The organism is Pseudoalteromonas sp. PS5, from assembly GCF_004103255.1.
Taxonomy (GTDB): domain Bacteria; phylum Pseudomonadota; class Gammaproteobacteria; order Enterobacterales; family Alteromonadaceae; genus Pseudoalteromonas; species Pseudoalteromonas peptidolytica.
Genome location: NZ_RCSQ01000015.1, coordinates 1 through 44,993 on the forward strand (window position 1 = coordinate 1; position 44,993 = coordinate 44,993).

Here is a 44,993-nt window from a genome sequence, read left to right on the forward strand (position 1 = left end):
TTTTAACGCAGTTAGCGTCAGATTTACTCCTTCAAATTGAGCAAGTATTAAGTCAAATTGGTATTAGCTATGCTTACCCTGTGTGTACACCATATCCTGATGTGGGATCCCATCTTCCAGGTATTCTGATCCTTGTTTCACAAAACCTATTCCCGAATAAAATTTATCAAGATAACATTGCGCCGAGATAACTAAGCGTTGATGCGGTATTGATTGCTCACAGCTGGCGATGGCTTTTTCCATTAATGTATGGGCGACGCCCTTACCACGCATGTCTGCAGAAACAATGACACGACCAATTGAAGCGACCGAATCTGACTGTCGAGAACAACGTGCGTAAGCCAATATTTTCGTGTCACTTTGCAAAAATAGATGCTGTGTTTCTGGTGCTCTATCTACATCATCAATCTCAGGGTAAGGGCATGCCTGCTCGACAACAAACACATCCACCCTTAATTTTAAAATCTCAAATAGCTCATCTTTCGTGAGCGTATCATAACTTTCTACCCGCCAATCCATCACTGCCTCAATAAGTTGTTATAGCCATTTGAGCTTGATGTACGTCAATCTAGGAAGTGATTCTAGCTTCACGGCTTTAGTTGCTGCATGCTCAAAGCCATGAGATTGACTGACCAGCTAGGACAAATGGTATGGTTTAAAATAAAAACGCCCAAGCATCGTTGGGCGCAAAAATATACTTGTGTCAATATGGGTTAATACCCTCTTAGTTTGCCGAGTTGCCCCTTATGAAAACAAACGTTCGAGCTGATCGCAAAGCTGAGAAATATTGACATGATCGTGCTCAATCGTTAGATCGACGTACCCATCTCCCCTAAACGCTCTGTCAAGTTCAATCAAAACATGGGTTTTATGTGCTTCTGGTACAAAAGAAAGTTCAACTTCTTGTAAACCAAACAGAGAACGTGATTGTGGCCTATATTCCAGTTCTTGATAGCAACCAGAGACAGACTGAAACTCCGATGCTCGCAAGTAGCCTTTTTCCACATCAGCCTTAACCAAGTTAAAGCCCAAACGTTCCATCGCTGTCATACATGCTTTAACAGCTTCGTTAGGATAAATATGCAGTGCATCTTTATCTGTAGGGTCAAGAGCTAGATCAATGTCCAATCCAGTTTCGACCCAAACATGGCAGCGATTAAATCCAGCATTAATCTCTGTGATTGGGGTTTCTGAATGAAGCCTTGCCTCAAACGGGATCACCTTTTGCTCCCCAGGCTCTATTGTAAAGCTCCCGCCTACTCGCCATCGGTCAATAACATGGTTGGTAAAGTACTCACCGTCTTCACCTTCAACTTTTACTCTCGTTAATAGCGCAAGCTCAAGGCCAGTTACCTCTTGGCTAACATCACCACCCTTTACTACAATTTGCGCTTGAAACTTCTGTCCCGGGTGCAAATGCTCTGTTTCCAACACAGTATCAACTTTTGCCGCACCGATACCGACAGATGCTAGGATCTTCTTAAACATTACGTCTCCTGTCCGGTATGTCCTTACCAGCATCATAACCATATTTTTTCACACTTGTCAGCGAAAATTTATAATTTATATATCAGGATGTTTTGATACACTGCTGTTATCTTGGATTAAAATATTAAGTTATGGAACTGCTCTATTTTGCTGTCGCGTTTGCATGTGGGTTTTCAGTTTACCAGTTGAAACTTCCCCCTCTCATTGGTTTTTTAATGGCTGGCTTTGTCTTAAACTTGCTCGGTCACAAAACCACAGATCTACTCACCCAACTCGCTGACCTTGGCGTTACACTGTTATTATTTAGTATCGGTTTGAAATTACGTGTTGGAAACCTAATCAAACCACAAGTTTGGGCACCAGCTAGCATGCACATCATCACGAGCAGCGCATTCTTTGCAAGCCTTTTACTGATGTTAGGTGCGATGAGCTTACCACTGTTTACTGAACTTGACTGGCAAAGTGCATTGCTCGTGGGTTTCGCCTTTAGCTTCTCTAGCACGGTGTTTGCGGTAAAGGTCCTCGAGGAACGAGGAGAAATGGCAAGCCTACATGGTAAAATATCGATTGGTATTTTGGTTATGCAAGATATTTTTGCTGTTATTTTTCTTGCGGTGAGCACCGGGAAGGCACCAAATATCTGGGCGTTAGCATTATTGATCACACTACCTTTGGTTCGCCCCGTGATGTTTTGGATATTGAGTCGCTCGAAACACGGTGAGTTACTCCCTCTATTTGGCTTCTTTTTTGCCTTAGTGGCAGGTTATCATGCCTTTGAGTTTGCAGGTCTAAAAGGTGACTTAGGCGCACTAATAATGGGCATGATTTTCGCGCCTCATAAAAAGGCGGGTGAACTTTCTAAGGCGCTGCTCAATGTGAAGGACATTTTACTCGTCGGGTTTTTCTTAAATATTGGCTTGAATGCCACTATCACATTAGATGCGTTACTTATCGCTATGTTACTTGTGCTGGTATTGCCAATAAAAGTGTCTCTATATTACCTATTCACCAATATGTTTAAGCTACGTGCTCGTACCTCCTTGTTAAGCGCTTTTACCTTAACCAATTATAGTGAGTTTGGCCTCATTGTTTGCGCTGTAGCTTCAGCATCTGGCGCTGTTGCTGCTGATTGGTTAGCCGTTGTTGCTATCGCCGTATCTATCACCTTTGTCGTTGCATCCCCTTTGAACAAACGCTCAAATGAGATATATGTCAAGCTGGAGCCTTGGCTATTAAAATTTGAAAGCCAGGATCGCTTAGAAGAAGAGCTTCCTGTTAATCTTACCGATACTAAGATTGTTATCTTTGGCATGGGCAGAATTGGTACTGGTGCCTATGAAACCATTCAAGCAAGCTTTCCCAATACCGTCGCAGGCGTAGATATAAAACCTGAAGTAGTAGACAAGCACGTATCTCGAGGTCGTAGAGTATTAACTGCCGATGCCACAGATCCTGATTTTTGGCAGCGGGTAAATCACTCTGAAGTAGAAATGGTCATGCTGGCGATGCCTAAACATATGCAGAACATTTACGCCTTAGAGCAGCTGAAAGCATCAGGATACGATGGACAAGTTACCGCTATTGCTAATTATCCAGATCAGCAAAGAGAGTTAGAGGAAATGGGAGTAAATTCTACCTATAACTTCTACCTAGAAGCTGGTAGTGGTTTTGCAGAGCATGTGAAAGAAAAATTGTTCACTTAAATTCGGTAATCAGTTCTCAGTATCATTATTGGTACTGAGAACTATTTCCATATTCATATCATTAAGTTACGTCTAGACGTCTATTCTATTATTTCATTCTACTCATTATTCGATTTACAAAGCTTTACATCCAAGATGGTAATTAACACCAACTTCAGAGTAAACTGGACACATCGGATTTGCCGTAAGTATCTATTTTATGAACATAAATTGATAATTAGTGGCTTTTTTACTTCTGCTCGCCGGATTGTGAGCAAGCTATACCTTTGGGGGTTTCATGATGAAAAATAAATCAAATGGTCAATTTTCTGCAGTAGTGGATGATGTCAAGGCTGCGCCTTTTTCAGACCTCCAAGATAGACTTGATGCAATACAGGACGGTGGAATGACAGCGCTAACAATTCGCAGTGTTTTGTTCCATAAAATGCTAGATCTACACTCGGTGCCGTCAGATCACTTTCTAAGAGATCAAGAAGCACCTAGCGGACTAGAAGATCCAAAAATGCTGATAAAAAAACTAAATGAGTTGGGATTCTACCGCAGTTCGGCTTCACAGTTACATTAAAACGATTTAGGGAGCCTACTCTCCCACATAGGCTGACAATGCCCGTCGTCAGCCTATTTTCCTCTTTCTATCTTCAGTTCCTTTTGCCTTATCAACCTGAAATCTTACAATTAGCGGGGCTTTAATGGGGGATGATTTTTTTTGTTCTTTGGCAGCAAGGTTTTCCAAGCCAGCTTAAAAGGCTTTAAATAGATAGCCGTTAAGGTGTCATGACCTGCATCATATTGTCCAACACCAATCGTTATTTTTCCTGCCTTGGAAGCTTTAATCAGTGAACCATACATTCTATCCCAGATGGCCAAAGCAGATCCTAAATTGGTATCAAAGTGCGCAGGGTTATCACTATGGTGCACCTGATGTTGTGCAGGACTAATAAACCACCCCTCTATCTTATCTCCCCAACTCAGCCAAATATGAGAATGCCGTAAATTGGCACCACAAATATTAAAGATAAAAACAAACGCGTTCGCACCAAGAATATCGTACATACTGAGGCTACTACCGAATACATAGTATCCGCTACCAACGACAATTCCTTGGGTAAGCGCCATACGGCACGCATATAGGTAACTCTCAATAGGGTGAGAGCGATAGATAGTAAATGGTGTTAATACACTTGCAGAATGATGTACTTTATGAAATTCCCATAAGAATGGAATTTTATGCAGCATAAGATGTAATAGAAAACGGGTTAGATCGTCTACTATAAATAAAAATAAAGTGAAGAGTAATACAACTACCCATTCGGGTGCGTCCAAGTGTAATGCAGGACCAAACATCGCTTCAAGTGCACTAGACAGAGCGAGCGCTACAGGCACCATAGTCAATACGATTGGCGTAAAAGTCGCAGCTTTTATTAAACGATTAGTCACGAGCAAACAATAATCTAATTTTGCACTTTGACACCACCATACCCGCTTGGGGAACATAAATCTTAAAAAACCTTTGCCGCTTCTAGCTTGCTCTGCTGCAAAGTACACGGGAATCGCCATTAAGATAGCACTAAACAAATATGGCAAATACACTCTCTTATTAGCATCAAATAAATAACCTGGGAGATCGATAATGCTTTGCCATAGTTGCTCTAACATAGTTACTTCCATCACAAAATAATAATATGCTCAACTGGGCGGCTCTAGTATGAGAGCCGCCAAAAGAAAGCTTAGAATTGGTACTTATACCCTAAACTAAACTGCCTAGGCTTACCCGGGCGTGCACCATAAGGTCGACGACTGACGATTTCTGTTTCGTCAAAAAGGTTGTCTACTTTCGCATATACTTGGCCATATCGACCTAATTCATAGCTGGCTGATATATCAACAATCGTCGTATTAGGCACTTCTGCGCCCTCTAGTACAAGCTCGAAGTCTTCTGTACTTCTGCCCGCAGCTTCAGACATTTCACTGATGTATTTCACCGCTACATTTACTTTCCAGTCACTTGCAGCTAGCCCTATATTAAAGGTTGCTTGATGCGATGGTAAGTATGGAAGCTCATCGCCCGCTTTGATATAACCCCACTGAGCGAATGTTGTAGCACGCTCATTTTGGAACTCACCTTTGGTATAGGTGTATGTCAAACTATACGGAATATCTATCTGCAGATTTAATGGGTAACGCTGTGCAAACTGCATTTCTAGACCATAAACATCAACTTCACCACCACTAAACTGTTGGTCTTGCTGATCGTTTACGCCACAGTTCGATTGACCGCAGCTTTCGTTCAAGTTTTCATAATCATTAAAGAAGCTCACAATTTCAAACTGCGTTACGCCATCATTAAAGCGACCACCAAACTCATAGTTGACACTTTTCTCTAACTCTATATCTGGATCTTGCAGTGGTGATGAAGGTACAAACCCTTGATGCACCCCGAATAACAGACCCGCATCATCAGAGAGTTGATAAAAACCACTAAGGCTTGGTAACCAAATTCTAGTTGTTTTATCAATCCACACATCTGCGTTTTTGTTATCTTGATATGACATGTCCATCAGCTCACCACGCAAACCCACACCGAGAGTCAAGGCATCAAGTTGCACTTTATCTTCGATGTAGACTGACCAAGCCTTGGTGTTTTCTGTGTTGAGAGAAGTGAACTGTTTCGACCCTTCAATCAGTGTCGAGATCCCATTTTCCATGGCATAGGCTTGTTCAAAATGCTTGCGCTCAATTTCATCTTCATGAAAACGAACCCCGACTGAAATATCGTGAGTCAAGCCAAACATTGTTAAATTACTATTAGCGTCGACTTGCAGCCCTTGAGAGAAATACTCGCGGTCATTGGTTCCCATATTCAAGAAAATATTTGAGCCAGCCACAACTGAATCCCGTGCTCCTGTGATCACACCATATTCATTTGCAAACGATTCCGGGTTTGCAATAATTTTGGATAATGAAGCACCACCTTTAGCGCCTACACCATTGAGCTTTAGCCATGCACGCTCATAGTCATTGCGATAAAGTCTTGTGGTCACGTTTACGCCGTTACCGTCAAGTATATGCGAAAGCATGATTTGAGAGTGCTTAGTATCCATTTCAGCAGGTTGAGAAGCTGCGTATCGGCGGTAAGGATTTTGAGCAAAGTCTTCCTCTGTTAAGCCAAGGTATGTTTCATCAGATAGTTCATCTGCATAGCTTAGCTTCAGCCCAAACGTGTGGTCATATCCACCTTGAGAAAGTTTATAATTAAACTTTGCCAATATATCATTTTTTTCAAACCCAGTATCTCCACCGCCATCTAGCTCTTTAAAACCATCGGCTTGCAGATTTACCGCTTCAAATAGAAAACCAACATTATTCACCACAGAGCCGTAGTAACCATGTGCTTTGGCGTAGCCGTCACTACCAACAGCCACGTCAATTCCGCCTTCGGTAAACTCAGGAACTTGACGGGTTACTAAATTAAGTGCGCCAGCTACCGTTTGTGGGCCATGTTTAATTGCCGCAGGTCCTTTAAAGACTTCCACAGCTGTCATTCTAGTCGGTACAGGAAAATAGTAGGCAGCGGGAGCCGAGTAAGGAGACGGGCCGATTAGCACGCCATCTTCCATAATCGTGATCTTCTTGCTGCGCTCTGGTGTCACACCGCGAAATCCAATGTTCGGCCTCAAGCCATAACCATCTTCTTCACGGATATTAACGCCAGGTACGTTCGACAGAATACGGTGAATATCATCATATTCATATTCCGCCAACTGCGCCTCTGAAAGCAAAGTTGCAGAGCCTGCTTCTTTTCTCAGTTTATCATGATGACTAATAATAGAGATATGTTCTATATCTTGTTTATCGTCTGCAGCTTGTGCTTGAGGTAGCGCGATTATCACCGCTGCCGCCAGTAAAGATTTCTTTATTATAGTGCGTTTAGTCATTGTCACCTGCCGAAGTTTTTGGAAGCTCTAATGCAAGTTTCTCAATAAATTCTGTTTTCAGATCGTCAGTTACCTTTTTAACATCTGAGTGTGCCTGCGTAACTTGTTCAGCAGATGTCGCGAGCTCTGCTTTTAAGCTCCCCGTTATTGCCAACAAAGTTGCTTCTGCGGCATCAAGACCGGCAAGCATACGCGCCTTGACCTCATCACCTTGCTCAGCTTCGAGGAAGTCGTCAAAGCCCAGCGTATTTTCTGGATCTTGACCGTTACCTGTAAAAATATTCCTAAATGCACGAATATTCGCCAGTAGGTTTTCTTTTGAATGTTCAGCAATTGGCGACTCAACTGCTTCTGGACACGCTTCTAATCCACAAGCATTCGGAAAGCCCAAACCAAGAGGCGTTGCAATTTTGCCGTCTTTGAGCTCTTCAGTCATATAAAAAAGTGCTTTGGAGATTTCATTAAGTGCCAAATGTGGGGTGTCAAATGCTGAGCCTGGTTGACCCGCATTCAGTAGTTGCTTTGCGTAGCCATTATCACCACTCCATTGAGTGAGTAACGTGTCGCTATGCCCTTCGATGTCTTTAGCAACAGCAGTTGCAAATTCGCAGCGAGCAATACGCTTTTCTTGATCAGAACGGTTATTCCATGGTGCCAGTGCATCATTCACGGTTGAACAATTATGCGCAAGGTTGGTGCTAAATAATAAGTGTTCAAGTGCAGTTAACCCTTTGCGATTCGCGGTACGCTGTGTAATGTCGTAAGGGTTGTTGCTATTCCCATTAATCACACCAGCTTCAAAATACACCACATCTAAATCTATGTCACAAAGAGAGCCCGTTGCAGGCCAAACATAAATATTATTTTTTAATTCTTTACTGTTGGTGGTAAGCGGTCCCACCTGCATCAACTCAACGTATTGCCACCCCATCATGGCTGCGCGCCAGCTGTCTTGAGCTCTTTGCTTCAACGTCGCTACATTTTGTGCTGAGTTTTTTTCACCTGAACAGTAATTTTCAACTTCCAGCTGTTGCGTTACAGCTAGTTCGTTAAACTGTGTTACCGCTGGGGTCAGCACATTGTTTACCAAATTAGCAACCAAGGCAGCTTCATCAAACTGTGTCGGTAAGGTCGGGTTGTCAGTGCCTGAATTGTCATTGTCTTTTACCCCAGACCCTTGACTGCTTGAAGTGCTTTCTCCACAGCCCGACAATATTAACGCGACCGCAAACGCTGCGGCGCTTAAACGTGTAGATACTCTCATTAGCGTTCTCTATTATCTATATACAACAAAAGGTTAGCTGATACATCGGCTAACCTTTTTACGTTATAAAGCAAAGTGTAGATTACCAGTTGGCAACATTCTCTGCATCAAAGCCATAGGCATTTGCAATAATGCTACGAGCTTCTAGTAATGCGCTCTTATATGCTTCTACTTTATCAGCAGCAAGCTCTGGCTTATCACCCATTAGCTCATGAATTTTAGCAAAGTCAGCGTCTGTTACTGGAGAAAATGGATTAAACTGGAAGTTCAAAGCAAATCCCTTCATCTCAGACCAGTGCTTCGCGACAGTATAGAATTTATCAGCATCAAAATTACCAGATGCAATATCGTCTAAATCGCCGTCATCATCAGAGATTGTGTCGTTAATGTAGTGTACAACTGTTGCTGCAATTGACTTTTCCCACGCAAGAAGTGCTTGGTTACGCAGTGTCTCTAAACGCGCTTTATCTTCGTCTGACCACTGAGCAACATTAGTACCAAAGTTATCTGCGATAAGTTTACGTGCTTCAATAAAGGCTAGCTGAGCCTCAGCTGTAAGATCTGTCGGTTTTGTGTTTGACTCTGTACCACGGTCTCGCTTCGCAGCGTTAGTTGAATTACCAAAGTTATACTCTGACAGTAGGTTAATTTTACCGTCTTTGTCTAAATCATGATAACCACTGCCATATGCTTCACGGCCACCTTTTCCTGCAATTTCATCATCGGTGTAATCAAGATAGTCGATAGCAGCGCCAAAGTATCCATAACCTTCGTCAAACTTGTGCTCAAGGTCAGTATAGCTCTTGCCATCCGCCAGTGCTGCATTATTTGCTGATTTATCACCAATTAGTAAGTCATCAAGGTAGTCATCTGCTGCTTGGGAAAGAGATACTGCACCGTTTAAGTGCTTTTGTACCAATTGAGCTAAGTCTAGGCCTTTTGGTGTCACGTACAATTTATTCAGGGTCACTTTTGTGCCATTGTGCTCAGCTTCGATGGTCGAGCCATTTTCAAATTGAGTCAGTTGAGCTTCTAGCAGGTCTAGATAATGTAACACTAGGCCTTCAGGAGTTTTTGGCTGCGTGCCAAAATCACTCCAGCCGACCATATTGCCGTCTTCTTCCCATGCTTTATGCATGTAAGTGCTATCGCGGCCTGCAATTTTGCCACCTTCACCAGCTACTTTTTTAAGTGAGCTAGAGATTTGTCCAAGCGTGGTTTGTTGTGCGTTAATTGCTGTAGCAAAGTCAAGTGTTTCGTCAAGTACCACTGCGTCTGTTGGCATTAAGAAGTTTTTGATTTGTGTTATTGCCGCAGCCGCTGTTTTCTGATCTGCCGCACTTCCAATCGTTTCGTTGTCTAGCTTACCCATCAAGCTCTTAACATGAACCATTGCTGCATGACGAGCAATCTGTCCTGAGTAAGATACCGAAGAAGCGCCTTGAGTATTGTTGAAAGCATAACGGTTAACGCCTGCTTTATTTTCTTCGCTGATCTGCTGAACTGAAATCTCGGTTTCAACTTCTGTTTTTGCACCTTTGCTGTCAGTTGCAGTGATAGTTACCGACACTTTTCCGCCCTCAACCTGCTCAAAGTTTAGCGCGTTTGCAGCTTTCAGTTTTACCACACCTTCCACAATTTCAAAGCGATTATCTGAGATAGTCAAAGTTAACGCGTTAATTGCATCACTGTCGTCAGCGAAAGAAATATTTGCAACCGCAGCGCCAAGACTGTCTTCAGAAACTGAAGCGCTTTCAACTGTGATAGTTGGCGCAGCATTAGTAGCCGGTGGGGTTGTGTTGGTATTGTCATTATTGTTTGAATCGTTGCTAGAAGAGCTCCCACCACATGCAGTGAGGCCTAAAGTAGCAGCAAGGATAGCAGTCGTTAACAGAGACTTTTTAAGTGCCATTGATTTGTTCCTTTGAGACTAATTATGTTTATATTTTTTCATAACTAGGCGTAAAGTATACACACACCTAAATAGCAATCAATATTATTTGCATTGTATAAATAACAATTTTTCCAACTTTGCTACCTTGATACACTTCTGCAAATCACCGTAGCTGTGGAATAAGATTGATATTATCTAATAAAAAACAACAGCATAAACTTATTAAAATAAGTTTATGCTGTTGTTCAATCGATTAGTTTAACAAATTTGTACGAAGTGTATCTTCGAAAAATTCGAAGTATCTTTTGCGCTAAATCAAATTATATTTTGCTAGTTCCAGACATCTGTTACAAACAAGTAACCTTGGCGCCATATTGTTTTTATTTTTTCAGGCCGACTTGGGTTATCATATAACTTTTTGCGAAGGCGGGAAATTCGAACATCTATTGTGCGTGTGTCTGGTCGGTAATACTTACCCAAAATCTGTTCATATACAAACTCCCTTTTCACCACTTTGCCACCGTTACTGGCGAGTAGCCATAATAATTCAAACTCATGGGTGGTCAGATCGATGCGCTCTTGCCCATAACTTACCCGACGCGTATTTTTGTCTATATGCAGTTGACCAAAACTTAATTGTTGCGGTGTATCATCATAATGTGCATTCGCTGACTGCCTTCTGAGCAGGGCATCAAGTCTTGCTCGCCATAATCTAGGCTTGGCATCTTTAGAAATAACTTCATCTGCACCTAATTCTAAAAACAAACTATGAACATCTTCATCATCGCTATCAAGACTCACAATAACAGGCGCTTTAAACTTTTGTCTAAACTGGTTAATTGAGTCACAGGTCGGTACAGACGCAATAGTCTGATCCAACACAATGCCGTTTATCGACTTACCAGAAAGGCCATTTAATTGACCTAACTCTCTTAACAACTCAACTGTATAGCCCTGCTCTTCGAGCATTTTTTGTTGCGATGCCAATATATTATTATTGCTTTGTGCAACCAAGATAGTAGACACGGACGCACCTCATTCATTCAACATGGATGGGCACAGTGTAGTCACGCAACCTGAATGGATGCTTTACAGCTTAAATAATCCTTTTGCCGTACCCCAAAGGGCTTTTACTACTGGGTCATATAATCTTTTATTCTTAGTTACAAGCCCTATTTCGATCTCATCCGATCTAAGCTGTAGCAACTGAACTTGATTTTTAAATGGGCTTTGGCTGATCACAATCTCTGGCACACAGGCAATCCCAAAGCCCAAACTTGCAAGTGCAACCATTGCTTCATGGCCCGAAACATGCGCATATACTTTCGGTGAAAAGTTGTACTTTTTGCAAAAGAGATCAATACGCTCTTTTAGTACGCCTTGCTCTGGCATGATAAAAGACAGGTGCTGCCAAGGCATTTCACCCTGACTATGTGTTTCAATCAACTGTTTCAGCGGGCAATCCATCGTTGGGCCAATAAAGACTAACCGTGAACGCCCGATTGGTAAATACTCAATGCCACTTGGTAAGTGTTTGGGCTTAACCGCGACAGCAACGTCCTCCTTACCACTGGCAACCTCTGCAATAGAATGAGCCGGATCTCCGGTAATCAAATTCAGCTCAACGTTTGGATATTGTGCACGAAACTGTGCAAATAAATCATAAATAAAGCTGTATGTCGCGGTTACCGAGCAAAACAAGCTAAGCTCACCGGTTAAAGGCTTATCATCATCCAAGCACTCGGTTTTAAATTGACGCCAACTCGCAAGCGTTGACTGAGCATAGTGCACAAATGCTTTGCCTTGCTGGGTTAATTCAACCGTTCGGTTGTCTCGTAAAAATAAAGCGGCACCAACTTCTTCTTCTAATTGTTTAATTTGTCGGCTTAAGGTCGGCGGACTCACAAAGCAGCGTTCACTTGCTCTTGAAAAGTGTAATGTATCTGCTAGCGCCAAGAAATATTTTAATTGTTTATGGTTCACGGTATTTCACCTTTTGAAACACTATGGTTCAAATATATCATTTTACGTAATTAAAAGTTAGCCCTACTCTGAGCTTAATTTATTTCTATCCAGAGTCAGGAAATACCATGTCGAATTACTTTAATACTTTATCTTTACGTGAGCAATTGGCTCAACTTTCGCAATGTGAATTCATGGATCCCAAAGAATTCGAACAAGGTGTCGACGTGCTAATCGGAAAGAAGCTAGTCATTGTCGGCTGTGGCGCACAAGGCTTGAACCAGGGGTTAAATCTACGTGACTCGGGGCTCAATGTAAGCTACGCGTTGCGTCCTTCTGCCATTGAAGAAAAGCGTCAATCTTTTTTAAACGCTTCAGAAAATGGATTTGTAGTAGGCACGTATGAAGAATTGATCCCGGATGCTGACTTAGTACTTAATTTAACGCCAGATAAACAGCACACCGCGGTAGTTAATGCAGTTATGCCGTTAATGAAACAAGGTGCAACACTCGCTTATTCTCATGGCTTCAATATCGTCGAAGAAGGCATGCAGGTGCGTGAGGACATCACTGTCATTATGGTTGCGCCAAAATGTCCTGGCACTGAGGTACGCGAGGAGTACAAACGTGGCTTTGGTGTACCTACGCTGATTGCAGTTCATCCAGAAAACGATCCTCAGGGTAAAGGTCTGGCACAAGCTAAAGCTTACGCAGCAGGAACCGGTGGCCATCGTGCCGGTGTGTTAAAATCTTCATTCATCGCAGAAGTAAAATCGGACTTGATGGGCGAGCAGACTATTTTATGTGGCATGTTACAAACTGGCTCACTGCTATGCTTTGATAAAATGGTCGAAGAAGGGCTCGCGCCTGGATACGCATCGAAACTAGTACAATACGGCTGGGAAGTCATCACTGAAGCACTAAAGCATGGTGGCATAACCAACATGATGGATAGGCTTTCAAACCCTGCAAAAGTAAAAGCATTCGACTTGAGTGAGCAACTAAAAGCGCTGATGCGCCCTCTGTATAACAAACATATGGATGACATCATCAGTGGTGAATTCTCTTCCGGTATGATGGCTGACTGGGCTGAGAATGACACAAAATTACTCACTTGGCGCGCTGAGACCGCACAGACAGCATTTGAAAAACAAGCCAATGCCGATACTGAGATTTCAGAACAAGCATTTTTTGACAAAGGTATTTTAATGGTGGCAATGGTAAAAGCAGGTGTAGAGCTTGCCTTTGAAACCATGACAGCCGCGGGGATCATTGAAGAGTCTGCGTACTATGAATCACTTCATGAAACCCCATTAATTGCCAATACTATTGCGCGTAAAAAGCTATTTGAGATGAACCGAACTATTTCCGACACAGCTGAATATGGCTGCTATTTATATAACCATGCCTGCTTGCCTTTGTTAAAGCCGTTCATGGAGGCCATTACAAAACAAGAAATTGGTGAGGGGTTAGCTGGCGATGATAATTATGTTGATAACCAGAAGCTCATCGCGGTCAATCGAGCTATCCGCAATCATCCGGTAGAAAAAATTGGTGAAACACTGCGTGGTTACATGTCTGAGATGAAGAAAATCGTGTAATCAGTATAGATAAATTTGCAACAAATACAGTTCGCTTGTTAGTAACCAAGGCCGCCTTCTTCCCTGAGATCGTGGCCTTTTATCACCTACTCTCAACCTTAACTCTCATTTATCTCATCATGATTTAACACTAAGTTCTGATATTAACGTTATTTTATAATTCTAAATTATTTTTTCGAAACTAACGCCGTTACTTGTTCCGAGCTGGTTATTTACTATGCTAGAATAATCGGTTCCACGGGATTACACACACAAATCGAATGCAAAACACAGGCTTAACAATTACTCAGAGAATTACCCTGTTGGGTAGTATCATTGCGATTGCTGTCGCTTGTTTAATCGGGTTTACCTCGCTTTACAGCGCCAAGACATTAATCAACGAACGAATGATGCAGTCGGAGTTACCTAGTAAAATCGAAAGCATCAACAAGTCGTTACACATGCAAATAGATACACTAAAAAACGCAGCTCAACAGCTTTCTAGTAACCTGCTTATCACACAAGCAGCAAAACAAAATACCTTAGATGAGCAACTGTTGATTGACGAACTCAAGCGTATCGCAACGCAATATGACTTGGTTACAGCATCTTGGGCAAACCGCGATACCCGCCAGTATTGGAATCAAAAAGGCTTTTTACGTGTCTTAGACCGGCAGCAAGATGGTTGGTTTTTTGGCTTTACCAACAGTGCTGAAGCTTACTCAATCAGCATCTACCAAGAAGCACCAGGGGATGTGAAGATGTTCGTTAACCACCAGCAATTAGCTGGGGTAGGTTTAGCTGGACTTGCAAAAAGTATTGACGATATGCAGTCAATGCTCGCCAACATGAAAATCGAGCAAACAGGCTTTGTATTCGTTGTCAATAAAGAAGGGGTTGTGCAATTGCACCCTGACGCAAGCAAAGTCGCAAAATCTTCACTTGAGGATTTCTATGGCCAACAGAGCCATGACCTAACTTCATCAAGACAATTTATTGTTAAGGAGCTCGAAGTTGATGGCGAAGCTAATTTAGTTGCCGCAAGCCCAATTCCAGAGACCGATTTATTTGTGATTGCTCAGGTCCCAACCAGTGAAGTTAACAGTGGGATCACGGCTCTGCAATGGCAAGTCATCGGCTTTTCGCTGGTGATAGCTTTAGTTGCCAGCATCATTAGTATGTTATTAGCTAAAAATCTCAGTGCACCACTGAAGAAAATGGCTGAACTTTTCGAGCAGCTAGGAAGTGGCAATGCAAAACTAAACTATCGCTTGCCAGATTCCGCACAGCCTGAATTACAAGCACTAGCTGGCGGCTTTAATCAGTTTATTAGTAAAATTGAGGAAGCGATCCACTCAGTAGCTGAAGAGAGCCGCTCAATTCGTATTACTAGTGAAGCTGTGTTTAAACAAAGCCAACAAAACTCACAATCTTTGGACGATCAAAAGTCACAAACTATGTCTGTTGCTGCCGCGATTAATGAGATGGGTGCAACAGTACAAGAAATTGCCAGCAGTGCAACGAGTACAGCCAAGCTCACTGAGCAAAGTAAAGCTTCAACCAAAGACAGCAGACTGGGTGTTCAACAAAGCCAAGAAACACTTCATCTATTGGCTGGAGATATTGATAATATGGCAGGTCAAGTGGCGACATTGGCACAAAAGACCCAATCAATTGCTAATATTGTTGACGTCATTAGAGGGATCTCTGAACAAACTAACCTGCTTGCCCTAAATGCGGCAATAGAATCAGCTCGAGCCGGTGAACATGGTAGAGGGTTTGCAGTAGTAGCAGATGAAGTGAGAGCCTTGGCGAGTCGAACTTCACACTCTACAGATGAAATTCAAGCAACAATCTCTGAACTCACTCAAGTATCTGACAACATAGTCAATCAAATACAGCAGTCTAGCACTCAAGCGGAGCAAAGTGTCCAAACTATGCAAGCCTCAGTAGAGCTAATGCTTGAGATTTCAGAAACTGCAAATCAAATAAACGACATGACTGCATTGATCGCAACAGCAACGGAAGAGCAAAGCAACGTAGTGGCCGATGTGGGTCGTAACATTGAGCAAATTAGTGAAATTAGTGATGCTGTAATGAATGAACAGCTCGACACTGAACAAGCGATTCAACGTTTAGCGGATTCTGCCAAAACGCTGGATGACTTGGTCGCCAGCTTCTAAACAGCCAAAGTAACAGCGCCTGCACCACATTGTGTGGGCGCACTTTTATTGGGTACTCTCCCCGTTGTTACATCAGGTAACAAATATAGTCGCGCATTCATAGCGCTTTTAGTCTACATTCATAACTAGAAACAGTTAATCTGTGACTTGATAAACCAAAATCGATGATACCATTTTAGCGTTCTATCAAAATAATATATGGTGGAAAATTCGACACCGACTGCCTGAAAAGCTTATAGTAAAAACTTAATTGGAATATTTTTTTAGCTCATTCGGATAACTACTTTAGCGATATCAGGACACGATAGCGGAGTTATCGAGTTAGTTACAGCGAATAGAACACTGCTAGGAGGTTGTATGAAGGCGGTTACTCAGTGTTTAGTGGTTATCCTAACGGCTTTACTCAGCGGGTGTAACAGCACACCCAAAGCGACTATCGATACCTCAATTCTAAACTCAACACATCACTTTAATATCCAACAAGTTGAATCTCACAAAGATGTTTTTCAGTTGAATAATGAGATCAAGGCTAAACTAGAGCACTACTTCCATAATGAAGAAATTGGGGTAAAACGTGCAAAAATGCTAATGGAGTTTTTGGTCAATAGCGGAGATGATTCATTATCCTATTTATCAGGTGCAAACCTAACCGCTAGCCAAGCATTCAGTAGTATGAACGCCAATTGTTTATCGCTGTCAATTCTAACGCATGCCATCGCAAAGCAAGTGGGGTTGAAAACTCAGTTCCAGCGCGTACATATCCCAGAATATTGGGATGAAAGCCAAGGCTATAGTCTGCTCACAGGCCATGTAAATATAAAAATATTTGAAGTAGACAATACTCAAGATGCTATTAAAACCCTATATGTAAAACCCACCTCGGTAACCGTTGATTTTGATCCAAACAGTCGAAACCAACACTTTAGCACCAGTTCAATCTCGACAGGCACTATTTTGTCTATGTTTTACAATAACAAAGGTGCAATGGAGATGATCAAAGGCGATCTAGATATGGCGTACAGTTACTATCGTGCGGCGATAGAGAGTGACCAATATCACGATGGAGCTTGGGGCAATCTCGGCATTCTCTACCGGATCACAGATCAATACCAGCTTGCGGAGCGGGCTTACCAGCAGGCCATTGCAATTAATAAGGATAATCGTAATGCTCTTGGCAATTTAGCAAAGCTATATTATTTAACCGGAAGAAACGATGACGCAAAGACGATTGAAAGAAATATTCACGAACAAAGAAAAAACAACCCTTATTATATGCTGGTGCTAGGCAACGAAGCATTTAACAGTGGTGATTTTATCCGCGCTAAGCATTTTTACTTACAAGCAAGAGAGCTGGATAAAAACCTTCATGAAAGCTATTTTGGCTTAGCTAAAGTTGCTTTTGCACAAAATGACAAAAAAGCTGCGGACCGGTACCTAAAAAAAGCATATAACACAGCATCATTCGAGCACGACAAGCTGCGTTATGAAGGAAAGTTAGCACTACTCAAAAGTATCGCAAATAACCAACCTTCTGAAAACAATAATAAAGAGAGGTAAACTTCGTATGTTAGGACGTAACTTAGGCATAGCTTGTGCGTGTGTTCTATTCGTCTGGGGGTCACTACCAAGCGTTCAAGCTCAAAGTGGCTCACTGATAACCGATTTAGAAACGCTCACAAGTGTCAGTCATCGTGGAAGGAAAAGTGGCAGCAAAAGCCCAAACATTAGCGCGCAGTATATTTATGACGCCTTTCGGGCGTCCGGCGCCAATCCTAAATATCAACAATTTACTTTTAGAGCGGGTATTTTTAGCAAAGATACCGGCCATAATGTCACCGCTACTCTCCCCTGCACACAGCCTCGATGTGACACCCCGATTGTGATCAGCGCTCACTATGACCATTTGGGCACGACGGGAAGAAAACACTACCCAGGCGCAAATGATAATGCCTCGGGTACAGCCGCAATGCTTTACATCGCAAGACAACTAGCTAAAACGAATCGCTCTCGAGATATTTTATTCGTCGCAACAGATGCTGAGGAGCGCGGCCTTCATGGGGCTAAGTTTTACGCCAAACAATTAAACCAAGACATCGCCGTTAATATTAATTTAGATATGTTAGGAGTAAACAAGAGCAACCGCCTATTTGCGTTATTTTCTCCAGGGTTTAGTCAATTCAAGTCGCAATTAAAGAGTATGAAACAAGCACCGCTGAAATTAACTGTCGTTTCATCGCAGCGACAAATGGCACGCTATACCGATAACCCCCGTATCGATTGGCATAAAGCCAGTGATCATTACGCTTTTTATCGCAACGGAATACCCTATATTTATTTTGGTATTGGAGAGGACAAGCATCACCATACTACCAAAGACACTGTAGAAAACATGGATATTGATAAATATCAGGCTGGGGTTGCGCTCATCAGTGACTTTATCTTATCGTTGACACGCTCTCCTTTAGACTCAACCAGCTGAACCTTTTGAGCCTTGGTGAGCTGCTTAACTTGCCACTCGAGTTTGGAGGCATGCCTTCTAGAGCCCACAGCAAATTGGAATTTAAGGACAAGAGGTCCTTTTCCTCTTAGGTTTTTTGCTCCTTTACCGCTTTGGTGTTGATGAAAACGCCTCTCTACATCAGTCGTGATACCGGTGTACCAATGCCCAAAGCGTGTTTCTATAATATACAAACTCCACACAGCCTGATGATCTGCCCTGTCAGTTTGATTAAGTAAAGCTTGCCCAAGCAATTTACTTACCTCCTTAATTTGCACCTAAAACGGTTTTTTGCACCTATTGCAACTTACAGACGAACTTTTTACACTTAACGCAGTCCAAATCCGCTAAGAGACTTTACCTTCTCTGTGCAATCGGTATCATGCTAACAACTGATAATAAGGATACACAATTTCATGCTGTCTAATAAAACCCTTTCTGTTTGGCTCAGCGCTGTAGTTATGACTGTGTTTTTGTCTGGCTGTTCAAGCTGGATTTATCGCATCAACGTGCCACAAGGTAATTTCTTAGAGCAGTCAGATGTAGATAAGCTTCGAGTGCAAATGACCAGAGAGCAAGTATTATATGTACTCGGCACACCATTGGCGAAAGACGCATTTAACAATAATATCTGGCACTATCAATATGTGTTTAATATTGATAGACCATCAGAGGTAAGAAAATCATTCAGTGTCTATTTTGAGAATGACAAACTAGTGCGGATCAGTGGTGACTTTGAAGAACCTGAAGAATTTAACACGCCGCTAGATTCATAACTAGTCGGTCAGTATTTCGTAGTCAAAGGGGAAATGATTTCCCCTTTTTTAATGCTCAACACCCATTCAGTACTTGAAGCTAAGTAACCTGAGCTTCGGATAATTAATGCCTTTCTAGCAGCCAGTTAGCGTCAGATTTACTCTTTCAAATTGAGCAAGTATTAAGTCTAATTGGTATTATTTCCAGGTGTCGTTGGACGACCTCCAGTGATTTTACTCGCTCGCCCTTCCTCTTTTGCTTTTTCTGCTCGACGTCTGCGCGCTTCTTTTGGATCAGCTATAAGTGGACGATATATTTCTATTCTATCGCCATCATTCACTACTTGATGTAGCTTCACCGTGCGATTCCAAACTCCGAGCGTTAAATTATTTGCATCAATCTCTGGACACTTATCCAATATGCCCGATTGTAAAACCGCTTGCTCAGCCGAGGTTCCCTCTGGTACGTCAACTGACACAGATGTCGCTTTGTCAGGTAATGCAAAGACCACTTCAACTTTTATCATTATCTTGCTCCGTACACGATTTTAGCACGCTGAGTAAAAGCAGATACCATATTTTTGGCTACTTCATTGAATAATTTACCAAATGCCATTTCTATCAATTTACTGGCAAATTCAAACTCCAATTTTAAGCTCACCTTACAAGCTTGCTCATCCAGCTCAGTAAACTCCCAATAACCATGCAGTGATTTAAATGGGCCGTCAACTAAGCACATTCTCACACGATTACCATCGAATTCATTTTTGGTGGTAAACCATTTTTTTAAGCCTGCTTTTGATATTTCCAAGCTAGCAGTCATTCCCTGTTCATCGCTATTGATCACCTTGGCATCTGAGCAATGAGGTAGGAAATTAGGGTACGCATCAACATCATTCACAAGTTCAAACATTTCTTTGGTGCTATACATCACCAAAGCACTTTTTTCTATCTGTGGCATAGACACTCCAACTCTTAATAAGGGGATTTTATCAAGGTTTTGCAGATTTATCTTGTTTGCAGCCACTGACTAGGTAAAAATACACCACATTGATGAAAAAGCGCTGTCTTAAAACAGGATTTATAGGTAGACTAAGCCATTATGGCAAAGAAAAATTCAAGTAAATCAAATAGCAATACTATAGCGCTAAATAAAAAAGCGCGTCACGAGTATTCACTACATGAAAAGTTCGAAGCAGGTATCGAATTACAAGGCTGGGAAGTAAAGAGTATCCGTGCCGGTAAGGTTAATATCTCAGATACTTATATCCATATCAAAGATGGTGAAGCGTATTTGTTGGCAAGTCAGATACAGCCATTAAATAGTGCTTCAACCCACGTGATATGCGATCCACTTCGTTATCGTAAACTACTACTAAATAAACGCGAAATCTCTCGTCTGATTGGTGCAACAGAACGTGATGGCTACTCTTTAATCGCCACAGCAATGTACTGGAAAAAGTGCTGGGTCAAACTTGAGTTTTATCTTGCAAAAGGTAAAAAGCAACACGACAAGCGTGCCGATATAAAAGACCGCGACTGGTCACGAGATAAAGAACGCTTAATGAAACATAAAGTGCGTTAAAGCACAAAACATTAAAAAAGCAGGCCTAGCCTGCTTTTTTAATGTCTGATACACAGTGTATAAACTTAACCTTTATACTTTTGCATCACGAGCGTCGCATTTGTACCCCCGAAGCCAAAGCTGTTCGACATCACGGTTGTTAATGCACCGTCACGGCGCTGCGTTACAATATCTAACCCTTGAGCTTGCTCGTCCAGTTCATCAATATTGATCGACGGTGCAATAAAGTCATTTTCTAACATTAACAAAGAGTAAATAGCTTCGTGTACACCAGCTGCGCCAAGCGCATGGCCTGTCATTGCTTTAGTTGCACTAATAGCTGGTGAGTTTTCTCCAAATAGCTCTTGAATTGCGCCAAGCTCTTTTACATCACCGACTGGCGTTGATGTACCATGCGTGTTTAAGTAATCGATTGGTGCATTTATGTCTTGCATCGCTTGCTTCATACAACGCACGGCACCCTCACCTGAAGGTGCAACCATATCATACCCATCTGATGTTGCGCCGTAGCCAACAATTTCAGCATAAATGTGTGCGCCTCGTGCCAGAGCATGCTCCAACTCTTCGACCACAACAATACCGCCACCACCAGAAATGACAAAACCATCTCGGTTTGCGTCATAAGTACGAGATGCAAGCTCTGGTGTCTCATTATACTTGGTTGACAATGCACCCATTGCATCGAACTCCATTGCCAGTGTCCAATGCAGCTCTTCACCACCGCCGGCAAAAAGTACATCTTGTTTGCCTAACTGAATTTGCTCAACCGCGTTACCGATACAATGCGCAGAGGTCGCACATGCAGAACTGATAGAATAATTTAGGCCTTTAATTTTAAATGGAGTGGCCAAACATGCTGATGTTGTACTAGCCATAGTACGCGGAACCATATAAGGCCCAACGCGCTTAACTCCTTTCTCTCGACAGATGTCAGCAGCTTCAACTTGATACTTAGATGAACCACCACCAGAGCCGACAATTAAGCCGGTGCGTTCATTTGATACCTGTTCTTCTGATAAACCTGAATCTTCAATTGCTTGCGCCATCGCAATATAAGAAAACGCTGCCGCGTCTCCCATAAAACGGTGTGCCTTACGGTCCACTAGAGATTTTACGTCAATATCTATATTACCAGACACGTGACTACGTAAGTTGTTATCTGCAAACTCCTGATTAAAAGCGATGCCGCTTTTACCAGCTTTTAATGACTCTAAAACTTCTTGCTTGTTATTGCCGATGCTCGAAACGACACCGATCCCCGTAATAACGGCTCTTCTCATGGGTTTATTCCCTTCGATATTACAAATTATGCGTATTATACGCTGAATTCTAGCGTCAAGTGGTCAGCTTTCCAGCGTACACATGTACTCTGAACCTAAATAAACAAAAATGCAACCAGACTATTGCGCAGAAAGTCAGTAAAATACACTATAACAAGTCAGATATAGAGTCTTTCATGATAAAAAACGCTCAAATACACTTCAATGATGCAGGTACACCAGTTGCAAATAGTTTTGACGATGTCTATTTCTCTAATGATGATGGCCTAGCCGAATCACATTATGTTTTTTATACTCAAAACCATATCGACGAGCGATTACAAAATCATGGCAGAGATCGATTTGTCATCGCCGAGACGGGTTTTGGTACTGGTTTAAACTTCCTCAATGCTTGGCATCAGTTTAACCAGCGTAGCAAAGACGCTAGTGTTAACCAACTTCACTTTGTATCTTTTGAAAAGTATCCAATTCATATCGATGATTTAGTTAAAGCACTTCAAGCTTGGCCAACTCTAGCGCCACTTGCCAAAAAACTTTGCCAACAATACCCTATGGCACTTGAAGGCTGCCACAGGCTAGAGTTTGATAGTGGCTCAGTGACATTAGATTTATGGTTTGGAGATATTCACGATAACCTACCGCAGATAAGTTTTGAACAAAACGGGATTATTGATGCTTGGTTCTTAGATGGTTTTGCGCCGAGCAAGAACCCTGACATGTGGCAACAAAGCTTATTTAACACCATGGCTAATATGAGCCGAGACAATGCAACTTTTGCGACTTTTACTGCCGCAGGTTTTGTCCGTCGAGGACTACAAGAAGCAGGGTTTGAGTGTAAAAAAGTGAAAGGATTTGGCCGCAAACGCGAAATGGTTGTGGGCAAGCTCAAACACGCAAATCAACAATCTAATACGCCACAATATTACTCTGTTCAGCCGCGTCAGCTTAATAATATAGCAGTGATTGGTGGTGGTATTGCGTCGAGCTGCTTGCTCTACCATCTCAGTAAAAGAAACCTGAATGCAACACTATTTTGTCAAGATGATGACCTGGCAAAAGGCGCATCACACAATCGCCAAGGCGCTGTTTATCCGAACTTACAAGCAGATAACACACCACCAAGTGAATTTTACGCTCATAGCTTTTTGTATGCCAAGCGTCTATATCAACACCTAGCAAGCAGTGGTTATGAATTTGCTCACGACTGGTGTGGTGTACTACTGCAATCGGTAACCAAGGCTAAACAAACGCAACACCAAAATCTAGTCGATAAAGCAGCCTGGCCACATGCTTTAGTATACCCAGTAGATAGCGAGCAAGCGTCGGCTATTGCTAACACACAGCTACCATACGGTGGACTTTTTATTCCCGAAGCGGGCTGGTTAAACCCGGCAGAAGCAACAAAAGCGTTATTTGACGCAGCCAACTCTCTCACCCCAATTGAGGCACATTTCGATACAGATATTATCAAACTAGAAAAAGTGACCCAAGATTGGATACTTCATACCGAAGAGCAGACGTTTGGACCTTTTTCAGATGTCTTCGTCTGCGGTGGCGAGCACTCAGATCGCTTCGAGCAGACTCAACATGTGCCACTGCATGGTGTTCGTGGTCAAGTTTCTCATATTGAGGCTGGTCAAGCGTCCAAGGCACTTACAACTGTACTTTGTCATAAAGGTTATTTTACCCCCGCGATGGACGAGCTACATTGCATGGGAGCCACCTTTGATAAAAACACTAAAAGTCGGGCAATAAGGGATGAGGACAATGTGACCAACCGTGCACAACTTGAAAACTTTTATCAAGGTACCGATTTGGTAAACAGCCTTGGTGATATTGTCTCAGAAAAGGCTGCGGTACGTTGCTGCTTCAACGACCACTTACCTATGCTTGGTCAAGTGCAACATAATGAGGAATTTTGTTCCGCATTTGCCAATTTACGAAAGGGAAAACACTACGGCTTTGATGAAGCTGCGCAGCCCTATCAAGGAATTCACATTGTTACAGGTTTTGGCGCTCGAGGACTGTGCAGTGCACCACTTGCGACAGAGCATTTAGTTGCTGGTCTACTTGGCGAGGCAAGACCGTTTAGCGAGCGTGTTCATCAAGCCATTCACCCAGCGAGGTTACTTGTCAGAGACCTGATCAGAAACAAAATTTGACATTAATTTGCGTAATAAACCTAAGCTGTGGATAAGCAATGTGCATCCCCAGCTCAGGTTGCATGATAAAAAGCGCGTACAAGTACGCACTTTTACTGTCTACCTTTTATTAAGTACTCTTATTCACTCAATGGAGCGACTGTTAAGGGAATATATTGTCATTCCTTAATAAATGTAAAAGCACTTTTCGACATTTCTCCTTTCTTGCCACCACCATCGATGAGCATAGACTGGAAATTGTACGTATACTGGCCGGCTGGCCAATAGGCAGGAATAGTGAAGTAACGACCGGTTTGAACATACTCTTCTTTTGGTGCCAGCTTGATTTCTGATGTCCCACCTAAATTATATGCCGTACCATCTGGCATGGTGATATATTCCCATGCTTCAACAGTTGCTCCTGTCTCTTCTTGGTTAGCGATGGAGTAAGCATAGTTTACTGTGCCACCTGTTGTTGCTAGTTGCTGGTTACCCGCTTCAACGCTGGTAATTACGGACGTTGTGTTTCCAACAGTAAAGTTCGTGATATCTGCGTAGATAAATGAACGATTGTACTGGACTAAAGCTTCAGTCCAAACAAAATAATTTGGTGCTACATTCCAATCAGATATTAGTTTTACATCACGCAATTCATCAGTGATTTGCTTAAACTGCAGGTAAAAGTAGATGCTCTCACCGTTATTTGTCACTGTGTTTTTTGGAGAAAAGTTCGTATCGTAATGAACTTCGTTATACTCCGGGAACTCCATTTTGTTTGACTCGATTTTATGTACTGTGCCACCAAGGTTTTTATTTGAAGCTGTTAACCCACCTTCAAAGCTGGCAGAAAAATAACTGTTAGGATTACTATCGACATAGTAATTATTCACTAATTCTGCCTCGGTGTCGTATGCAATCGTAAAGTTTAAGTTCTCTCCATCTTGTACCTGTGGACGTTCAGTACCGCTGGGAGTTTGTACAGATCTAACTTTTGCATCAAAGTGTACAGTTATAATTTCAGCAGATGCTGATATAGAAAACAACAAACAAGAAATTGATAAGTAGGCGCTTTTTCGATTAAACATTAAATATTCCCTTTATAAGTTTTGTTAAATACCCATTTGATTAATTAAGCAGTCTATGTTGGGAAGATGACCCCCAGTCTATACAGCATAGCTTCCTCTCAAATAACGCATATTTCACGCAGAAACTGCAAAAATATCTTAATCAAAATAATCTGTCATAGAGTAAATTATTTTAGTACCCACTTTATGAACCTGAAAAGTGTAAACTAAATGTGTATACTATCTCAAGGTAAAAATAGAAGAATTCGATATAACTATCATTTTTATTATCCGTGACCGTTGAGATAACACCCCGGCTTTCTGGGGCAACTTTTGCCGCGAGTACATATGACTCGGACAGCGCCTTCAAGCCCCCTCTCAACCCACTGAATATTCAAAATTTTTGCAACCCTCAATAACTGCGTTTTCATATGGTATGGCACAACACTTGAGCCTCCATAACTGATACACGCTTGCTGTAGCTCTCCCACTAAAGTGTCTGCATCTATACCTTGAGCCCGAATGGCAGGATTTAAGTCAAGACCTGCGCAGAGCACCCTAGGACGATTTGCCACATCTGTGATTTTCACTGATTCACAGCAATATAACCTTGGCTTGCCATTAACATTCAGAATAGAAAGCTGGGCACTGGCGGCATTACTATCATCATGGAACTTTCTGAAGACGGCCCAATGCTGACAAGGATCGGCAACGCTGCGCATATTGCCCCACGGTAATGGGATCCCATTGCCTCGGTATACTGCTTTTAGCTTTCCAGCCTGATATGCGTCAAAGTAGTGCCAATGCGGGTAAGGTGATACGGAAGTCATCCGACGCATTGCTACTGACGCAGAAATCCCCAACGACTCATGCACACGAACATCATACCCTCTACTTTCAAGTAGCTGTCGAAATGGCGTGCGAGGGCACAGCAGTGCCCCAGCGAAAAAACTTGATTCAAAGTCTTGCCAAGCACCAAGAATATCCTGTGCATTTGGCGTATCGTGGTCTGGGTTGTCACTATTCTTACGGCTTTCTCCTGTACTTAGTACACAGTCTAGTCCCTCATTATTGTGTAGCACTGCATGACCAATATGAACGGCTAAGTCATATTTCATCCTCGCCGGATGGGATTGTAGTATGCGATTTATAAACACCACATTTGGCTCTTTAAAGTAAGAAGTCACAATTCCCTCATTGAGACTTCCTGATTGCTCGAACCACTCTACCTTTCTTCCCTTGGCATGTAAAAGAGACATCAGGTCTTCACAACTTAAATATAAATTTTTACCGCCAACTTCATCGGCTACACGCTCCAAATCTGGAAAATGATTTTGGTGATGCTCTTGATGGGCACGGATCAGAAGGTGCGCAAACTGCCTGCCACTAATACCAGCTTGAGAGAGCATTTCTGGAATAGCGATTTGTAAAATGTCTTTCTCAAATAAAAAATTGGGCTCTAGCGCCATACCCACGATACCACCAGAGCTGCCCTTATCAGGTGCAATCTCAGGTGCCTCAGGTTGACTATCTAAAAACCACTCAATCGGCTTTTGAAATACGTTAGAGAAGTTTTCTAGCATCGCTTCGCTTGGCGTACGCTGACCCCGTTCAATCATGGATAAGTATGAAACGGATGGTGCACTACTCGGGTCTTGCTTAACACACCTTGCCGATAAATCTTCCAAAGTTAGGTGGTTACGCTTTCTTAAATTTCTTATTTTCGTACCCAAAAAGTGAGATTTTCGAATTAAACTTGCAGTTTTTGCCATTATTTCACACCCCTTTTTGTGAAATTCACACTGTGAAATTCTTTTTGTGAAATTATTTAGATATTTAACTTACACTCAAGATGTATACAAAACAACCAGAATATATTTCCCAATTTATGACAACATGAACAAGAGAGGTGGATCATGGCAGCGCAATTACAACCGCATACAGAGCAACTAATTGACGATACGAAAGCGCAACAGTCAATGCTGGCAAAACAGTATCTTGATGAACAGTGTCCTTTAGAGTTTGGTTCACACATGGAGGTGACTGACTATGTGGTTTACTACAACCACCTGCTTGCGTTTTTTGCCAACGGCACCCATTGTGGCTTAAAAAAGTGTAGCCAATTCGTCGCGCTTTGCGGTCACCGTGAAACGCCAGAAGCTATTTTATTAAAGCAAGACGATGGCTTACATATTGAAATTACCTTCAACCGCTGCGGAGCACTTGGACAATTTGATAATGCCCATATCGAAGATATCATCGTTGAAACACCATTGGCATCTGTGGTTGGGAAAAAGACTAAAACCCAGCTTCAAAAGCTGTGGATGAGCTTTTATCATGGTGTGCAACAACCCGCAGGAAGAGCCTGTTATCGTGCCAAAAATGGGGATGATTATGAACTTTGAGTAAACACTCAATGATTTGTAATCAAATCGCTCAAACATTCAGTAAGTTTTAAGCTAAGCTAATTAAAATACCGCTCTTTTTTCGACTGAGCACATGACAAAATTGCTTAATTTTCTAAAAAACATTAACTGGATGCTTTGGGCGCTCATACTTGGTATTTTTGCTGGTTTAATTTTCGGTGAACGGTTATCATTTTTAAAGCCTATCGGTACAGGTTTTGTGAACCTGATGCAAATCACCATTCTTCCTTATATCGTCGTCAGCCTCATCGTGGGGTTGGGGAAATTTAATCCAGAACAAGTTAAAAGCATTCTTGCAAAAGCGGCACTAGTCATGCTCTCTATTTGGGTAATAGGTCTTGCTGTGATCTGGTGCTTTATTATGACATTACCAGCGCATGATGCTGGCACCTTTTTCTCCCCTGCGCTGGTTGCAGCAGCGCCCGAAATAGACTTTGTAAAACATTATATTCCCTCAAACCCTTTTGCTTCTATGGCAGAAGGTAATGTACCGGCCTTAGTCATATTTTGTATCGCTCTGGGCATGGCGCTTATTTCTAACCAAAAGAAGAACCGGTTACTCGATGTATTAGAAGTCGTCGGTCAAGGTCTGTCGGTCATTTCGAAGAAGATCATAGCCATCTTCCCTATCGGTATTTTTGCTATGACAGCAAGCACGGCAGGCACGATGAGCGCTGAAGAACTGTCTGAATTACAGGTGTACTGGGTTGTGGTTTTATGTGTCGGCGTGTATTTGATGTTAGTGCTGCTCCCTATGCTTGTTGCCGCACTCACCCCTGTAAAGTATCGCGACCTCATCATGGTTATGCGCAATGCGTGGATCACCGCATTCAGTACCGGCAACGTTTTTATTGTATTACCAGTGATCACCGAAGGGATAAAAGACCATTTACGCAAAATCAAGCAAAGCGATGAAAACTCTGATCACATTGCGGAGGTGCTCGTACCTATCGCTTATACCTTCCCAAGTTTAGGTAAGCTAACTACCTTAATTTTCGTCTCTTTTGCAGCATGGCTTACCGGCAACCAAATCGGCTTCGAACAAATCCCTAATGTGTCTTTGTCGGCGATGCTGAGTTACTTTGCGAATGTGCATATTGCTATTCCCTATTTACTGGATATTTTACGCGTTCCCGCAGACACTTATCAGCTGTATCTCTCTATGTCTGTACTGACTGCCAAAGTGGTTTCTCCTACCACTGTGGTATATATCTTTGCTTTTGTATTTTTGTGTATTTTTATCAACCGTAAACAGCTCCACTTGAAACGAGTAAGATCAGTTTACTATTTGACCTTACTATCTGCTTTACTCCCGGCATTTATGTTGTTGAGTTTTACAGCAAATAATTACCTCGGCAAACAAACTAAGTCAGCAGATGAAGCGATTGCTAATATGGTGATTTCAGATACTGTACCAGCTCATGTACTTAGCTATGTACCCAAGGCATACCAAAGCGGTGAATTATCACTTACCAATATTGATGTGATCAAAAAGCGTAATCTACTGCGTGTTGGATACCTCGTTGATAATGTTCCGTTTAGTTACTTCAATCAAAAAGATCAACTGGTCGGTTTTGATGTCAGTTTGGCTCATAGATTGGCATCTGATTTGGGAGTACGAGTTGAGTTTATTCCATTTAAAAAACCTCAATTAGCAGCCTACCTTAATAAAGGCTATTTTGATGTTGCAATGTCAGGTCTTGAAATAAATATAACTGACTTACAGAATGTACGTTTTAGTGACAAAGTACTGGAATTACAACTGGCTTTGTTAGCAAAAGATCATGATTTAAAAAGATTCACAGACAAGTCCGCATTACTTACTTTGGAAAAGCTGAAGCTTGCACACATGGAGTATGCGCCAATACTCAAACAATTAGCCCTGCAAAACCCAAAAGTGCAAGTATCCAGTATTAACAACCTACAAAGCTATTTCGAACATCCAGATCAATATGACGCTTTGGTGATTAGCGCTGAAGCTGGCTTTGCTTGGAGTATGTTTTACCCCCAGTTTGGGGTTGTAGTACCAAAGGGTGCTGACTTGAAATATCCCGTAGGCTTTGCAGTGGCAAAACGCAATCAAGACTTACTCAGTTATGTTAATTCTTGGCTTACTATTCAGCACACCAATGGCCATATCGATAAGACCTACGATTATTGGATTTTAGGTAAAGGCAGTATTCAGAAACAGACCCGATGGTCTTTAATGGATGAGCTGGAAATTGACCCCAATACTCTTATAGAGAAAATTAAGTTTTAAAAAACGCCATCAGTAACGCGTTACTGATGGCAAATCTACTCACTGGGCGAGCTAGCTCTTAAGCTCTCTCTAACCTTAGAACACCCCAAAAATAAAACAAGTTAACAACAAAAAATTAATAACAAAATAGGTAGATTCAAGTGCGGCTATTTATTGTTCAATGTAGTTGCTTGTGATACCGTTAACTAAAATTGTATCTATAATAAGGATAATAATAATGACATCAGTATACTTACGTCAGTTGATAGGTGCTCTGGTTGCGACTTTTCCGTTGTTTAGTGTCGCATCTGTAGATGACAACAATCAGCAAGTGATTGAACGTATAGAAGTCATTGGCGAAAAGCCTCAATATGTCTTGAAGCTCGAAATGGAAAGTGCCAAAAAAGACTTTTATGATTTGTACAACAAGTTTGCCTCGGATGATTCATTCAAGACTAAATGTGATAAAAAGCCGCGACATGGCAGCAAAATAAAATCATTCAAATGCGAAACTCGATTCACAAAGGAAAGTTTTCACAGCCTCACTAAGCAGCACATACAGCTTAATATCCAAGACTTAAAAAACCCCGCTTATTCTTTAAAGTATCTCTCCATGCCTGATGCTTCAGATGTTCGTTCAGTCACTAACACCAAAAGAAAGGCACAAAAAGCCGACATCCTAACGCAGATCAATGAAAACCCAGAGCTAAGAGCGGCATTTGAACGATTTGCCAAAAAGTATGATGCGTATGAAAATCGCTAACTAGCCTGATGTAATGGCTCATTCCGTAAACGAGAGTCGCTCCCGAAGGCCACTACTGCGACTCACACTGCGGTTCATGCCACTGAGTAAAACCTTATATTGTGCAACTAATTCAAAGTGTTTTTTAGCTCGAGTAATACCGGTGTAAATGAGCTGCCGATTAATGCCCTGCTGAGCGCGTTGGATTGGAGGCAAGATCATCGCGGTATGGGCGAACTCCGATCCTTGAGACTTGTGTATTGTCATTACATAAACTCGGTCAAAGCTCGGTAATCTCGCAGGGTAAAAGCGCCTCACGTTACCTTGTTCATCTATAAAGGAGGCCTGTAAGTCTCCTTGCTCATCTCGCAGAATAATGCCGATATCTCCATTAAAAAGTTTCAGCTGATAATCATTTTGCGTGATCATAATCGGCATACCAACATAAAAACGACCTGTAGGCTGGATAAGTCCCATTTGAGCGAGCTTAAGTTCAATTCGGCGATTTAGTTCGTTAACGCCATATGGCCCTTCGCGTACAGCGGCGAGCAGTTGATAACTGGCAAATTCACTGTGTATATACGCTTCGCTTTGTGCACTATTAATTGCCTCAAGATAACGTTTATAATGTGCTGCTGCACGAACAATAAGCGCATTATAAGCATCGCTATTGAGTTCATGTAGTTGCAGATCAGCAAAGCCTTGCTTAATCACTGCGTCTAATTTTCGTTTATTGTTGCTATTTACCGCATATGCCAGTTGGCCAATACCACTATTACTATCGAAACGGTGGCTTTTTTGTAAAAATGCGAGATTGTCCTCAAGCATAAATTGGGCAGGTTCATGACCGCCTTTTGGTAACGCTTGCCTACTTAAGCTGGTCAATTTAGTGCTTAGTTCATGGCTATAGTTTGGCACTTGCCCCAGCGTTAAATTCTCACATAAATCACTAAGTACATTGCCTGTATCCACCGATGCCAACTGGTCTTTATCGCCAAGTAGGATCAACCGAGCATGTTTTGGTAACGCATCCACCAGCTTTGCCATTAAAGACAAGTCAACCATAGAGGCTTCATCAACAATCAGTACATCCAAGTGTAATGGATTATCTTGATTGTGACGGTAGTGCAAACTATTCGGGATCACACCGAGCAGACGGTGAACCGTTTGCGCTTGCTCTGGAAGTAGTTCGGCTAAATCAGAAGGTAAAGTAAGTCTGGCTTTTGCACCAATGATAGACTCGCTTAGCCTAGCCGCAGCTTTACCCGTTGGTGCGACAAGTTTAATCGTGAGGGGGGCACGTACATACAGTGACTGCAAAATCGCTAATAGCTTAGTGACTGTGGTCGTTTTGCCAGTTCCGGGACCACCCGTGATCACACAAAAGCGCTTTACAACTGCAAGCGTACAAGCCACTTTTTGCCAGTCAAGCTCTTCTGTTCCCTGTTGCGGTGGAAAGTAGAAGTCTAACAAGCTGCTGAGTTTTTCTTCATCTAATGTAACCTGAGCTCTTGCTAGTGTCTCAAAATAACCGGCGAGTTTCGCTTCGTAATTAGCTAAACGAGCCAAATAAAGCTTACTTCCGTAAAGCCTGAGCGGTTTATCCTCACCAATAGCCGGGTGTTGCAAGAGCGCCTGTACTGTCATGGTCGTATTTATAAAAGGTGACAATGCTTGGCTGACATCTTCAACAAGGTAGTTCAGCTCAAACGGGTCTTGCCAATTAATCTCTTCGAGCGCTAAACAACTATGCTGGCGTGAGTGCATAATTAACAACAACAAAAAGACATATAAATAATCATCTAGGCGCTGTTCATTCAATAACTTGGCCAGCGCTAAGTCGGCTTTTCCTATACGTTTATACTCTACTAATAGAGAGATAAAACTATCATGGTCAAAGGCATCAAAGTCCATACTTAATTGACTCATACCGACTCCTCAAACAACGCATCCAATTGTAACACTTGCTCTACACTCAATTGATTAAAGAAAATACCTTGGTTATCTGGAAGCGCGCGCAAAAACAGATAATAGTTCCCACCTAGATGCTGCTGCACTTGGTAGTCAGGTAGGCGTTGCTTTAATAATCGATGCAGCGCAACGGTATAAATCATATATTGTAGATGGTATTGATGAGAGGACATCGCCGCACTTAAGTTATCATGTTGATAATCGTCTGAACTATCACCTAAATAGTTCGATTTATAATCGAGAATAAAGAATTGCCCTTGCCATTGAAATATCAAATCAATAAAGCCTTTTAGCATGCCTTTTACATCATCAAAGTTTAAAAATGACTTTTGCCCGGTAATATCACTCAAGATCTTGTTAAGTTTCATGGCACTGAGAGGCTTTAAAGGCAAATAGAATTCCATTTCAACGATACAATGTTCTGGTTTAAGCTGAGCAAGTTGTAGTTTAGTATGAGGAAGTAGTGGCGTAGCTAAGCTACTAGCTATCCACTGCTCTGTAGGAGTTTGCCAGTCATCGGCAATACCATATTTGTCCAACGATTTGGCTACCGCCTCTGTGAGCGTGAGTTTGTCGTCGCCTTTTGGCACACGCGGTGCTGTAAAATCAATCAGCTCAAAAATTTCGTGCAAGCAGCTTCCAGGTTTTGCCCCTTTTGGAAAAGTATAAGCATTCTTTTCCCTTTCTTGGCGCTGCTCGGGTAAATCGAGTAAATGGTTTTCATCTACTGCGCCAGCGGGTTTATCACCATGGTGGGTATGATAACTAAGCTGACTAAAGCTGGTAGTACGCCAGTGCCTTTCTATGCTACCGGTAAATACTTTGGCAGTCAGTCGCGGTGGCGCTTCATTTGCCGAGGTGGTAATAATTTGATTGGGGTATTGCGCTTGCTCTACCAAAGTGAAGGCCATTGCTGTGTGTGTATCACAAAGCTGTGATAATTCTCTTTGCCATTCATTTTCCGTATCAAACGTCTGCGCGCCAAATAACACAAAGCCCAGTGCAGTTTTATGAAGCGCCGATTTTTTACTTCTGCCTTGCTGTATGTCGTATAGACCCAATTCACAGTAATGCACTGCTCGGGTGAGCGCAACGTAGAGTAAACGAATATCCTCAGCTAAGCGCTCTTGTTCAGCACTTTCTTTCGCTTCCTCACCCGCATCAAGGTCAACAACGAGCTTTCCTTCTTGATGGTACACACAGGTATCTGATTCTCGATAGCCCAGCGCAAACGGCATAAAAACAAGAGGATATTCCAGCCCTTTTGAAGCGTGCATCGTCACTATCTTGACTAAGTTAGCATCGCTCTCTAGTCGAATTTGACTGCTATCACTTTGCGCATTATTCAATTGTGATAAGAACCAGCGTAACACTCGACCGCTGCCATCCAACTCCAGCTGCTTATGCTGTAACAGCTCTGCCAAGTGTCGAAAGTCTGTGAGCCAACGCTCAACTTCAATCCCCTTTTGCCGCCAAACAACAGGAAGCTCACATACGCAAAGCAGGTGCTCTAACATCGCCATCGCACCAGAGCGATACCACAACTGAGTTAACTCACTAAATAGCTGCAAATAATGCTGCCACTCTTGTTCGTTAAATTGCAATTCAAATAATGCACGATGCTCAAGGTTAAACAAAGGCCCAGCAAGCACACCTCTAAGGGCAGCCTCATCATAGCTACCATGCAGCACTTCTAATAACTGATACAAGGCAATAGCTAACGGCTGGCTAAACACACTATCTCTGGCAAGATAAACACTGGCAACACCACGCTGGTTTAAAGCACGTTTCATTAAACTGGCTTCAATACGGTCACGTACCAAAATACAAATATCGGCAGGTACCACTGGCTCTTCACCAATTTTAGCAAGCCCTGTTTGTCCTTTTTCTATCAAGGCTGCCACTTTCGCAGCAAACGCTTGGCTCAACCCCGCTTGTGCTGCGCTTTTATTGAGAGCTTCATCGCCATTGGGCAGTGCACTAAAACACAAGGCGGTGTGTTTTTCACCGTTAATGGTAAAGCGTGCATCCTGCGCTTTGCCTTTAGCACACACTTCAATAAAAGGAATGTCTTGGTTATAGATAAAGCTGTTTGGGTGACGCGTGAAAATAGTGTTCACCGCAGCCACCACATCACTGTCAGAGCGATAATTGGTGGCTAGCGTAAATTGGTTGTGACTTGCAATCCCTTTTTTAGCGCCAATGTAGGTAAAAATATCTGCCCCTCGAAAACCATAAATTGCTTGCTTTGGATCGCCAATCATTGTCAGAGCGGTCTGCTCACGCTTGTAAATTTCACTAAAAATACCGTACTGCACAGGATCGGTGTCTTGGAACTCATCGATCATAGCAACAGGATATTGCTGCGCTATCTTCTCACCCAGAGCTTCACCGCTATCACCTAGCAATGCTTGATGTAACTGTTTCAATAAATCGTCAGGAGAAATTAGTCCATATTCTTCTTTGTGTGCACATAGCAATGCACTAACCTCAGTTACTGCTTGGCGCACCAAGGCAATATTGAGACCACTACTCACTAAATGATGTAATTCAGCTAAGGTATCAAAATGGCGAATGAGTTCATGCTGCAAAGGTGTAGTATTCTTTTTATACTGTTTAGGATCAGCTAAGCTTTCGCTGCCCCACAAACCAAAGGAGTGATTGCTAGAACCAAACTCAAACCACCACTGTTCACTATTTACATAGTCTTCAAGGGCTTGTAAATTTGCCTTTCGACCAGGCGCACGATTACCTGCCAAACCTGCATTTTTAAGTACGTTAAGATAATCCGCTTTGACTATCTCAGCCTTTAACCAAAGCGCTAGCGTTTGGTACTTTTCGCGCGCGGCAAACACCGCATCTAACGACATCGCAGGTTTAATATCAGCGTTTTCTTTGCTAAGTAGTGGCTTGACTTGCTTGGCAAGTGCATAAGGCGTAGCAAATTGCTCCACCACCGCTTGGGTCTTTTCTTCGTCTAGAGGGTAAACAAAACGCCGCCAATGATCTGCCATTGCAGCTTCAATAAGTTCACTTTCATCAAGAATAAACTCTAGGTTAAATGCCACTTTAGATTCAAAAGCATGTTGCTTTAACATTCTTTGACAAAAGCCGTGAATGGTGAAAATCGCTGCTTCATCCATCGATTTAGCCGCCGCATCGAGTAGATCAAAAGCCCGCTTTTTATCTGTAACTTGAGCTAAAATTGCGGCTATCAAATCATCGTTAACTGTTTCACCAAGCAATACATCTCTGGCCTGGATGATACGTTTGCGCACTCTGTCTTTGATCTCTTGCGTCGCGGCTTCAGTGAAAGTAACCACAAGAATTTGTTCAACACTTAATGGAGCGGTTTGCTCACCCGGTGTGCGCAAACCAAGTAAATAGCGCAGATAAAGGCCCGTGATAGTATAAGTCTTTCCTGTGCCGGCACTGGCTTCAATAAGGTTTAACCCACTCAGCTGCATAGTGACGGGATTAAGTATTTCCATGAGCCACCTCCGTTGCAGTCTTTAATATCGGCTCAAGTAGAGCGAGGCTTAGTTCACAAAAGCGCAACTCATGAGTAGAGAGATCATTAAAGCAAAGCTGTACATAGGGATCCTCCCCCTCTCCACGACCAATATATTGCGGCTTAAATTTACTCGCTGCTTTTTTGAGGTCTTGTGTTTTGGCAAACTCCATGCTGGTATTTGCAAAAAAAGGAACTGGTTCGCTAAGCGCTTGTTTATAAAACGCTAGCCACTGTTGTAGATATTCAAGTGATTGCTGCTGTCCCTGCACAGCAAATTTAATGCTCTGATCTAGACCCACAATATAAGTCGTCACTTCCTGCCCTATCGCACAAGCAGCACAGTGGTTTAGAAAGCCCTTAATCAAATCTTTAGCCTTAATACTGGCGCTGCGGTAATACACTTGGCGATTTTCATATAAACTATCGAGCCATCCCACTACAATATGACTATCGAGGTGCAACTTGAGCTCAATGGGCTCTTTAGCTTCACAGAGTAAAGGAGTCAGTACTCTCGTCATAGGCTCAATACGCATCAAAAGCCCATCTAACTGAAGTTTACCTATGTTCGCTTGTGGTAATGACCCCCGCTGCAAAATTTGCTCAATATTGAGAGGTTTTTGTCGCAGTTGTGCTTCAAGAACTTCATCCAGATATTGATAGCGCTCCAAGGCATTTAATGCAAATGGTTCCTCGTCTGGAGCAAGTGCCTCTATGGGCTTTAGTTTTACACCAAGAGATTGCTGATAAAATAACTTTTGTGGTTCGCAGACTCCGCGTAGCAAATCACTAAACTCAATTTCGGTATCCAGCGGCACCTCAAGCGGCGCGTCCTCAGTCTTATTTTCAATCGCTGTATGTTGCCATAACCAGGTTTTATTATAACTTTGCAGCGAACCGGCTTTAAAATGTTCGGGATTGAATGGTTGCAATGGCAGCTGTTGCGTTAATCTAGATACGACAGGCTGCTTAGGCGTATCCTCAAAATAAAAGCTACGCGCCAGATACTCAGCCAATTCACTGACCAATACTGAGGGCACTTGCACTTCATTATTGAAGCATGAGCGACCGATATAACTGATATAGAGATTTTCTCTAGCACTTAGTAGCGCCTCCAAAAATAGATATCTGTCATCTAACTTTCGCGAGCGGTCACCTTTTCTTCGTGCTGAATGAGCAACTAAATCAAAGCCTATGGGCTGCACCGTGCGGGGATAGTCCGCATCATTTAAGCCAAGCATGCAAACCACTTTAAATGGAATTGCCCGCATCGGCATCAGTGTACAAAAATTAATAGCACCAGCTAAAAAGCGTTGTCCTACTCCCTTCTCTTTTACACCTTGTTTGACCAAGTAAGCCAATATCTTTGCCGACACAGGCTCTTGAATATCACCATTCTCATAATGCTTTTCAATATTTTCGATGATCTGTTCAAGCTTGAGCAAATCCCAACTCTGCTCTGACTCAGCAAAATAAAATAGTGCCATTGCTTGACGCAAAATGGTGGCAAAATGCGCTAACGTTTGCTCCTTACTCAGGGCTTGCTTCAACCATATCAAAGCATCAATAAAACCGATCAGCTTGTTTAGCACAGCCACCGACATGCCTTCAACTTCATCAGCTGGGTAAATTGACGCAAACGAGGTAAGCTCGTCGTTAGTCGCAACACCTAAAAGCAATCTGTTTAGACCATGTTGCCATGTGTTTAGCGATATTTTAGGCAGCCCATACTCATACTTATGCTGCTCGTTCAAGCCCCACTTTACGTTTACCTGCTCAAGCCAATAGCGGATCAAGTCAAATTCATGTGCTTCTAGGTCAAACTGCTCCGCAATCGGTGCCACCCCCAACAAATCTAAAATGTCAGACACACAAAAGCGATTATGAGGTAGGTCGGTTAAAGTAACAAAGGATGTAAGTATAGGTCGCTCTTGTTCAATCGCTAAATCCGAGATCGCGTATGGAATGCGAATTGCTTCATCCGTACTATCAAAAACAGCTTTAATGAAGGGTGAGTAGGCACCAACATCAGGCATCATTACGATTACATCTTTGGGGGTAAGTGTTGGGTGTTGCTCAAAAAGATTCAGTAAATAATCATGTAACCGTTCCACTTCACGCAGTGGAGTATGGCAATCTTGAAATACTAAAGTGCGGTCATGCGCTGGAATTGGTAATTTGCCTTCTTCAGAGACAAACCAGTTTGGATCGGCAGTTAATGATTCACCCTTAAATGCCAATTGGTAAATTTCTCGCTGTACCAGACCCAACAGATGATCATTAAATTCACTATCAAAGCCATCAATCCAACTCGCGTCTAACTGTAGTAGCTGTTCAAAGTAATCTCGCCCCAGTTTCCCCCACGACGACAATAGCGGATTACCAATGTAATAATACTCACCATCTTTCGCTTCAAGCTCAGGCATTTTGGCATATTTTGCTGCAACTTTGGCCTGTGTTTTTTCATCAACCAAATCCCCCCAATAATGTTCACTGGGATTGAAAAAAAACAAAAATACATTGGTTTTCTTACCAAGCGCTTGGAAGATCTCTAGCTGGCTTGTCGCAATGGCCGACAGTCCAAAAATACAGATCCGCTCTGGGAGTTGCTCTGCTTCAGTGTGATCCAATGCCTGTAACAATTGCTCATGCATGTTAGCGCGATGATATGGGCTTTGCTCAAGCTTAGTCACGTGATTTACCAAGCGCCGCCAAAGATCTGGCTGCCAAGGTGCAATAGCAGCCACATCAACGTCTAGGAGACTATCGTGACCTTGTTCCCAAAGCTCTATCCACTCAGGTCTGTACATCAAATATTGGTCAAATACGTCAGCAATTTTTTCGCATAACGCAAATAGTTTGATTCCTGAAGGGTCTTCCCCCAAATAGCGTTTTAACGCAACGTAATTTGGGTTGTCAATGCAAGTAGGTAATATCGTAAAAAGCTTCCAAGCCATGTTACCTTTATTAAACGCGGACTCACTTGGCACATCGTCGATAAAACGTTGATATAACTTCCAAATAAAACTGGAGGGTAAAGGAAAATCTACTTGTGCGCTGATCCCCAAGTGCTGACTCATACCAAGTTTTAACCACTCGGACATACCTGGGGACTGTACCAATACAGCTTCTTTGGCAAAAGGATTAGTAAGCGGAGCGGATTTTATCAACGTGCAGAGTTGCGCCTGCAAGATTTCCATTCGGTTTGATTGAATGATGTGTAACATGTTGTCTGCCATGCAGTTTAACGCTAGGTTAAGTGTATCTGAATCTCCCTGTGAGCGGTAGTAATAGCAACTTTTAGGCTGTTAGGTGCATATAAAAACGACATACTCAATGCTTTATACTATTAAGAGTCACTAGAACAGATCAATATCCGTGTTACCTTCTGGTATTTCTATTTTATGCTCTGAAAGAAGTGCTTCATAAAAACATAGCATGTCACGCCCATTTTCTTTAGCGTAATATAATGCTTTATCCGCATTTTCTAAGACCGTAATGGGAAAGTCATAAGGGCTTATTCGAGACATGCCAACGCTTACTGTTAGCTTTTTCACGAACGGAAAATGTGTACTTCTGACAAGATCCATAAACTCGTCCATTTTCGCTTTTATCGAGTCATAATCGGTCGGTTCAAATACCAGCACAAACTCTTCACCGCCGAAACGAAAAAGTAAATCAGTAGAGCGAAAAAACTGGCGCATACGCTGAGCAAGCAAAAGTAAGACTTCATCTCCGCATACATGACCGTAGTTATCATTCACTTTTTTAAAGTGGTCAATGTCCATTATCGCAAGCCAAGATGTCGCCCCTTTATGAATTGAGCGCACGTCACCATTCCATACGGTTTTATGCTGCTTTATAACTTGCTTTTCAATGAGCTGTTTTAAGCGCTTTTCAAAGGTTTGACGATTGAGTAGACCTGTCAGCTTGTCTCTCTCGTTTTCATGAAGAATAGTGAGGTAGTTTTCGAAAATACGGCAAAACGCATTCAATAGAACCTGATCAGAACTCGACAGACCGTTACTCACTACGGCAATGGCACCGACGGGCTTATCGAGCAGACTAATAGGCACCCAGCGACGCTCGGTACCGTCCTTTGCCTGCACTGTGATAATACATGCTGACTGCAAACAAGAAATAAGCTCTTTATCAGGCTCTTTTATCAAGCTTCTTTCTTCCCAATCAAACTCTTTATCAGAGAGCTTTCTCAGCAATAAGCTTCTTTCTATTGTTATCTCACCAGGTACAAGTAGGTCTTTAAAAACAGCGACCTCTTCACACCCTATAAACTCTTGAATGGTTGATACCAAGCTATATTCGAGAGAATCAACATCTCGCGTTTTTGTGATTTTGATAACTGAATTAAGTAAATCTTCTTGCATGTTTGGCGCACTCACAACTACTCTGCTTGCGTATTATTACATAACTGGTGAACAAATAAACCGAAAAACACGCCTTTATTCGTACCAATGTTAATAATAAAGCTCTAAGCAGTTGAATAATGATTAGCAAAATATTGAGTTAACAGCCTACCTCACTCAAAAAAACAGAGCTCCTGTATTTAACACCATAAGTGATAGCATGTCGGATATGCGTTAAGCTTATGCCACAAATAAAAAATGCCAAACGTAAGGGTTCGACATTTTTAGAGTTGATTCCTTTTTATTGACGAAAATCGTCGCCTCTTTATTCTAGTGACGCCAACATAGACTCGTTATATTCCACGAGTACTTCTCCTGCTCTTACCTTTTCAACATAGTCTCCATTTGCAATAAAAGGTCGGCCAATTGCTAACAAGTCAAATTGGTCGTTTTCAATTGCTTTAGCACCAGTTTCCGCTGTATAACTGCCGACTCCTACAAGAGTTCCATCGTATACTTTGCGTAAATAAGCAGATGCACGTCCGTCTAAATAGTCAAACTCCATAGCGTCATCAAAAATACCAAGATGTAAATAAGCAAGATTACGAGCGTTCAATTCGGTGATTAAGCAATCGAAAACGGCTCTGTCTCTTTTATCGCCCTCCATATTAAAGTAGGCACCAGGTGACACTCGTAAAGCAACTCTGTGCGACCCAATGCGCTCAATCACAGCATCTGTTACTTCCAGTGCAAAACGGCTCATATTTGCTGGTGTTTCACCGTACTCATCTGAGCGCTGGTTTGCTGCATAGTGTAGAAACTGATCAATCAAATACCCATTAGCACCATGGATTTCAACGCCATCAAAACCCGCTTCAATGGCATTCTCTGCCGCCTTTGCATAATCATCAACTAACTGCTTAATGTCTGCTTTTGTTGCCGCTTTTGGAGTTTGATAAGTCAGCTCACGCATTCTAGGAACAGAGCCTTCAATACCAATTGCAGAAGGGGCTAGTACTTCTCCATCAAAAAAATGCGGATGCGCAACGCGCCCCACATGCCATAACTGCGCAAACATTTTACCCCCTTCAGCATGCACAGCTTCTGTTACTTTTTTCCAGCCCGCAATTTGCGCTTGAGTGAACAGCCCTGGAGTATTCGGGTAACCTTGGCCATCAGGGCGAATAATCGTCGCTTCGCTAATGATCAAACCAGCTCCTGCACGCTTGGCGTAATATTTCACCATATCGGCTGTTGGCACGAGTTCATCATCAGCCATACAACGCGTTAGAGGTGCCATTAAAATGCGATTGTTCAATGTGATGCTGTCGTTGAGAGTTAGCGTCTCAAAAAGTACTTGGGTCATTTGGGAATCTCCTTTTTTGAATATACATTCAAGATATGTATTCTTGAATCATTATTCAAGTAATTTCCTTTCTTTTATTTTTATTGCTACCATCAAACCCAATGACATTTGTTATAATGGCGGCGGAATTTGTAGTTGATAGTCATAGGTATGCAATGAGAACAGCAGAGTTTAATAGAGAATCCGTATTAAGAAATGCAATGCAAGCATTTATGACATACGGTTACAACAAAACCAGTATGCCCAAACTGACTGAAGTCACTGGGCTACACCCTGGCTCTATTTACTGTGCATTTAAAAACAAAAAGGGGTTGTTACTTGCTGCAATAGAACAATATCAGGCAGATAGACGAGCGCATTATCAGCAGCTATTTGAAAACAGTACAAGCCTTCGCTGTGCACTTGAGCGTTTTTTGCAAGATCTAACCAATGAGTGTGTTGGCGACGAGTCAAAAAAAGTATGCTTATTGACTAAAACGCTCAATGAAATTGGTGAGCAGGATAAAGAGATCCAAAGTGCACTAAGCACCCACTTGCAACAGTTTGAATCGTTGATAAAACAGCAGTTTTTGACTCCATGGCCTGATAGCGAAGCCATGAGTGAGGAAGCTGCAACGAACAAAGCACGATTTTTTATTATGTGTGTTTACGGTATTCGAACATACTCTGCAACCCAGTGTAACAGCGCTGAATTGCAAGCTCTCGCTGATCAAACCTTAGCCGCTTCCCTTACCCCTTGATAAGTAGACCAAGCTGATGCACCACCGTGCCAATATCCATTATCAGCAATTTGACTAAAGGCTTTGTATAATACGATTTTTATACTAGTTATCTTTGTTACGCTGTCTATTTTGAAGGCGAGAAGACCTTGCCGCTAACTCCGCTCCCCCCTGTTGACGCTGAGCTCACTATACCCATGTAGGCAGAAAGAACTTCTTATTTACTTGTTGTAAATAAGAAGTTTTTAACGCTGTTAGCGTCAGATTTACGCCTTCAAATTGAGCAATTATTAAAATTAATTGGTGCCAGTCGCTGTTTGCTAATATTAAGCGGGAAATTTTGTCACCTCTCCTTTTAATAGTATTAATTATCCACAGCACTGATAAGAGTGGCATTACATTTACCATTGTTGAACCGACTTACTCTGAGGTAAAATAGTCTTTCATTTACCATGAGCTTCGAACATGAATCGCAAAAAGAAAATTTACGAAACACTAAAGAAAAAAGACAAGCGTGCAAATGCTAAACTTCATAAAAGCAATAAGCCACGCTACATCTCAAAAGCTGAACGTGAGAAGATTGCAGCCCAACAAGATGCCAATGAAGCATCAAATAGTGACGAGGGCGAGCATTAATTGCTCCAGTTTTATATCAGTTGGTCTAACAGATTATGCTAACGCTCTGAGAGCCGGAGCATTAAACACACAACTTTTCCAAAATACCTTTGTTCGGTGCCTGTAATACCAATTTTCTTAATTAAGTGGTCTATTTTGAGGCGAGAAAATCTTGTCTAGTCGACATGCAGGAGCACGCATTGAATTTGAGAAAGTATCATCGTTGGTGATTAAAACTCAGTTTTAAACTTTTGCGACTAAAAAAGAGTGTAAGTGATATAAGTGATTGGTTCTAATCAGGAAGAATGGCGGAGAGAGAGGGATTCGAACCCTCGATACGCTACAAACGTATACACGAGTTCCAGTCGTGCGCCTTCAGCCACTCAGCCATCTCTCCGCACTGAATTGCGGGGCTAATACTATGAAAAGCCTCGCACTTTATCAAGTAGTTTTTTGCTTTTTGAATTTATCTGGCTATAAATCCAACTACTTTGGTATTGAAGCTGAAAAATCTAGCATACGATTTAACGAACGTAGCGCACCTTCACGCAGTTCCATATCAACAAAGACTTCTTTTCCTTTTGGACTGATAAGTGCTTCTTCAATTGCTTGTAAGCCGTTCATTGCCATCCAAGGACAGTGTGCACAGCTACGGCACGTTGCACCTTCACCAGCGGTGGGCGCTTCGAAGAACTCTTTTTCTGGGCAAAGCTGCTGCATCTTGTAGAAGATGCCGCGATCTGTCGCTACGATAAATTTTTGATTCGGCATTTCTTGTGCCGCTTTAATTAACTGGCTTGTCGAGCCTACTGCATCTGCTAAATCTACAATTTCCGCAGGTGACTCAGGATGAACAAGCACAGCAGCATCCGGATGAAGCTGTTTCATGTCTCTTAGCGCTTTAGTTTTGAACTCGTCATGAACAATACAAGCGCCATTCCACATAATCATGTCCGCACCGGTTTTCTTTTGGATATAAGAGCCTAAGTGCTTATCTGGTCCCCAAATGATTTTCTCGCCTTGTTCGTCAAGGTGCTCAACAATTTCAAGTGCACAAGAGGACGTTACGATCCAATCAGCTCTTGCTTTTACTGCAGTTGAAGTGTTTGCGTAAACAACGACTTTTCTATCTGGGTGCTGATCGCAAAATGCTGAAAATTCGTCAATTGGACAACCGACATCTAACGAGCAAGTTGCATCAAGTGTTGGCATAACAACTGTTTTGTGCGGCGTTAAGATCTTTGCTGTCTCGCCCATAAAACGAACACCGGCAACAATGATCATATCCTTGTCTTCTTGCTTAGCACCAAAGCGTGCCATTTCTAAAGAGTCGGCCACACAGCCACCAGTTTCTTCAGCAAGTGCTTGGATCTCAGGATCTGTATAATAATGGGCAACGAGTACCGCATTTTTTTCAACTAACAGCGCTTTGATACGCGCTTTATACTCTGCTTTTTCTTCGACGGTAAGAGGGGCAGGTTTTGGTGGGAAGATATAATCTTCCGGCATAATACGTTCAGCTAGACTCATTTCTCAACCACTAGTCCACATTGCATAATTAGATGGAATTATACGAAAAATAGCGTATGAATCCTAGCGATTGTTTAACTCAAAGTGACGAGTTTAAGGAAGTAATTTGAATAATATATGAAGCTTGTGAGGATGGTGGGTCATGATGGACTCGAACCATCGACCAATGGATTAAAAGT

At 42.2% G+C, this 44,993-nt stretch carries 34 protein-coding genes and 1 tRNA gene; 14 read left to right on the forward strand and 21 right to left on the reverse strand.

Annotated elements, in window-relative coordinates; all coding sequences use genetic code 11:
* Positions 1–63: 63 nt before the first annotated feature.
* Together D9603_RS01900 and D9603_RS01905 are read right to left on the reverse strand one after the other, a co-directional pair.
* Positions 64–519, reverse strand: a complete 456-nt coding sequence (locus tag D9603_RS01900) for a GNAT family N-acetyltransferase (protein WP_128729844.1) — start codon at positions 517–519, stop codon at positions 64–66.
* Between the two features lie 225 nt (positions 520–744).
* Positions 745–1,488, reverse strand: coding sequence for a sporulation protein (locus D9603_RS01905; protein ID WP_125252858.1), 744 nt, complete (start codon positions 1,486–1,488; stop codon positions 745–747).
* Positions 1,489–1,619: 131 nt separating this feature from the next.
* Here D9603_RS01905 and D9603_RS01910 point away from each other — a divergent pair, with 131 nt between their 5' ends.
* Together D9603_RS01910 and D9603_RS01915 are read left to right on the forward strand one after the other, a co-directional pair.
* Positions 1,620–3,191, forward strand: a complete 1,572-nt coding sequence (locus tag D9603_RS01910; protein WP_128729845.1) for a cation:proton antiporter family protein — start codon at positions 1,620–1,622, stop codon at positions 3,189–3,191.
* 277 nt (positions 3,192–3,468) lie between these two features.
* Positions 3,469–3,756 (forward strand): hypothetical protein, encoded by a 288-nt coding sequence (locus D9603_RS01915; protein WP_125252856.1) that lies wholly within the window; start codon positions 3,469–3,471, stop codon positions 3,754–3,756.
* 110 nt (positions 3,757–3,866) lie between these two features.
* Here the strand turns inward: D9603_RS01915 and D9603_RS01920 are convergent, their stop codons facing one another.
* The 6 genes from D9603_RS01920 to ilvY all read right to left on the reverse strand — a co-directional run bounded on the left by D9603_RS01920 (position 3,867) and on the right by ilvY (position 12,267).
* Positions 3,867–4,847, reverse strand: a complete 981-nt coding sequence (locus tag D9603_RS01920) for a sterol desaturase family protein (RefSeq protein ID WP_125252855.1) — start codon at positions 4,845–4,847, stop codon at positions 3,867–3,869.
* A 71-nt stretch (positions 4,848–4,918) separates the two neighbouring features.
* Positions 4,919–7,126, reverse strand: coding sequence for a TonB-dependent receptor (locus tag D9603_RS01925; RefSeq protein ID WP_128729846.1), 2,208 nt, complete (start codon positions 7,124–7,126; stop codon positions 4,919–4,921).
* The gene (locus D9603_RS01930) at positions 7,119–8,390 is read right to left on the reverse strand and encodes an imelysin family protein (protein WP_128729847.1); all 1,272 of its coding nucleotides are present in this window, start codon (positions 8,388–8,390) and stop codon (positions 7,119–7,121) included. The genes D9603_RS01925 and D9603_RS01930 overlap by 8 nt, the downstream gene beginning before the upstream one ends.
* Positions 8,391–8,472: 82 nt before the next feature.
* A complete protein-coding gene (locus tag D9603_RS01935; RefSeq protein ID WP_128729848.1) occupies positions 8,473–10,302 on the reverse strand; it encodes a DUF4856 domain-containing protein in 1,830 nt (609 codons plus the stop codon).
* A gap of 312 nt (positions 10,303–10,614) precedes the next feature.
* Positions 10,615–11,310, reverse strand: coding sequence for a response regulator transcription factor (locus tag D9603_RS01940; protein WP_128729849.1), 696 nt, complete (start codon positions 11,308–11,310; stop codon positions 10,615–10,617).
* A gap of 63 nt (positions 11,311–11,373) precedes the next feature.
* Positions 11,374–12,267, reverse strand: coding sequence for an HTH-type transcriptional activator IlvY (gene ilvY / locus D9603_RS01945; protein ID WP_125252850.1), 894 nt, complete (start codon positions 12,265–12,267; stop codon positions 11,374–11,376).
* Between the two features lie 107 nt (positions 12,268–12,374).
* Between ilvY and ilvC the strand changes: the two genes are divergently transcribed.
* The 4 genes from ilvC to D9603_RS01965 all read left to right on the forward strand — a co-directional run bounded on the left by ilvC (position 12,375) and on the right by D9603_RS01965 (position 18,488).
* The gene (gene ilvC / locus D9603_RS01950) at positions 12,375–13,847 is read left to right on the forward strand and encodes a ketol-acid reductoisomerase (RefSeq protein WP_128729850.1); all 1,473 of its coding nucleotides are present in this window, start codon (positions 12,375–12,377) and stop codon (positions 13,845–13,847) included.
* A gap of 260 nt (positions 13,848–14,107) precedes the next feature.
* Positions 14,108–16,009: a methyl-accepting chemotaxis protein gene (locus D9603_RS01955; protein WP_128729851.1), complete on the forward strand. Its 1,902-nt coding sequence runs from the start codon at positions 14,108–14,110 to the stop codon at positions 16,007–16,009.
* 357 nt (positions 16,010–16,366) lie between these two features.
* The gene (locus D9603_RS01960; protein ID WP_128729852.1) at positions 16,367–17,566 is read left to right on the forward strand and encodes a tetratricopeptide repeat protein; all 1,200 of its coding nucleotides are present in this window, start codon (positions 16,367–16,369) and stop codon (positions 17,564–17,566) included.
* A gap of 7 nt (positions 17,567–17,573) precedes the next feature.
* Positions 17,574–18,488, forward strand: a complete 915-nt coding sequence (locus D9603_RS01965) for a M20/M25/M40 family metallo-hydrolase (protein ID WP_128729853.1) — start codon at positions 17,574–17,576, stop codon at positions 18,486–18,488.
* Here the strand turns inward: D9603_RS01965 and D9603_RS01970 are convergent.
* Complete coding sequence (locus D9603_RS01970) at positions 18,416–18,760, reverse strand: GIY-YIG nuclease family protein (RefSeq protein ID WP_206644475.1); 345 nt, start codon at positions 18,758–18,760, stop codon at positions 18,416–18,418. The genes D9603_RS01965 and D9603_RS01970 overlap by 73 nt on opposite strands.
* A 162-nt stretch (positions 18,761–18,922) precedes the next feature.
* Here D9603_RS01970 and bamE point away from each other — a divergent pair, with 162 nt between their 5' ends.
* Entirely contained in the window at positions 18,923–19,282 is a 360-nt protein-coding gene (gene bamE / locus D9603_RS01975) for an outer membrane protein assembly factor BamE (RefSeq protein WP_125252845.1), read from the forward strand.
* Positions 19,283–19,449: 167 nt separating this feature from the next.
* Here the strand turns inward: bamE and D9603_RS01980 are convergent, their stop codons facing one another.
* The gene (locus D9603_RS01980) at positions 19,450–19,788 is read right to left on the reverse strand and encodes an RnfH family protein (protein WP_125252844.1); all 339 of its coding nucleotides are present in this window, start codon (positions 19,786–19,788) and stop codon (positions 19,450–19,452) included.
* Entirely contained in the window at positions 19,788–20,222 is a 435-nt protein-coding gene (locus D9603_RS01985) for a type II toxin-antitoxin system RatA family toxin (RefSeq protein ID WP_128729854.1), read from the reverse strand. The genes D9603_RS01980 and D9603_RS01985 overlap by 1 nt, the downstream gene beginning before the upstream one ends.
* Before the next feature lie 141 nt (positions 20,223–20,363).
* On the opposite strand from D9603_RS01985, the gene smpB reads away from it, so the two are divergent.
* Positions 20,364–20,846 (forward strand): SsrA-binding protein SmpB, encoded by a 483-nt coding sequence (gene smpB / locus D9603_RS01990; protein WP_099640520.1) that lies wholly within the window; start codon positions 20,364–20,366, stop codon positions 20,844–20,846.
* Between the two features lie 65 nt (positions 20,847–20,911).
* Here smpB and fabB read toward each other — a convergent pair whose 3' ends face one another.
* Positions 20,912–22,126, reverse strand: a complete 1,215-nt coding sequence (fabB, locus tag D9603_RS01995; RefSeq protein ID WP_128729855.1) for a beta-ketoacyl-ACP synthase I — start codon at positions 22,124–22,126, stop codon at positions 20,912–20,914.
* Positions 22,127–22,302: 176 nt separating this feature from the next.
* Here fabB and mnmC point away from each other — a divergent pair, with 176 nt between their 5' ends.
* The gene (gene mnmC / locus D9603_RS02000) at positions 22,303–24,288 is read left to right on the forward strand and encodes a bifunctional tRNA (5-methylaminomethyl-2-thiouridine)(34)-methyltransferase MnmD/FAD-dependent 5-carboxymethylaminomethyl-2-thiouridine(34) oxidoreductase MnmC (RefSeq protein WP_128729856.1); all 1,986 of its coding nucleotides are present in this window, start codon (positions 22,303–22,305) and stop codon (positions 24,286–24,288) included.
* A 158-nt stretch (positions 24,289–24,446) separates the two neighbouring features.
* Here the strand turns inward: mnmC and D9603_RS02005 are convergent, their stop codons facing one another.
* Positions 24,447–25,352 carry a hypothetical protein gene (locus D9603_RS02005; protein ID WP_128729857.1) on the reverse strand — a complete coding sequence of 302 codons (906 nt, stop codon included), beginning with the start codon at positions 25,350–25,352 and terminating at the stop codon, positions 24,447–24,449.
* Positions 25,353–25,618: 266 nt separating this feature from the next.
* The gene (locus D9603_RS02010; RefSeq protein ID WP_128729858.1) at positions 25,619–27,103 is read right to left on the reverse strand and encodes a DUF3612 domain-containing protein; all 1,485 of its coding nucleotides are present in this window, start codon (positions 27,101–27,103) and stop codon (positions 25,619–25,621) included.
* Between the two features lie 144 nt (positions 27,104–27,247).
* On the opposite strand from D9603_RS02010, the gene D9603_RS02015 reads away from it, so the two are divergent.
* The 3 genes from D9603_RS02015 to D9603_RS02025 all read left to right on the forward strand — a co-directional run bounded on the left by D9603_RS02015 (position 27,248) and on the right by D9603_RS02025 (position 30,759).
* Positions 27,248–27,736: a malate synthase gene (locus tag D9603_RS02015; protein WP_128729859.1), complete on the forward strand. Its 489-nt coding sequence runs from the start codon at positions 27,248–27,250 to the stop codon at positions 27,734–27,736.
* A 94-nt stretch (positions 27,737–27,830) separates the two neighbouring features.
* Positions 27,831–30,017 carry a cation:dicarboxylase symporter family transporter gene (locus D9603_RS02020; RefSeq protein WP_128729860.1) on the forward strand — a complete coding sequence of 729 codons (2,187 nt, stop codon included), beginning with the start codon at positions 27,831–27,833 and terminating at the stop codon, positions 30,015–30,017.
* Between the two features lie 217 nt (positions 30,018–30,234).
* Positions 30,235–30,759 (forward strand): hypothetical protein, encoded by a 525-nt coding sequence (locus tag D9603_RS02025; protein WP_125252836.1) that lies wholly within the window; start codon positions 30,235–30,237, stop codon positions 30,757–30,759.
* Between the two features lie 18 nt (positions 30,760–30,777).
* On the opposite strand, the gene recD is transcribed toward D9603_RS02025, so the two are convergent.
* The 5 genes from recD to D9603_RS02050 form a co-directional block, all read right to left on the reverse strand.
* On the reverse strand, positions 30,778–32,667 hold the full coding sequence (recD, locus tag D9603_RS02030; RefSeq protein WP_128729861.1) for an exodeoxyribonuclease V subunit alpha: 1,890 nt from the start codon (positions 32,665–32,667) through the stop codon (positions 30,778–30,780).
* On the reverse strand, positions 32,664–36,200 hold the full coding sequence (gene recB / locus D9603_RS02035) for an exodeoxyribonuclease V subunit beta (RefSeq protein WP_128729862.1): 3,537 nt from the start codon (positions 36,198–36,200) through the stop codon (positions 32,664–32,666). The genes recD and recB overlap by 4 nt, the downstream gene beginning before the upstream one ends.
* Positions 36,187–39,447, reverse strand: coding sequence for an exodeoxyribonuclease V subunit gamma (gene recC, locus D9603_RS02040; RefSeq protein ID WP_170178629.1), 3,261 nt, complete (start codon positions 39,445–39,447; stop codon positions 36,187–36,189). The genes recB and recC overlap by 14 nt, the downstream gene beginning before the upstream one ends.
* A 132-nt stretch (positions 39,448–39,579) precedes the next feature.
* Complete coding sequence (locus D9603_RS02045; RefSeq protein ID WP_128729867.1) at positions 39,580–40,605, reverse strand: GGDEF domain-containing protein; 1,026 nt, start codon at positions 40,603–40,605, stop codon at positions 39,580–39,582.
* A 304-nt stretch (positions 40,606–40,909) separates the two neighbouring features.
* Positions 40,910–41,950: an alkene reductase gene (locus D9603_RS02050; protein ID WP_128729864.1), complete on the reverse strand. Its 1,041-nt coding sequence runs from the start codon at positions 41,948–41,950 to the stop codon at positions 40,910–40,912.
* Between the two features lie 155 nt (positions 41,951–42,105).
* Between D9603_RS02050 and D9603_RS02055 the strand changes: the two genes are divergently transcribed.
* Both D9603_RS02055 and D9603_RS02060 read left to right on the forward strand, forming a co-directional pair.
* Positions 42,106–42,690, forward strand: coding sequence for a TetR/AcrR family transcriptional regulator (locus D9603_RS02055; RefSeq protein WP_128729865.1), 585 nt, complete (start codon positions 42,106–42,108; stop codon positions 42,688–42,690).
* A gap of 444 nt (positions 42,691–43,134) precedes the next feature.
* Positions 43,135–43,305, forward strand: coding sequence for a DUF2986 domain-containing protein (locus D9603_RS02060; RefSeq protein WP_125252830.1), 171 nt, complete (start codon positions 43,135–43,137; stop codon positions 43,303–43,305).
* 285 nt (positions 43,306–43,590) lie between these two features.
* Here D9603_RS02060 and D9603_RS02065 read toward each other — a convergent pair.
* Positions 43,591–43,681, reverse strand: a tRNA-Ser gene (locus D9603_RS02065).
* Positions 43,682–43,770: 89 nt separating this feature from the next.
* On the reverse strand, positions 43,771–44,814 hold the full coding sequence (gene nadA, locus D9603_RS02070; RefSeq protein ID WP_125252829.1) for a quinolinate synthase NadA: 1,044 nt from the start codon (positions 44,812–44,814) through the stop codon (positions 43,771–43,773).
* Positions 44,815–44,993: the final 179 nt, after the last annotated feature.

Coding starts and splice junctions, on each gene's coding strand:
- D9603_RS01900 (WP_128729844.1), bottom strand. CDS start 519: ATGGATTGGCGGGTAGAAAGTTATGATACGCTCACGAAAGATGAGCTA.
- D9603_RS01905 (WP_125252858.1), bottom strand. CDS start 1,488: ATGTTTAAGAAGATCCTAGCATCTGTCGGTATCGGTGCGGCAAAAGTT.
- D9603_RS01910 (WP_128729845.1), top strand. CDS start 1,620: ATGGAACTGCTCTATTTTGCTGTCGCGTTTGCATGTGGGTTTTCAGTT.
- D9603_RS01915 (WP_125252856.1), top strand. CDS start 3,469: ATGATGAAAAATAAATCAAATGGTCAATTTTCTGCAGTAGTGGATGAT.
- D9603_RS01920 (WP_125252855.1), bottom strand. CDS start 4,847: ATGTTAGAGCAACTATGGCAAAGCATTATCGATCTCCCAGGTTATTTA.
- D9603_RS01925 (WP_128729846.1), bottom strand. CDS start 7,126: ATGACTAAACGCACTATAATAAAGAAATCTTTACTGGCGGCAGCGGTG.
- D9603_RS01930 (WP_128729847.1), bottom strand. CDS start 8,390: ATGAGAGTATCTACACGTTTAAGCGCCGCAGCGTTTGCGGTCGCGTTA.
- D9603_RS01935 (WP_128729848.1), bottom strand. CDS start 10,302: ATGGCACTTAAAAAGTCTCTGTTAACGACTGCTATCCTTGCTGCTACT.
- ilvC (WP_128729850.1), top strand. CDS start 12,375: ATGTCGAATTACTTTAATACTTTATCTTTACGTGAGCAATTGGCTCAA.
- D9603_RS01955 (WP_128729851.1), top strand. CDS start 14,108: ATGCAAAACACAGGCTTAACAATTACTCAGAGAATTACCCTGTTGGGT.
- D9603_RS01960 (WP_128729852.1), top strand. CDS start 16,367: ATGAAGGCGGTTACTCAGTGTTTAGTGGTTATCCTAACGGCTTTACTC.
- D9603_RS01965 (WP_128729853.1), top strand. CDS start 17,574: ATGTTAGGACGTAACTTAGGCATAGCTTGTGCGTGTGTTCTATTCGTC.
- bamE (WP_125252845.1), top strand. CDS start 18,923: ATGCTGTCTAATAAAACCCTTTCTGTTTGGCTCAGCGCTGTAGTTATG.
- D9603_RS01980 (WP_125252844.1), bottom strand. CDS start 19,788: ATGATAAAAGTTGAAGTGGTCTTTGCATTACCTGACAAAGCGACATCT.
- D9603_RS01985 (WP_128729854.1), bottom strand. CDS start 20,222: ATGCCACAGATAGAAAAAAGTGCTTTGGTGATGTATAGCACCAAAGAA.
- smpB (WP_099640520.1), top strand. CDS start 20,364: ATGGCAAAGAAAAATTCAAGTAAATCAAATAGCAATACTATAGCGCTA.
- fabB (WP_128729855.1), bottom strand. CDS start 22,126: ATGAGAAGAGCCGTTATTACGGGGATCGGTGTCGTTTCGAGCATCGGC.
- mnmC (WP_128729856.1), top strand. CDS start 22,303: ATGATAAAAAACGCTCAAATACACTTCAATGATGCAGGTACACCAGTT.
- D9603_RS02005 (WP_128729857.1), bottom strand. CDS start 25,352: ATGTTTAATCGAAAAAGCGCCTACTTATCAATTTCTTGTTTGTTGTTT.
- D9603_RS02010 (WP_128729858.1), bottom strand. CDS start 27,103: ATGGCAAAAACTGCAAGTTTAATTCGAAAATCTCACTTTTTGGGTACG.
- D9603_RS02015 (WP_128729859.1), top strand. CDS start 27,248: ATGGCAGCGCAATTACAACCGCATACAGAGCAACTAATTGACGATACG.
- D9603_RS02020 (WP_128729860.1), top strand. CDS start 27,831: ATGACAAAATTGCTTAATTTTCTAAAAAACATTAACTGGATGCTTTGG.
- D9603_RS02025 (WP_125252836.1), top strand. CDS start 30,235: ATGACATCAGTATACTTACGTCAGTTGATAGGTGCTCTGGTTGCGACT.
- recD (WP_128729861.1), bottom strand. CDS start 32,667: ATGAGTCAATTAAGTATGGACTTTGATGCCTTTGACCATGATAGTTTT.
- recB (WP_128729862.1), bottom strand. CDS start 36,200: ATGGAAATACTTAATCCCGTCACTATGCAGCTGAGTGGGTTAAACCTT.
- recC (WP_170178629.1), bottom strand. CDS start 39,447: ATGTTACACATCATTCAATCAAACCGAATGGAAATCTTGCAGGCGCAA.
- D9603_RS02045 (WP_128729867.1), bottom strand. CDS start 40,605: ATGCAAGAAGATTTACTTAATTCAGTTATCAAAATCACAAAAACGCGA.
- D9603_RS02050 (WP_128729864.1), bottom strand. CDS start 41,950: ATGACCCAAGTACTTTTTGAGACGCTAACTCTCAACGACAGCATCACA.
- D9603_RS02055 (WP_128729865.1), top strand. CDS start 42,106: ATGAGAACAGCAGAGTTTAATAGAGAATCCGTATTAAGAAATGCAATG.
- D9603_RS02060 (WP_125252830.1), top strand. CDS start 43,135: ATGAATCGCAAAAAGAAAATTTACGAAACACTAAAGAAAAAAGACAAG.
- nadA (WP_125252829.1), bottom strand. CDS start 44,814: ATGAGTCTAGCTGAACGTATTATGCCGGAAGATTATATCTTCCCACCA.